This window comes from Natronolimnobius sp. AArcel1, assembly GCF_011043775.1.
In the GTDB taxonomy this organism is placed as follows: Archaea; Halobacteriota; Halobacteria; order Halobacteriales; family Natrialbaceae; genus Natronolimnobius.
In genome coordinates, this window is record NZ_JAAKXY010000005.1 from 1 (window position 1) to 57,671 (window position 57,671).

Genomic DNA, 57,671 nt, shown 5'->3' on the forward strand with positions numbered 1-57,671 from the left:
GGGTGGGCAGTCGGCGGAGCGCTCGCAAATGGATTGAACAATTTGTGCATTACTACAACCGACAGAGACCGCATCAATCGCTCGATGGACGAACGCCGACTGAGGAGGTGCTAAACTAGACAGTGCCGGTCAAAATTAACCCTCAAGCCAATTATAACCACAACTATTTTATCACTCTGCCCGCATATTAAGATAGCGCGGGAATCGGACTGTCGTTGCCAGACTGTCCCTCCGCGCTATCAAATCATTACTGATACGACTTCCGACAACCATGCGTTCAGGTTCGGTTGCCGCCAATACCTGTGAACAAATCCAAGGCACCAATTCAAGAGTTTCTTAAGACTCGTCTTCTGATCCGTCTTCCTCCTCAGATTCAGACTCCTCTTCGAGACCGTCAATGATGACGGTAACTGTTTCAGAGGCTTCCGGCCATTCATCACTGTCTGGGTCTTCACCGGCAGTGATCTGGAGTTCCCACTCACCGTTTGTGAGGTCTGAACTCTGATACGGTCGAGTGAAGTCACCATTCGCAATTCCTGGTTCGGTGTGAATTGTTGTGCCCTCGTGGGTCATCGAGGTGTTATACTGGTAGAACTCCGTATCCGCACTGATAGAGATGGTTCCATCATCAGCAGGCGTCACCTGAAGTTCCTCCTGGGTTTCACCGTCGACAACGAGCGGGTTGTCTTCAGCACCCTCAATTGTGATGTTCTCGAGTGTTGGCGTTACAGGTTCGGACGTATCCTCCCCTTCTCCGACGACAGTCAGTGGCTCTGTGGCGGAATGAGAGATGCCCTGAAGCGCAGCAACGTTGATTCCAACGATAGCCAACACGATCAATCCCACGAGACCAAGCAGGCCAAGCGCACCGAATTTCAATATACGCCCTCGAGACGACGATTGGCCTGAACTCGATCCGGTGGCCAGTGGTCGATCACTCCCTGAGTGACTCTCTTGTGAGGCTGTTCGTTCGGCGATCAACTCCTCTGTTTCTCTGAGCGGTTCGAGTCCGCTATAATCGCCAATCTCGATTGTTAGGTCACAGTCCTCGAGAGCATCAATCGCTGTATTCTCGCCAATGGCAATCGTTTTTGCATCTCCTTGACTGTATTTTCGCAATACACCAAGGGCTGAGTCAGCATCCTGGACACCGACGTGGACCTGATGACCACTCTGCAATAGGGACTCGAAATGGTCATGATCAGTTGGCGTTCCAGGAGTAGACGTTCCACCCGGACCGAGTCCCTTGAATACCGCAACATCATCACTGGTCGTCTGGAGTGTCATACCGTACTCTTCGACACGCTGTCGAAGATCGCGCTTGAACCGTTCGAACAACTTCCGTAACTCCTGGGTGCGATAGACGGCGTAGTACTGCTCAGCACGCCCTCGTTTTGACTCACGGGCACGGAAAAACACGATCAGTTCTGATGTCGATCCAATATCGAGGTACGCACGAACGCCACCAAAGAAGAACTGCTCGAGGCGCTGATCTACTTTAGCGCTATTATCGTATCGTTCACCTTGAGAGTCGTATATTGTAAGTTCTGTCATGGGTGCAGGTATGCTATTGACCTAGTCGCTTGAGGAGTCGATCGAACCCGACTGTGACAAGCGAGTCAGACTCGTCACGAACTGGAACGCGTTCTCCCTCTTCGTTAACGGTTGTTTCGTAGTACACTGGGTGAACATCCACTTCTGGGGTCTGGCGAAGGAGCGCACTGAATCGCTCACTTTGACGGAGTTGCTCACCAACGTAATCACGGAACTTTCCGAACGATTCGTGCGCTTTGAGATCGTGTTCTTCCCAGAACTGCTCTGCGAACAGATCCGCCTTTGTGGCGACAACGACAACCTCTTTCTCCTCTGCAGCCTCGAGAATGCTGAAATACTCAGCAATACCAAGTCCTTCCTTATTCACGAAGCGCTCAATGTCGACTAACAGAATCAGTGTCGATGCCTCTTCGACACCAGCTGTAAGCTGTGCAAGTTCAGCATCAGGATTACTGATCTCTCCGTTGAGGGCATCAGGGATCCGGCTGAGATGCTCGCCAGCATAATCAACACTCGAGACGGTGACGTTCTTCGGGAATAGTTGCCCTTTGATGAACTGAAACTCGAGGTTCTTGAGTTCACTCCGACCAGTTGCTTCGACAATCCAATCAGTATCATCTCGGTCAAGGAACTCCACGAGTTCCATGAGGTCTTGACTTGGATTGAGTGCTTCCCGTTTGGCCATTTTCTTATCCCGGCCTCGTTCAATCGCCTCGAGATAGGCGCCGATCAAGAGCAGACTTTTCCCAGACCCTGGTGGTCCAAGGACGAAGAAGTCATCATCTGAATCGTACCGAATAAATCGCCGCATCGTCACCACTGCAACCCCAGCCGCGATAGTATGTTCTGGGAGACCATCGACGTTGATCGAAATTGCACTTGTATCGATCGAATAGATCGCAATACCATCGGCAGAAATATCCAAGAATTCTGGATATGCCAGATGAGCTTCGATAAGCGAAACGAGAACGAGAACGATGAGCAGTAGATAGATGAATTTCCCTGCGCGGCGGAATTCAAAGGTTCCAGTCGATTTGAGTGTGAGTGTCTTCAGTACACCCCCGAAAAGAAGTCCAACTGCAAGTCCCGGAGCAGCCCACATGACAGTCTCAGCACCCTGAATGTTTGGCAAGAATGTTCCCGTCGTGCTAAACCCGACCATGAGTGTGCCGAGCCCAACCCAAAGCAGTAGTGCCGATACTCGCTTTTTTGGGTCAAGCGTCAAGACCAACAATAATCCGATCACAAGACCCAAAAATGCGATGTTAAAAAGGTCTTGTCCAACTCCAACTAAGTGCCGGAAATCGAAAATTGCTGGAAGAACATGACCGCGCTCCCATCCTGATGCAAACAACTGAGCTAGCAGTGGTGTGACTGCAACGACTACAATAAGGTACACACCAAGAGCAAGTTTTTCGCCATGCTGCCGGAGAAAGCGAAGCAGTTCCTGCCTCATAAGAACCTCTCCGAAGTACGAAGTCGACGTTGTAATAAGCGATTCCCCATCCCCCTTCGTGTCAACTTATCTGAATTCGTTTGATGAGTTGACTGTTTCCTTTCTCTCCCCATATTTAACACTGGTTCACTCTGATATATTTGTCCGAACGACGTTTCATTTGGGTGTTAGTTGAGACTCTCTTAGTAGTTTTGGTCACTGCAACAGTCATTTGGAGAACCCACAAGTAATATTATTCCAATAAATATATTATTTTTAGTAGTTATGAGAGCAGACAGGTTGGAGACCATAGGCCTGGACCGATATGATTCACAGACGAAATACTACTTCGGACGGAAGAAAACGAAGTGTGACAGGAGCCGGTCGAACGAGCGGCTTCGATTGGATCGTAATTTTTCGCTTGTGGCCGGCAACCAACTCAATTTGTCAAGTGAGTATGCAGACAGCCGCCAAACCACCGCAAAAGCAAGAGTTACGGTGCCCATTTCCTAAGCCAAGAACAGAGCTAATGGCGCGCAACCAGTACGACATCGTCGTTGTCGGGGGCGGAATAGCGGGCTGTTTTGCGGCGGCAACAGCAGCAGCGGAGGGATTAGCCGTTGTGCAGTTAGAACGCAAACCTCGAGAACAGGGCGGGTACATCGCCTGTGGCGACGCGATCAAACGCCCACGAAAGCCCACACACTATCCAGGACCGATCGACATGGACGCGATTGCGGACGACGAGGCCGTCCTTATCGACAACAATATCGACCAGATCGAGTACTGGGACGAGCAACTCGGCGTTCGGAAGGTATTGCCCTACGACGAGCCAGGCAGCAACGTCATCGACCGCTACGAGTTTGGTCAGCGACTCCTCGAGCAAGCCGCAGCGAATGGGGCCGAGCAACACTACGATACGGTGGTCAACGATGTCATCCAGAACGGACGCGTCACGGGCGTCAAAGCGGTTCGAGACGGCGAGCCAGTAACCTACGACTGTGACGTCCTGATCGACACCGCAGGCGCCCAGTCAATCATACAGGATCTGGTCGAGTTCGACGCTCTCGAGACTGCAGGCGAGCCGACGTTCGAGATGCCCCATTACACCCACTTCGGGTCGGCCTACCGCGAGATTATCGAGACCGAATCGCCAGTCGAATACCACAACGCCATCGTCGGAAAACCACTCGAGGAACTTGGCTACATCTGGTATTTCCCACGGACGCCGACCCAGATCAACGTCGGACTCGGGTTCCAGATGAACAAGGACCCAATCCCGCTTGCTGACCGCGTCCGCCGCGATCTCGAGGGTCGTCCGGAGTTTCAGGGAGCAACGGTTGCGAAGCGATTCGGCAAGACGAACAAACTCGGATCTGCGATTGCCCTCCGGCGACCGCTAGATTCGATGGTTGCACCGGGCTATCTCACTGCTGGTGGCGCGGCTGGAACGACACACCCAATCACAGGCAAGGGGATTCGTGGAGCAGCGTATTCGGGGTACTCGGCTGGGCGGGCAGCCGTACAGGCAATCGAAGACGGCGATGTCTCCGAGGCCGGGCTCTGGGAACACAACCGCTGGCTCTATCGCGAACACGGCGAAGCCGCGAAACTCGCCTCGTGGGACGCCTACAACGTCGCCGCGAGTTCCCTGGACCTACACCTCCTTCGCGCTGTCGCAGCACTCCTGCCAGAGGCAGAGCTTCGCGAAATTGTCGGCACAACGGCAGAGATAGACAGTCTCAAGAGTAAACTACTCGTTGGCAGTGGCCTTCTCAAAAATTTCGTTTCGGAGTATCGCACTGGTACGTTCGACACACTCGGTGCGAGTAAGGGCGAACTGTACGACGCGATCCGCGGCGTCAAAACGACGCGTGACCACGTCGCGACGTACGAACGCCACTATGACCGGTATCCGGAAGATCGAGACGGGTTCGAACACTGGCTCGCACATCGAAAGCAACTCGATCAGGCGTTTTACGACGACCTTGGACTCTCCCCTGACGAGTACAAGTATTCGCTGTAGGGGAGGCAAAGCCCCGATTCTGGGTATGCGAACGAGAAGACTATCCCTAGTTGTCAGAATGGACTATATTCTTGTCCGAAGAATTGATTTTGTTGTCAACTGTTACGTCAACAGCGTTTCGAGTCGCTCCGCGATCCGATCGAAGACAAAACGACTCACGTGACGATGGTCGTCCGGCAACTCTGTGTCCTGTGTATCACTACGGCTCGCAACTGGTAGCGGATGGAAATGATCTCTCAAGTTGTGCGCGTTTGGATGCCGAACCCATCGACACTTCCATACACCATACTTCAGCGTACCAAAACTACAGGAGTTCCCGAGTCGAAACTCAAGATATGGCACAGACAAGCGGATCGCGAATCGTCGAGGAGACGACCCTCGAGAGCGGGCACCTCGAGCACCTCGCGGCTCGCATCGAGACGTCCGACGACAGGTCGTCGCTCGAGGTTCGAACGCCAGTCACCGATGAGGCGATTGGAGCGATCCCAGCCTGTACGCGTGACGACGTTGCGGGTGCGGTCGAACGTGCTCGCTCGGCCCAAAATAACTGGGAGCAGGTGACAGTCGACGAGCGGGCGGCGATCATCCAGCGATTCGGAGACCTCGTCCTGAAACGCCGAGAGGAGTTGCTCGATGTGGTGCAACTCGAGACGGGGAAGGCCCGACACCACGCTGTTGAGGAGATACTTGACGTCCCGCTGACGTGTTCGTACTACGCGGCGAACGGCCCCTCGATACTCGCGGACGCGGATCGATCGGGTGCGATACCGCTGGCTTCCGACGCGACGGTCACGTACGACCCCGTCGGCGTCGTCGGCGTGATCTCGCCGTGGAACTATCCGCTGACGCTCGCGATGACCGACGCGATCCCCGCCTTGCTCGCCGGCAACGCCGTCGTCTGCAAACCCGACGAGCGCACGCCGTTTATCGCGCTGGCGCTCGCGGACCTGCTGGCGGCGGCTGGGCTGCCGGACGGTCTCTTCCAGATCGTCACCGGCGAGGGAGCGACAGTCGGTCCCGCGCTGATCGACGAAGTCGACTACGTCGCCTTCACCGGCGGCACCGAGACGGGTCGAACGGTCGCCGAGCAGGCCGGCCGGAACCTGATCGACTGCTCGCTCGAACTCGGCGGGAAGAACCCGATGGTCGTCCTCGCCGATGCCGATCCCGAGACGGCCGCTCGCGGCGCGGTCAAGGGTGCGTTCACCAACGCGGGACAGCTCTGTCTCGCTCCCGAACGGATCTACGTCGACGACCGACGGTACGACGAGTTCGTGGACGCCTTCGTCGGCGCCACGCGGCGTCTCGAACTCGGTCTCGAGTTCGACTACGGGCCCGATATCGGCTCGCTAATCGATGGCGACCATCTGAGGGCTGTCCAGGAGTACGTCGACGACGCGGTCGCGGACGGTGCATCGCTGCTATCGGGTGGGCGTGCTAGACCCGATGTCGGTCCATTCTGTTATGAGCCGACAATCCTGACAAACGTCGATCCCGACTCGCGGGTCGCTTGCGAGGAGACGTTCGGTCCCGTCGTCTCCGTGTACCCGGTCTCAGGCGTCGACGAGGCGATCGAACGGGCAAACGACACCGAGTACGGCCTGAACGCCAGCGTCTGGACGCCCGACCGTGAGCGTGGCCGTGCAGTCGCACGCGAGATCGACTGTGGTACCGTCTGCGTTAACGATCCGTACACCGTCGGCTGGGCGGCGACGGACGCACCGATGGGCGGCTTCGGCGACTCGGGGCTTGGCCGTCGTCACGGCCCCGAAGGACTCCGGCGGTATGTCGACGCCCGGACGATCGCGACCTCACGGATCGGCCCGCTGGACGCGCCGTCTGGCGTCTCCCCGCGCTGGTTCGCGCACTTCATGCTCGGACTGACAAAGGTTCAGCGGCGACTCACCAGGTGGTTGCCGTGACTGATACCGAGGTTTTCTTCACTGGATTTCCAGGCTTTCTCGGCTCCGCACTGCTCGAGCGCGTCCTCGCCCGCGGTGACGGACCGGTTGCCTGCCTGGTCCAGTCGCAGTACCTCGAGACCGCACGCAGGCGAGCACAGGAGATCACCGCCGGAATCGAGAGGGTCGACGATGACGCAGTTCGGCTCTACGAGGGTGACATCACCGAACCCGACCTCGGACTGGGCGAGAAGTCGCTCGCGGGCGTTCGCGAACTCTACCACCTTGCGGCCGTCTACGACCTCGCTGTCGACCGCAATCTGGCGGAAGCCGTCAACGTTCGGGGCACTGAACACGTTCTCGAGTTCGCTGACAATCACGACGTGGATCGGTTCCACTACGTCAGCACCTGCTACGTCAGTGGCCGATACGATGGCGTGTTCACCGAGGACCACCTGCAGGAGGGTCAGACGTTCAACAACCACTACGAGGAGAGCAAGTACCACGCGGAGGTCGCAGTCCAGGATCAGATGGACGCCGGCCTGCCCGCGACGATCTACCGGCCCGCGATCGTTGTCGGCGATAGTCAGACAGGCGAGACCGACAAGTACGACGGCCCCTACTATCTGCTCCGGCTCTTGCTGGCCCAACCAAAGTGGCTCTCGGTGGCGTTTACGCTGCCAGGCTCGAGCGATGCCGAGCTAAACGTCGTCCCCAGAGACTACGTCGTCGACGCAATCGACTACCTCAGCTCATCCAAGCAGACCGTTGGCAAGGTCTACCAGCTCTGCGACTCTGCACCCCTACCCGTCCCGCAGTTCGTCGACGTCCTCGCCGAGGCAGCCGGCCATCGTACCGTCGCGCTGCCGACGACGAAACCGATCGCACGAACGGTGTCAAGTCGGCTTTCACCGTCACTCCCGCTCGAACCTGCAACCCTCGACTACCTCGACCATCCGACACGATACGCCTGCCCACAGACGCTACAGGCGCTTGAGGAGAGCGAACTCGAGGTGTCGCCGTTTGAATCGTACGTTGATCGACTCGTCGCGTACGTTCTCGAGAATCCTGCTATCGGCGACGAGCCAATGATTTAGCTGGAGTCTCGAGGATTGCCAGCAGAAGGACCACGAGAGCGACGATGGGAACATATAGTTCTTGAATCGACATCGGAGATGACCTCTCTTTCAGCTAATTACTTCTGCTCACCCGTCGCTTTCGATCCGTTTCACGACCTGCCTGCCTCTCAAACCCCGCTACCTAGACGGCGCTCTTATTCTGCGAGTCGTTCGTACACCGGCTGTTCGGCCGGTTCTGATTCGGTCGTGAGCCTCGAGACAGTCTTGCCGACGGCTTGGAGGCTGGCCGTCTGTTCTTCGCTCGCAGCCGCAACCGACTCTGTGGCCTCGGCGACGTCGTCGGCCGTCGTCGACAGTTCCTCGACCAAGTCAGCGATTGACTCGACACTGTGAGCCTGCTGATCGGCCGCTGCCGAGACATCGTCCATTCCTGTCGCAGTCGATCTGGCGGCCTCGTGGATTTCCTCGAAGGAATCGACCGTCCCGCGGATCTGATTACCTCCAGCGTCGACCCGCTCAACGGCCTCATCAGCTGCTTTGATCGTTTCCTCGGCGTCCGTCGCAACATCCTCGACTGCTCGTTCGATTGCCGACAGGTCTGCCCGCGTTTGTTCGGCGAACGAGCCTACCTCGGTCGCGATGACCTCAAGGGCCTCAATCGCAGTTTCGCCATCGGACCTCGAGGATTCGATCCGGGCGTTCTTGGCGAGGATCGTCGTTCGAGTCGTCAGTTCGTCGAGACGGTCAACGGTTTCATCAATCTCCTCGAGGCGCTCTTCGAGCGTTGCGGCCGCGCTCGAGACGCGGTCGACGGCATCCTCAATCGCCACAAGTTCCGAGAGTGCCTTGTCTGCCGCCTTTGAACCGTCAGCGGCGAGCCGTTCGGTTCGTTCGCTCTCCCGGCGAACCTCATCGGAGACGCTCGCGACCTCTTCGACCGCTGCGGAGACCTCACCGAGTTCACCCGCGACGTGGTCAACCGCCGTCGCCTGTTCGGCGGTGCGCTCCCCGATCCGCTGTGCGCGATTCGAAATCATTTCGCTCGCCTCGTGGAGTTCCGCAACCGGGTTCTCGACGTCGGTTTCGACTTCCCTGGCGAGTTGTTCTCGTCGGTCAATTTCGTTCTCGAGGCGTCCGGCATATGCATCAACGTACGTATCGGTCGCAACCTGCATGTCGAGGTTGATGATTCGGAGGAGCGAGAGAACGTCCATCATCCCGTCGTCGATTGCTCCGCGAACGGTTCGCTCGAAGGACTCGTCGAGTCCGTCGGCGGTGTCGTCTTCGGTTTCGAATCCCAACGCGCCAGCGAGCCGTTCCATCCCGCTAGTTGGTCCCTCGGCGTCGTACTCTTGGGCCCATTCCTCGATCGCTTCGACCACCTGATTCTGGATTCGCTCGTTCAGCTGTGGCAAGAGTAAATCGTAGTAGACGCCGTACTGGCCGACGTAGTGTTTTAGGGGCATGTCAAGCATCTCGTGCAGCTTGCCGATGCGGGCACGGTTTCTGAAGTACTCGCGATCATACTCACCCGCCGCAAGTGACACCAGATACGCTCGCTGGGTTTGTTTCAACCCGTCGAAATTCTTTGTCGAGCGTCCGATGACGTCTCGAGTTTGCTCGTATTGCAAGAGATTGTCGTAGAAGTCGTCGGCAATCCGTTCCTGATTCCGCCGAAGTAACGGCTCGAGATCAGAAAGTCGCCGTTCGTCTGTCTCATCAAAGCCGATGAATTGCTTTCGCCAGTCGATCTCATTCTCCGTGAGCCCGATACGCTCGACGAGTTCGTCGGCATCGAGATACGGATTCAATCCACCCTGGCCAAAGGACTGGTCGGACATACGAGGTGAACTTGTTCGACGCTGACTTTAAGACCGATTCTAGTTTCCAGACGATAGAAATACCCCTAATCATGAGGGACCGTCACTACTCTCGCTGTTAGAAGATAGTAGCCACTGACAGTCAGTGCACACCTACTCGCACGATGGCTGTGCCAGTAGTGTGTACACAGTTTCAGTTGTTACTATAGAACGGGCCGGCTTCGGCGGGTGTTACTTCAACGCTCTCGAGGGTCGGAACTGCATCGGCCTCCGCCTGCAAGTGGTAGCACTATTACCGATATCGTCGTTCATGACACCCGCATGACTGAAAATGGCGTGAGTCGACGGCGAATGATACAGATCGGTAGCGGCTTCGTGGTGGTCAGTGGCCTCGGAGGTACCACGGCCGCCTCGAGTGACCACGAACCGACCGACCAGCCGACCGATACCGGCTTCCAGACTCGAGTGGCACACCTCTCACCCGACGCACCCGACATCGACATCTACGTCGACGGAGAGCAGGTCCGCGAGGGCATCCCGTACGGGACGGTCACCGACTACCGCGACCTCCCGCCTGGCACGTACACGATTCAGGTCGTTCCCGCCGGTGAAGACCCAGCCGACGCAGTGCTGGAAGAGACCGTCGAGGTCGACGACGAGGACCCTACCGTCGACGGTCTCCTCGCAGTGATCGGCGAAGTGGCCGCCGAAAACCAGCCCCTCGAGGCACTGTTTCTCGACGATGACAACAGCCCGGTCGATCCGAGTACCGCTCGGGTTCGCGTCCTTCACGCTTCACCCGATGCGCCTGCGGTGGACGTCGTCGCCGGTGAAAATGGGGACGCACTGTTCGAGAACGTCGGGTTCGGCGAATCCGGTTACGTCGAAGTCCCGGAAGGCGAGTATACACTGGACATCTATCCCGCGGGTGACCGAGAGACCAGCGTCTTCGAAGTCGACGTGTCCCTCGCCGGTGGAACCGTCTACTCCGCGTTCGCGATTGGCTACCTCGAGCCGGAGGGGGCACCTGCCGATGAACCGTTCGAGATCCTCCTCACGGAGGATTCCCTCCCAGACGAAGAGGACGTTGAACCGGACGAAGAGACGCCTGAAGAAGACGAGCCGGAGAAAGAGCCTGAAGAGGAACTGAAAGAAGACGAACCAGAGAAAAACGAGACAGAGAAGAAGGCTACGTGACACTTCCGACTGCCGGCCGTGGAAAATTCTCGCTGCCATGGGGTAGTGAGTGTATTCACACAGGTACAGCCGAACATATGAGCAACTGCGACACGTTTGCGATGTTCGAAGCACTCACAGCGATACGAGTGAGGTGAGAGGAGAGCAGACGCGCAGGAACGCCACCGAGTTTCCCGTCGACGTCGTCGTATCGGCCGTTCAGCGGTGGTGCCCGATCGAGATACATCGGATGGGAGCGCCTCAGCGATCTGCTTTCTCGAAGGGGAAGACGTACTCCCAGTCGTCTTTCATACTGGTGACGACCCAGCCCCGCTCCGCTGCGACGTCGATAAATGGCTGGGCAGACTCGTCGACCACCTCACCTGTTAGGTCTTCGTCCATACTATAGGCATACTCACGCTCGGCGTCGTCATGGTTAACCAGCAGGCACAGCCGGGGACCATCCCCTGCATCGGCCCACTCGAGCATCTCGCGGTCTCCGACGTAGTTGCCGAACGCCGCGATGGGTTGCCTGCCGATGAACGTGTGGATACCCATTGGTTTGCCCTCCTCGTCGTCGACGAAATCGACCTCCGGCAGCTTGACCAGCACCGGCTCGCCGTCCCGGATCTCGTAGCGAGTCTTCCCGGTCGAGCCGACCACCTGCTCTGGCGGGATCCCGTAGGTCGCTTCGCTCATCTGTCGCATGAACTCGACGCCACCGCCGGAGACGATGAACGTCTCGAACTCGTTCGCCCGCAGAAACGAGAGCAGTTCCAGCATCGGCTGATAGGCCAGTTCCGTGTAGCGCCGGTCGAAACGCGGATGGCGCGCAGTATCCAGCCAGTCGGTCACGATCTCCGCGAACTCTGCTGTGGTCATTCCGGCGTGCGTGGCAGCGAGCAGTTCGACGATCTCTTGCTGATCCATCGCCACCAGCGTCTCGAGGTCGTTCTCTAGTGCCGCCTGGTAGGGTTGTTCGTCCTCCCACTCCGGGTGCTGAGGGGCCAGCTCTTGTATTCTGTCCGCTGTAAAGGCGAGCTGGGCGTACACTGGCCGCTCGACCCACAGCGTGCCGTCGTTGTCGAACGTGGCGATGCGCTCAGCGGGTGGTACGAAGCCGGGGGAGTCTGGCGTGGTCACTTCCTCGACGAACGTGAGGATGGCCTGCTTGGTCTGGCCGTCGTTCCAGGACGGAAGCACCTCAGCGGTCTCGTTTCGACTCAGGTGGGCGTTCGCACTCGGATCGGCTCGCTGGGCCGTGGCGCTACCGGCGCCCAGCGCGAGCAGTCCGGCGAGGCCCGCCCCGCGAACTGTGGCGCGGCGGGTTGCTCGCAGCGGTTCGAAGTCCGATTCCGCCGTCGTGTCTGGTTGTTCGTTGCTCATGGCTCGTGTCTTTCTGAGTGTCCCACTGCAGCAGTGGACCGACTCAGACAACCCACGTCAGCATCTTATATAAATCAGCACCGACATTTGAGAATAATATCAACACGTGAGGATAGTATTAGATTGATAACTATCTCCGACTTCCCGAGCGCTCACAACTATCAGTGTGTGCTACATTCGAGCCGTCTATTCAGCAGACGCTGACCGAACTCCAGATCCGCTGACAAAAACGGCGTGCTGGATACAGAAAATGCAAGATAACGGTCTAGTCGGGGATGACGGTAAAAGCGATCACTCCTCCGCAGGGACGACTTCGGGCATGTCGTAGGACCCGTCGACCAGCGACCAGTGGGGGCCGAAGAACCGCGCTGTAAAGCGCATGCCTCCGTCGGGAGCTGGCAGCCAGTTCGTCGCCTGCTCGGGATCGTCCGGTTCCTCGTATTGTACGTAAATGACGAGTTCGTTGGCCTCGGTGTGCAACAGTCCTTCTTCGAGCATATAGCTGTTGATGCTGTACCGGTCGAGGTCGTTCTCGACGAAGTAGCCCTGCGCATCGTAGATTGGAACCTCCCAGAACTCGGTGACTGGCGGCAGGTCATCGAGGTCGAACGTGATGGTGTACCGGTTCGATCCGTCCAGTGGGTCGCCGTTCGCGTCGGTGAATATGATCCCACCGATGTGAGACGCGGGCGAGTCGGGGCCCGCGAAACCGAAGTCGGCCATGGCAGCCCGGGTCAACCAGTCGGTTCTGAAGTCCCCCGTGTTCTGAATAACGTTCCAGCCATTCATGTCAACCATGATGTCGCTGTTACCCTCCACGACGGCGGCTCTGACGCGCTCGAACCCGCTCTCGAACCCACCGGTCAGCGCCTCCTGGACGTCGGTCTCGAGGGCTGACCAGTCGAACTCCAGACCCGGGCCGATTCCGACCTGCTCCAGCCGCTCGAGCATCGCAGCCTCCTTTCGGGAGTCGTCAATGAGCGACATGCTCGGGTCGTTCAGGACGAGGTTGAGGAGGGTGAAGAAGTCCGCTGCGGTCTGATTTTCGACCTGCTGTGCTGTGAGTTCCGTCATTCGCGGGATCGTCTCGTAGTCGCCGGGGACGACTGACTGTTCCGCTCGCGGCACGCTCGAGCGGTCGTTTTCGAGCCACTCGCTAAGCGGGGTGATGGTCGTCTGTGCCTGCAGGTCGTTGACGTACGCGATCTCGGATTCGTCCGTGGGATCGCCCAGCGCGTACCGAACGTTCGTAAACAGCGTATTCGTTCTTGCCTGGACGACGTCGGTCGCGGCGAAGTCGTCTGGAATCTCGCCCTCGTAGTCGTCCGGCAGGATCAGGTACGATCGCGCGTCAGTGCCGTTGAACTGATTCCCGGCGTAGAGGGGAAACATTCCATACTGGTTCATCAACTGGAGCGAAAAGTAGCGGTCGGTAACCTCGGGCATCTCGATGACGATGGGGCCGTCCTGCAGGTCGAGGGCGCCCATTGCGTATAGGGTGGTGGCGTTCGGAGTGACGACAGCCGTGAAGTCGGCCGTTATCGGTCGGCCCTCGTTGGGGTAGTACAACCGATTGACGCCCACGAAGAAGTTGCTGTCCTCTTTCTGCGTGTAGTTGAAGCGCGTCACGTAGTAGATGACCTGCTGGAGTCCGTAGCGGTAGGCATCTTCTGCGATCGATACTACACTGCTATCCGTATCGCTTTCCTGACTACCTTCTGTCGTCGTGTGGTTTGTTTCGTTGCTCATGGCTCGTGCCTCTCTAAGTGGCCCACAGCAGCAATTGGGACCGACTCACACGTTCACACACCAGCATTCCATATAATTCGGTGCCGATACTCGAGAAGGATTTCATGGCACGATGATAGTGATCGATGGATGACTATCACTGAATTCTCGATCGACTACCTGATTCTGTAGTGACCGACCACGGACCGTTGTTCGTGCTTCACTCGCGCCTTCTATTCGCGTCGTGATTACCACCGCGTGAACGGTGTACTCGTTCATTTCGGCCTTCAGCGACAGCGCTGGCTAGCAATAGCAACAATCGCCTTTGCAAGAGCGGGGTATAATGTCGGTGGAACGTGTATTCGGACGAAGTCTCCATGAGTACAGTTAACAATCACCAACTCTCGGCCCGTGGTGTTCCAATCGACGTCAGCCATAGCCGTGAGCCGGAACTCTCGAGTGTCGACGAACAGGCCGCGATCCCGCGTGTACTCCTCGAACGATGAACTTCCTGGTGATTCTCCCACTGGTATTCGTTATGATCGCTGGGCCACAAATCCTCAGCGCCATCTTTCTGGCCACGAGCGAGGACTGGCGGCGGAATTCGGCCGCGTTCGTCTTCGGCGCCTCCCTCTCAATCAGTCTCGTCGTCACGCTCGCGTATTATCTCGGCAGTGGCGTTCGTCAGGGCGGGTCGAACCGCATGCTGCAACTGCTCGTGCTCGTCATTCTCCTCGCCGCGATGGTGAACGTCTACCTGAAGCGTGAGCAATCGGAGCCGCCAACGTGGATGGGGAAACTCGAGACCGCGACCCCGAAGTTCTCGTTCCAACTGGGATTCCTGCTGATGGGGTTCTTTCCGACCGACATTCTCACGTCGATCACCGTCGGGACCTACCTCGCGAGTCACGGCGATCCGCTTTGGCACGCAACCGGGTTTGTCTTACTGACGCTACTGTTTCTGGCCGTTCCATCGCTATCCCTGGTTATGATCGGCGACCGTGCGGAGACGATCCTTCCGAAGGTTCGCACGTGGATAAACACACATTCGTGGATCGTGAGCGAAATCGTGATCCTCATCTTTGTCGTGATCACGATCAACAACATCGTCGGGTGACTCTCTATCACAGGCAATAACGACCGTCGCGGTCGGCACTGAGACGGTATTGTCGACGATCCCGAGTACAGGTTAAGGTCGAAGAAACTCACGTTAACCGCCGGAAAGCTACTTTGCGAACTTTGTGGGGAGTTCGAGTGGAAATGTCGCGAAGATCTAACGCTAGTGGACAGGAGCGCCGGAGCACGAACCGTCGACGGTTTTTGAAAGCGACCGGAGGAGCGGGCGTCGCCGGCCTTGCAGGCTGTCTGGGTGGCGAGTCGACGGCAACCGCCACCACTTCCGAGGCTGACGATAGCAGCGACGAAGACGACGGGGGTGACGAGACGCCGACGGACACGATCACGCTCGGCGGATCGATGAGTCTCTCCGGCGACCTCTCCGACCTCGGACGGCTGTATGCGGACGCGTACGAACTGACCATAGAGCGGATCAACAACGCCGGCGGCGTCGAGGCAGGCGACGGGACCACCTACGACCTCGAGTTGGTCCTGCGAGACGACGAGAGCGACCCCTCGAGGAGCGAAGCTATCTACCAGGACCTTGTTGACCAGGCGGAGATCGACTACCTGGTGGGGCCGTACTCGAGCGGAATTACATTGCCGGCCAGTGACGTCGCGGCGAACGCCGAGCGGCCGATGGTTGCGGGTGGTGGCGCTAGCACACAGATATTCGAGCGTGGAAACGAGTGGATTTTCAGCCTGTTACCGACCGCCGACACCTACGCCACTACGAGCATCGAGATGGCGATGGCGCAGCCAGATCCACCATCATCGGCGGCGATCCTGGCCAAAGCGGATCCGTTCAACCAGGACGTTGCGGAGGGCGCACGCGGAAATCTGCAGTCGGCGGGAGTTGACATCGTCGTCGACGAGACGATCCCGGATGAGACGACCGACATCTCGACGTATCTCGCGCTCGTCGAGGATACCGACGCGGACGTGCTCCTCCTGTGCGGCTATCAGGACGACGTGGTGATCGCGGCCGAGCAACTGGCGAGTGAGAACGTCGACGTCAACATGGCGTGGGCACCGGGCGGCAACCTCACTGACTCGTTTAGAGAACAGACCGGAGAGAACGCCGACTACTGGTATGGCCCGTCGCCGTGGGTACCTACCGTCGACTCCGCGGACGACGTCTTCGGGTCGACGAGCGAGTTTATCTCGGCCATCGAGGGCGAGTACGGGTACGAACTCACCTATCACAGTGCGGCAGCCAGCGCCGTCGTCCAGACGTTCCAGCGTGCGTTCATGGCCGTCGACGAGCTGACCCCGAGGACCGTACGTGACGCCATCCGCGAGACTCAGTTCGAGAGTCTCTACGGGGCCGTTCAGTTCGACGAGGACGGCACCATCCCGAGAGAGATGGTCGTCAATCAGTGGCAGCCAGACACAGGCAGGCAACTCGTGTGGCCGGAGGAGATCAGCGAAGCTGATCCTATCTACCCGGCACCGACCTGGGATGAGCGATAGGACGTACCAGTGACAGATATCCAGATATTTTTTGCAGTCGGAATCGCACTCACCGCAGCCCTTTTCCTCGGAGAACTGGTCGGGCGTGCCGGAGAGCCCGTAATCCTCGGCGAGATCCTCGCGGGTGTCGCCCTCGGAGCGTACGCCCTCGAAATCGTCGACCCCGAGGGATCGTTCGCCCTGCTGGCGGCTATCGGTTCGATGCTGTTGTTGTTCGACGCCGGCTACGAGGAAATCGACGTCCAGCAACTCGAGCGAGGCGGACTCCCCGTTCTCATCATCGCGCTGTTCGGAGTCGGACTTCCGGCGGTTGGAGGTCTCGCGACGGGGCTGATATTCGGCTATCCGATGATTACGAGTCTCATACTGGCGATCACACTCGGTGTGACGTCAATCGGCGTCACTGCGCGAACCCTCCTCGACCTCGACCAGCTCGACACGGAGTACGGACTCCACGTCGTCGGGGCGGCAGTTACCGCCGAAATTCTCGGCCTCGTCGTGTTCTCGCTGTTAATGGCGACCCAACAGACGGGCGCTTCGACAGGTCAAATCGTCCGCATTCTCGGCCTCGTCGTCGCGTTTTTCGTCGGTGCATTCCTCGTCCAGTGGCTGCTGATCGACCGAATCTCCCGACTCCTCGCCGGCTCCCGTCAAACCGGTGCAGATATGATCGGGATCATGGGCCTCCTGTTTCTGTTCGGGTACGCCGCCGCCGCCGTCGGTCTGGACGTGATCGTCGGCGGGCTGGTCGCCGGACTAATCGTCAGCAGTGAACGTCGATTTCGCGAGACGGAGATCCGAGAGGGCATCGTCGGCATCGCCTACGGCGTCTTCATCCCGCTGTTCTTCGTCAACGTCGGGGCGCAGATGGACCCGACTGTCCTCCTTCAGTTCGATCAGCTCGTGATCGCAGTCGTCGCGGTCGGCGTCGTCGTCAAAGTCGGCGGGAGTTATCTCGGTGCGCGGCTGGCGGGGCATCCGCACGAGGAAGCGTTGATTGTCGGCGTTGGGATGCTCCCTCGAGCCGGCGTAGAGCTGGTCGTGGCCACCACTGCGCTCGCTGCTGGCCTCATCGACGAACGACTCTTTTCTGCGGTGCTCGCACTCGTGCTCGTGTCAGTGCTCGCAACGCCACTGCTCCTCAAACGTGCGATTCGCCGGACAGCTGCGTAACCGTATTCGCCTCCCTCTTGTTTCTCTGTCCCCATGCCGGCCCGTCGTTTTCACCGTGATGAGTTGATTACCAAGATGTTACTCTGCCCGAAAGATTGTATATGAATACTGTAATTCTCGCTGAATTAGGCGTTGAACGCACTCATGGCGCAGTTTGGAATGGGGTACATCGGCTGGCTGACAGCGTTCTTGACCCGCCGAGGGCGAAGCCCTCGCGGGTCGCGGTTGACGAGACCGCTGGCAAAATAAACGGAGAATGGTCTTGGTTATACGCTGCAATAGACCTCGATACGAAATTGATTCTCAACACCCAGTTATTCGGACGCCACGGCATCGATCCGGCGGCTGCGTTCCTGCATGGACTCCGCGAGAAACACGATCTCTCCGAGGCAGTGTTTCTCGTTGATTAGTTTGGCTATCGGAGTGCCCTTTGCGTGGTTAGGACTGAACGGTCGGGTTGACTATGCCGATCGAAATCTCATCGAAAAGTGATTTTACACATTCAAAATGCGCGTCGACCGTTTCCATAACTCATGGGTGGGCAGTCGGCGGAGCGCTCGCAAATGGATTGAACAATTTATGCATTACTACAACCGCCAAAGACCGCATCAATCGCTCGATGGACGAACGCCGGCTGAGGAGGTGCTAAACTAGACACTGCCGGATTACAAATAATGTCGAACAGCGGATGTACAACCACTACAAGAACCCAATGGTAGACTCCAACAGAGTTGTAAATAATGACTGTAAAATTATGAGTTCTGCAATATGATTGATTTTTTCCAGTATGGCTTTATACTGTGCTATCTGTCTTGAAATGCCTCGCTGTTGTTGCGAGGTAGCCACTGACAGCCGACTACTAAAACTGGCTGTCATACTTGTCTCCCCCATGGGACGGAATCAGACCATGTTCCCGTCTGTTTCGGTCTTTTGTGCACTAATGTTGTTCAGGGAGTACTATTTGATAGTGGGATTTAGACATTTGAGATGACTGTGGACGAATCACCACTAGCAAAGTATACAATCCTATTAACACATGTGGATTATATACTATCGTATGTGTCAGATTAGGGTCTGTCGTCTGTCTCAAAAAATATTTTTGCGTTTTACACGAAATCGAGGAGAAAGCCCACGACTGAAGTCGTGGGAGTAGTCACAAGCGGTATAGGAGAAGGCCCCGGGACTTGGCCCCGAGGCGATCCACGCCTGGCAAAAACACGGTGAAAATGTCTGAACTCAATCCTGGTTGGTCAAATCCAAAAATACGTTCTCAATAGCACCGTCAGATACGTTGAACAGGGCTTAGTCTTCTACCGAGGAGGAATCAGTCGTCTAAACAAGGCTCATGAGTTATAACTTGTGTTAAATCATTAAGGAACTTATGTCGAGAGAGTCAATTTCTGACAAACAGTCAGTTTCACATCATATAAATGATATCCGGTATCAGCGGAATCGGCCTGAATTCCAAGGTGCGTTCGCTCAGATGACCGGTGAATCTGACTTAGTGTTCGTAGAAGGGAAACTTCCGGTTGGTGAGGGCGAAGTCCAAAACGAACTACCTATAGAGCAACAAACTGGGTTGTGTTTAGAGCGCTTAGATGAGGAATTATCGCATCATGATCTTGGTTTGAATGACGTACTCGAGACGACTATGTACCTGTCTGAACTGGATTCGTATGAAGAGGCCAACGAAGCCTACATTCAATATTTCGAAAGCCTATATCCAGCCCGTACGACTATTGGCGTTGCTGAACTATTAGGTGGAGCCGGTATTATGGTTCGGGCCATCGCTGAAATGCCATAATATGGAGTAATGATTTTTCGGCCTTTTGTGCTAGATCTGCAACGGACTATCCCCAAAAATCATCCTTGAGGATTTGTCTCACTAACACCTATTATTATATTTTGACCAGGCAATATGCTACATGTAAAACTCCCATTATCGGTCGAGATACCGAAGTAACGCCAAGAGTGCCAATCCGGGAATAAGGACTAGTACGATTAACGAAGCTGCCATATCTGTTTGGCTGACGCCGAACTCCTCGCCGACGGTCCCGAATTCGATTGCAGCAAAAGTCAGAGCCAGCAGAATCACAAATACTGTCAAAGTAATGTTCGAGAGGCGCATACAAAACTGTGGGATGGGAACACACATGTATGTTGGGATCAGATTCGAGCCGAGCAGCGAGCGGATCAGGCGGGTCTATGTGGATAACATTTAGATCGTGCTATCCGGAAGGTATCCCAGTGTTAGTGTTTGATGAGCTATTTTCCATTTTTGTGGATAGCCTAATCAGATTCATGTACCTACACCATGTCCAAATTACCATGGTGTTTGTGAGCAGACCATTCACAATCATTGAACGGTAAATATTACAGACGTACTTTTGTAAAGGCATTCTATAATGGTTGATGATTTAGGAAGCGTGAGCGCTTAGCGTACAGAATATGGGCAATCTGGGACCTGTGTTTCGACTGAGGGAATGAGAGTTCCGCTTGGACGATTGTTCATCATTCTTGGATACCTTTACATGGGTGCACGTCACATATGTGTATGCATGGCAAAGACAAGCTCACAGGGGAAGATTGGGGCCGTGGAGACAGCGTTCGAAATCGTGGACACGCTCGAGTCGGAGAACACAATGGGTGTTTCGGAGGTTGCGACCGAACTCGACCTTCCGAAGAGTACAGCACATGTGTACCTGAAAACACTCGAGTCAGAGGGATACGCGATCAACGAGGATGGAAGATACCGTCTCAGTTTACGATTCTTAAAACATGGTGGAGAGGCACGGAATCGACTAAAGCTTTACCGGGCCGCCAAGAGCCATGTTGACGAGCTTGCAAACGAAACGGGTGAAGCAGGGAACCTTGGAGTCGAAGAACGGGGCCAACGAATTATTGTCTACAAGTCGGAAGTGAAAAACGCAATTTACGACAATACGCCGACGGGTGAGCACACAAATCTCCACTGGACAGCGTTGGGCAAAGCAATTCTGGCGCATCTTCCCGCCGATCGCGTTGACGAAGTCATTGACGAACACGGCTTGCCAAAACGTACTCAGAATACGATCACGGACCGAAACGAACTTGAGGTAGAACTTAACCAAATTCGAGAGCGGGGATACTCATTCGAGAAAGAGGAACGGCGGGAAGGCGTGACAGCCATCGCGGTTCCGATCCAGGATAAAGACGACCCGGAAACGGTCCATTCGGTTTCGATTTCGGGGCCAACGAAGCGGATCAAACGAGGGGGAACCGTCCGCTCGGACCTCATCGATGCCGTCAAACAGACTGCAAACGTGATCGAGTTACAGTATAATCACTACTGACGTAATCTTTTATATTGTGTAGACAAAGACTAGCATAGGATCACATGTATTGGTCTGTATTCAGCCGACTGTTTAGTAAGGGTGTGGTATCCCTATGAGTCGTAATGATCACGTCGAGACACCAGATCATTGCCGTGTGTTTCGGGACCGGCTTACCGAAGTCGGGGTCGATTCAACCATCATTCAGGCGACAGCGGTTGCCCACGAACTTGAGCAGCGACTCGAGTATCCTGCCGTCGGGGCGCCGCTTCGAATCACTGATGCGTCGTTGCCCGCTGAGATCGAAGACGAACCGACGCTCAAAGATCTCAAACGGGCTGCAGCCGGTGCCACATCAGCTTGTCTCGGCGTCGCGTCGCAGGGGAGTATCGTCGTTACGCCGAACGTGCAACTGGATGGGCCGGTGAGTCTCTATCCACCGAAACACATTGCTGTGTTACAGGTGTCCGATATCGTACCGGACACCGCGAGCGCGCTTGAAGAACTCTCATCTCAGTTTGCCACGGGGGCAAACGATGCAGTATTCATTACGGGGCCGTCCTCAACGGGGGATATGGGTAAATCCGTTGTCGGGGTTCATGGACCAGCGGAACTGGAGGTGTTACTTGTCGAATGACGACAGATCACGATAACAAGGCGGCGGAGCTTCGACACTTGATTGAGACCGAAGGCGAAACAATTGAGCAAAACACGAAACTGAATAATCGCCGGCGCTATGAGGCGATCAATGAGATCGGAGACGAGCGCCATGAAGCGTTGCGGACGCACGCACGCTCGATCAAAGAAGACGCGATCGAGCGACTACCCGAATTGATCGAGCAGTTACGCAGCAGCGTCGAGGCAAATGGTGGAACGGTCTACGTTGCTCAGGACGAAGCTGACGCGAACCGGTATATCGAGCAGGTTGCTGACGACGTTGACGCATCGTCGCTCGTCAAGAGTAAGTCGATGACGACGGAGGAACTCGATCTTAACGCCCATCTCGAGGATTCGGGTGTCGACGTGTTCGAAACCGATCTTGGTGAACTCGTGATTCAGGTCGCGGACGAGGAGCCGTCACATATCGTGGGTCCAAGTCTCCACAAATCCCGTGAGGAAATTGCTGAGTTATTCGAGGTCGAATTCGCGGATGAGTTCGAAGAGCCTCCACAGACTGCTGAGGAGTTGACGCAGTTCGCTCGTGACTATCTAGCAGAGCGAATCACGGAGGCGGATATCGGCATGACCGGGGCGAATTTCATGATCGCGGAGTCAGGGTCGATCGCGTTAATCACGAACGAGGGGAATGCCCGAAAGGTGGTCGAAGAGACGAATACGCACATCGCCGTCGGCGGGGTCGAGAAGATTATTCCGACCCTTAGAGACCTTGAGCCATTTGTGGAACTTGTTGGCCGCTCGGGGACGGGCCAGCCGATTACGGCCTACACGTCGATCCTTTCACCGCCGATTAATACGCCACCGATCGATCGCGCGAATACTGAGGACGATATCGATGCGGATCCAGAGCGGGAGTTCCACCTGGTGTTAATCGACAACGGTAGGATGGATATGCGCGAGGACGATGTGCTCCGAGAGACACTGTACTGTGTACGTTGTTCGGCGTGTCTCAACTCATGTGCGAATTTCCAGCACGTCGGCGGTCATGCCTTCGGTGGGGAGACCTACACGGGTGGCATTGCGACAGGGTGGGAAGCCGGAGTCCATGAACAGGAGTCGGCCGCGGAGTTCAACGATCTCTGTACTGGTTGTTCGCGTTGTGTCAACCAGTGCCCGGTCAAAATCGACATTCCCTGGATCAACACCGCTGTTCGAGACCGGATCAATCGATCAGGCGACGAATCACTTACCGATCCGATTTACGAAGGGCTCACGCCGGATGAAGAAGACGGCGGCGTCAATCTCCAGAAGCGACTGTTCGGTAACTTCGGGACGCTCGCGAAGGTCGGAAGCGCGACTGCGCCACTTTCAAACTGGCTCGCAAGCGCCGGCCCGACCCGGACTGCGATGGACAAATTGATTGGTGTTGACCGTCGTCGAGAGTTGCCGACGTTCCAGCGGACGACGCTAGTCGACTGGTTTGACGCGCGAGGAGGTGCGATTGAGCGAACGACGGCGGCGACCGACCGTGAGGTTGTTCTCTATCCCGACATCTACACGAACTATATTGCCATCGAACGTGGGAAAGCTGCAATTCGGGCACTCGAAGCACTTGGGATCTCAGTAATACTTAGCGAGCCGATCGAGAGTGGCCGCGCGCCGCTTTCCCAGGGAATGATTGAGACGGCTCGCGGGAAGGCGAGCAACGTGCATACCAGTCTCGTCGAGCATATCGACGCCGGTCGGGATGTGGTCGTCATCGAACCGAGCGACCTCGCAATCTTCCGCGACGAGTACGAACGGCTGCTTCCCGAGGCGTCATACGAGAGACTGTCGGAGCACAGCTACGAGATTCTCGAGTACATCTATGGGTTGCTCGAGCAGGAGGGACTCGATCCTGATACGCTGGCCGGACCGACTGAAACAGGCGGAGATCTAGTTGCCTACCACAGCCACTGTCAGCAACGGACGCTCGGACTTGAGGCTCATAGCATTGCTGTCCTTGAGCGCCTCGGCTACGCAGTCGAGACGAGCGACGTCGAGTGTTGCGGGATGGCCGGTTCGTTCGGGTACAAATCGCAGTACTACGAACTCTCAATGGATGTTGGTTCAGATCTTCAGGCACAGTTCGATGAGATCGATGCAGACCACGTTGTCGCGAGCGGTACGTCCTGTACGGAACAGATCGAGTCACTGATCGAGCGGCGACCACCCCACGTCATCGAACTTGTCGCCCCTCAATAAGTCGGTCGAGCACGCATCACCGCACGGATCAACCAGCGTCTATAGCTGGTTTGGGTCAGGAACTTCCCTACAGAAGGATTTAATGAGTGTGCCCCTGTAGTTCAGAGTGGAGTATCACAATGAGTCTCGAGAACAAAACGATCGCGATCATCGCATCGAACGAGTTCGAGGACATCGAACTCGAGTATCCGCTGTTGTACCTGAGCCACCAGGGTGCTGATATTAAGCTGGTGCCAGTTCAATCTGGGCATCATCCACGCCCGGCGCTCACTGCAACTGAATCAAAGCCTGTCACCGGCCGATTCGGCACGCCGTTGCCACCGGAGGTGATGGCCGAGGGCAACCGCTACGAAACGGTTGACTTCGAGGACTTGACTCTTGAGGATCTGGATTGTGTGCTGTACCCAGGTGGGTTCTCTCCGGACCATCTGCGAGTTGTTCCGGAGGTTGTCGAGTTTACTCGCGAAGCCTATGAGGAGGGGCTGATCGTTGCCTCAATCTGTCATGGGCCGTGGATGCTGGTAGAAGCGGATCTCGCGGAAGGCCGCGATATCTGTGCCTACGAAGCAATTCACACTGACCTCGAGAACGCCGGCGCGACGGTAGTTGACGAACCGGCGGTACAGGACGGCAACATCGTCACCGGTCGCGTCCCGGACGATCTGCCGGAGTTTAGCGAGGCCGTCGAAGCGGCTCTCGAGGACCACGAGGCGGAACCACCGACGGCCTGACTGTCGAATACCTTTATATTTCTCGCGGTCAAGTCGTCGGTATGGCGTCGACAATTGTACCCAGCGTGCGGTGTCGCATCGGTGAGGGAGTACTGGTCCATCCTGAGCGAGACGACGTTTACTGGCTCGACATTCCGACGGGCGAACTATACCGTTATGACCCGGCAACGGGTAATCACGATCGATTCCAGATGGAGCCGCCGGTCGGCGGATTCACGTTTCAGGAAGATGGTTCGATACTACTGTTCGGTAGCGGCGGTCGTATCATCCGCTGGAATGATGGCGAAACATCGGTCGTGGTGGATGGTATCGAGGCCGAAGCGGGAATGCGTTTCAACGACGTGATTGCCGACCCACGAGGGCGGGTGTTTGTCGGGTCAATGACCGATGATGATCACTCCCTTGGACGGCTCTATCGGCTAGACACCGACGAAACGATGACCCAACTTGAGGAGGGAATCGAACTTCCGAATGGGATGGGATTCTCACCGGACGCTGAGACGTTCTACCTCGCGGAGACGAATACGAACCGGATTTACGCATACGACTACGAGGTCGAAACCGGTGACCTCTCGAATCGACGGGTGTTCAGCGAGCGAAACGAGCGCGGCAACTACGACGGTCTGACGGTCGATTCCGAAGGCGGCGTCTGGGTTGGTCTCTGGGACGGCGGCTCTGTTGTTCGACTGACGTCGGATGGCCAACCCGAAGAACGACTCGAGGTCCCCGCCCAGAACATCACAACGCTCAGTTTCGGAGGAGAGGATCGTCGGACGGCCTATGTGAACTCTGCGAGCTTCGAAGCGCCGTTGTCTGACGTGGCTGCCGGACACCTATTCGCCCTCGAAATGCCCGTCTCGGGCAGCGCGGAGTATTACTCGGACGTGACCGAATAGCTGTCTGTGTCGATTCACGGTTTTGTTCGTAGTGGTATTCGGAATTGAGATCGTGATGCGTTTTCGGTTGTATCCCCGAAGATGTCCGCTCCAGTCACCACACTGAAAGTCCGTGCTGAGCGATCAATTGTCCTCAAGCGCACCTCTGATGTGTCGTGAGGAAGCGGGGGACAGTTGTCCGCAAAAAGTAGGGCTGCGGTTGGCAGACCGTTGTTCGATTCGTTTGTTCTCGATTACTCCCTCAGTCTGTCGTGATCAATCAACGGGATCGTAGTCTGCTGGATAGTGAAGCCGGCCAGTATCGGCGTGCCACTCGAAGCCGGCATCAAGCAGGACCTGCTGGCCAGCCTCGATGTCAAATTCGAACGTCGGAACGTCCTCGGTGTACCAGAACTCGAGGTCCGGTGCGACCGGCGCGTGAGTGACCTCTGCGAAACCATCGGCACCGACGTCAACGATATCATCGCGTGGGATTGTATGGGCGCACGCTTGGCGGAGATCGATGTTTGCGAACGGTTCGCGACGTTGATTCCACGTAATGTAGTGGAGTGAGGTCATGTTCGCGTTCTGAAGTGCGATTCCATCTTCGTCCTCAAGGTCCACGAGTTGATCCGCAGGTAGATCGAAGTTAACCAAGTCGACTTCGCCAGTCGTGACAAGGCTGGCCGACGAGGATGCGTCGGCGGACTCGAGTCGGATCAATTCCTCGACGTTTGGTTCGTGGTGGTGCCCATCGTGACGGCTCAGACGAACCTCTTCACCGGGTTCGAACGCTTCGAACTGGAAGGGACCGCTGCCGATAAGGTCCTCATCGATGTCAATCTCGCTAGGATCTTCACCCTCCCAAACGTGCTGTGGAATGAGGTGGGCTTCGGCTCCAGCGAGCACTTCTGACTCCCATGTTGCGTCGGGTTGAGAGAGTTCAAACGTAACATCGAGGTCCGTTTCGGCCTCAGCACTTTCGAAGTTCGTCGCAACCGCTTGGAAGTCAGGACTGTTCTCGTCAGAGTACTCGAACGTAAACGCGACGTCTTCAGCCGTCACCGGTTCTCCATCATGCCATTCCATTCCCTCACGAAGCGTAATCTCATAGGTGGTATCGTCGGCCCATCCGAACTCTTCGGCCGCCCAACTCGAGGGCATGTAGTCGTTGTCCGGATCCGGGTGCATCAACCGATCGTAAATGAGTCGGATCATGTCACGAGACGAGCGAGCCTCGAGGCCAGTGACGGGGTTGAGTGTTGGCAGCTCTTCGTGGCTGGCGATGGTGAGCATATCATCGCCTTCGGCTCCGCCATCGAGTTCGAGATTGACCATGTTCCAGATACTGGCCAGGCCGTCCTCGAGGACTTCTTGAACGTTACTGACTCGATCTTCGTTGTACGGCATTGCCCGGTCTTGGACGGCAATCGGTGAGATAACCTGCTCTTCCATCAGATACTCGTACATCTCGTGGACGATTTCTTGCCGATCGTCTTCGTCGACAGCTTCGCGCTGTTCCGCCATCCACTCTTCGTACTCTTCGCTATCGTGTCCGGACGTGTTATCTCCACCTTCACCGAGTGCGGCTTGAGAAAACGCACGAAGGAGGGCGTCGGGATCGTATCCGTCGAGGTAACGCATCGGGGCACAGTCGAAATCCCGCGTGTCGAACACCCGCTCGAGGTGTGCGTCGAGAGCGCGAGAGTTGTAATCGACTTCGAGTCCGAGCTCTTCCATGTAACCAGCATGTTCTTCGCCGTACCAGTACCGAAGCGGTGAATCGGGATCAAGGTTTTCGTACGCGACCGTGGGAACCTCTTCACCATCCGGATCTTCAGCGACACCCTCTTCGGGCGCTGTGTCTTCGTCGTCTCCACCGACACACCCGGTAACCGTCACGACGCCTGCAACCCCTGCTGCTTGTATAAATCGTCGTCGGGTCTGGCCATTCTGTACGCTTAACTGCACCTGTCTGGCATTGTCTACCATATCTGTGTGATAGATTCGTCCACCATAATAAAATTTTATACGGTATTCTGCCCCCTACTATGATAATCTATGGTCAACATTTGGTATTAAAACCTTTCCAACGTCTATATCGCCTTTCAGTCACTCTCAGGTGGTAATTCAATCGGTGGGGAACCGGGTTCGTGAAATCACCCTTACCAATTTTCGACCTCGAGCCAAAACCGAGACGGTTCATCGTCATTGTGTCGGGGCAATTGTCTCTGTGACCATCATAACTTATTTATCATAGTATTACGCACGTCAACATGTGACAGTGATACGAGAAACAAGCGTGCAGCAAACAGTCTCGCGAACAACAACCCGTCAGTTGGAACTGTCGTGGAATCGGAGTGATCGTCTTCAGAATCGAATACAGGTGTAATCGATAATGAATATGCAACGTTATGTGGCCAGACGAATCGGGCAACTGATGGTCACTTACTTCGCGTTCCTGACGCTGCTCTTCGTCATCTTTCGACTTGCACCGGGGGATCCGACGACAATGTTCCTCCTTGAAGGAATGACTCCCGAAGAGCGCGAGGCAATTCTTCAACGGTGGGGGCTTGATCAGCCCTTGTACGTACAGTACTACGAGTACCTCGGACAATTGTTGACGCTTGATCTAGGTCAATCGATCCGATATGAACAGCCGGTGACCGACATTCTTTGGACCCGGTTCTGGAACACGGTGTTGCTCATGGGGCCCGCTTTCTTCCTATCCTACATCATCGGCGTAGGTATCGGCGCGTTCATGGGCTGGGTTCGCGGGACCGTCAAAGAGAAAGGTGGCATCGTGCTCACGCTCATCGCCCGCTCCTCGCCGGAGTTCTGGACGGGTATTGTCCTGCTGACCGTGTTCTCGTTCTGGCTCGGATGGTTCCCCTCGGGCGGCATGCGAGCTCCTGGATACGAGGCCGCGACGTTCTGGGACCGATACCTTTCGCTGGATTTCGTTCACCACATGATACTGCCGCTCATGACCGGCGTCGTCTTCTACATGGCGACGCCTGCGCTGTTGATGCGCAGTAGCATGATCCAGGTGTTGAATTCCGATTTCATCGAGATCAAGAAAGCAGAGGGACATCCAGAATGGATTATCCTCTACAAGTACGCGGCGCGAAACTCCATCCTTCCCATCACGACTGTCGTGGCAATCGTTGTTGGTGTGGCACTTGGCGGCTCGCTCGTCATCGAGACGATCTTCAGTTGGCCGGGAATGGGCCGGGAGATGGTTGACTCGGTACAGTACAACGATTATCCAGTTGCACAGGCGGTGTTCTTCCTGATGGGTAGTGTAGTTATCTTCATGAACTTTGTCGCCGACATCGTGTACGTTTACCTGGATCCACGGGTGAAATACGAATGAGCAGCGAGACACAACCGAAGTCAGAAACAGGAACGGCGAATCGGTTCGTCAGTAAGCGACGGATGAAGAAGCTATCACAGGATCTCTCGACGCTTTGGAGAGTGATTCGAAGAGATCGCCTCGCGGTTATCGGTGTCGGAATACTCGTCGTGTATCTGGCTGTTGCCGCCTTCGGTGAACTCCTTGCGCCACACGAACCAGGTGAGACACAGCGGGCAGGCGGCGAAGTGCTTCGAACCGAGGGACCGACGGCCGGTTACTGGTTCGGAACGACGAACTACGGCGAAGATATCCTTTCGCAGGTCATTATATCGACGCGCGTTTCGGTCATGGTCGGACTGGCCGCCGCGGCGATGGCGGTCTTCATCGGTGCGAACGTGGCCCTGATCAGTGCCTATTACGGGGGCTGGGTTGACGACATCCTCATGCGAGTCGTCGACATCGCATACGGGCTGCCGTTCCTCCCGTTCGTGATCGTACTGGTATTCATCCTCGGCGCGAACATCTGGAACATCATCATCGTTATTGCAGCCATCCTATGGCGCGATTCCGCACGGGTCGTTCGGTCTGAAGTACTCTCGCAGAAACAGCGACCCTACGTGAAATCTGCCCGTGCCATTGGGGCGAGCGATATTCGAATCATGTATCGGCACATTCTCCCCAACGTGTTGCCGCTTATCGGCCTCTATGCCGCGTTTGCGGTCGCCTACGCAATCATCTACGAAGCCAGCATTGCGTTCCTTGGATTCGGCGACCCAACGCTTTACTCGTGGGGACAAATGCTGTTCCAGGCCTACCAGTCCGGCGCGATCCGCTACGCCTGGTGGTGGGTCCTGCCACCGGGTGTTGCCCTCATGCTGATCGTAATGGCCGTCTTCTTCATTGGACGGGCGCTCGAACAAATCACTAATCCGGAGTTGAGACACTAATGCTCGAAATCAACGATCTCAAGACGTACTACGAAACCGACGACGGCAAGTTCGTACATGCCGTCGACGGCGTCTCGATCAACGTTGAGGAACAGGAAACACTCGGACTCGTCGGCGAGTCCGGCTGTGGCAAGACAACGCTTGCGAAGTCGATCATCCGGTTGTTACCTCGAAACGGTGAGGTTGTCGACGGCGAAGTTTCGCTTCACGGCAAAGAAATCACCGAGATGAGCGACAAAGAACTCCGCCAGGAGATTCGGTGGACGGAAATTTCGATGATCCCGCAGACGGCAATGAACGGGTTTGACCCCGTAAAGACCGTCGGAAAGCAGATCGTCGACGTCATCCGTCGTCACGAGGATACGCCCAAAGCCGAAGCACGGGAGCGGGCCAAAGAGCTGTTTGAGAACCTTGGCCTCGAGGGGAGTCGAATTGACGATTATCCCCACCAGTTCTCCGGTGGGATGGCTCAACGGGCGATGATTGCGATGGCACTTGCCCTGTCGCCGTCGATTATCCTGGCCGACGAGCCAACCACAGCACTCGACGTGATGATCCAAGATCGGATTCTCCGCCAGATCGACGAGCTACAAGAGGAGTTCGAGACAGCGATGATTATGATTACACACGACATGTCCGTCGTTTCGGAGAACTGTGACAAGATTGCCGTGATGTACGGTGGTCGCGTCGCCGAGTATGCCGACGCGCGGACAGTCATCAAGCAGCCACGCCATCCCTATACGATGGGGATGCGAAACGCGTTCCCCGACATCTCACAGGACTCGCAGGATCTCATTTCGATTCCTGGTACGCCGCCGGAGGTGACCGATCCAGACGAGGGATGTCGTTTCGCACCACGGTGTCCGTTCGCAGAGGACGATTGCTGGGATGTGACGCCTGAACCGGAAGAGTACGATGGGCAGGTTGTCCGCTGTCACCGCTCAGACGAAGCCGAAGAGTTGCGGGAGCTTGCAAAGAAGAAAGAGACGTGGATGGACGAACCGGCCGAAGCCGAGTCGTCGGAGTCTGACGACCGGCGCGGTGACACGCTGACGGAGGTGAACGATGACTAACTCGGCACCGAATGGCGACCCGAAAGTACGGACACAGGGACTGAAAAAGCAGTTCAGCGCGGACACCAATCTGCTCTCGAGGCTGCTCGGAACCGGCGAAGAAGAGACGGTCAAAGCAGTCGACGGCGTTGACCTTGAGATCTACGAGGGTGAGTCGCTTGGTATCGCCGGTGAGTCCGGCTGTGGGAAGAGTACGCTGGGTGAAACGCTTCTCCAGTTGTACGAACCCACGGATGGCCAGATATTCTTCGATGGACAGGATATTACAGGTATGGAGTCGATCGACGACGCCGAGTTCCGGACCGAGGCGCAGATTATTCAGCAGGATCCCTACCAGTCGATCAATCCGCGCTTTACGGTCTACAACTGGGTCAAAGAGCCACTCGACGTTCACGGAATTGGTTCCGAGAAAGAGCGTGAACGACGCGTCCTCGAGGCAATCGAGATGGCCGGTTTGCAGCCAGCGGAGGCGTTTGCCAACGAGTACCCGACGGAACTTTCGGGCGGTGAGCGCCAGCGCGTCGGGATCGCGCGAGCGATTGTCTTGCGGCCGTCGTTTATGGTGGCTGACGAGCCGACGAGTATGCTCGACGTAAGCGTTCGTGCGAGTATTCTGGACACGCTCAACCGGCTCCAAGCGGAGTTGGATCTGGCGATCATGTACATTAGCCACGATCTCTCACTGCTGAAACACACTTGCGATCGAATTGCGATCATGTATCTCGGGAGAGTCGTTGAGCAGGGGCCGGCGACGGAGGTCATTAACGATCCGAAACACCCCTACACGAAGGCACTCGTCTCCTCGACGCCGATCGTTGATCCAGACGAAGATCGCGAGCCGATCGAGATCGAAGGCGAGGTACCCGATCCGGTCGATCTCGCGCCTGGCTGTCGGTTCGCGCCGCGCTGTCCCGAGGCCCGTGAAGAGTGTCGGGCGGACGAACCCCACATGTACGATGTCGGTGAGGGCGAGCACATCGCCCGCTGTGTCCTCTACGACGACGATATCGACGCGGAAGTAACGATGGGAATGGGAACAAACGACGCGAACGCGGATACGGAAGCTGAAATCGGCTCGGACTGAATTCGCGACGTTTTTCTTTTGTTCGACCTCGGAGCAAGGTTTGACCGGAACGGAGCGTCCAACTGCTTGAGTTGGACTAATTACTCCCTGATTGTCGCCTATCGAACCGTGTAGCCACCATCGATAGTGATTGATTCGCCAGTGACGTACGACGCGGCGTCGGAGGCGAGATAGACCGCGAGCGACCCAATGTCTTCTGGTTGGGCCATCTCTTCCTGTAGCATACCGTCGTACCAGACGGCGGCCATCTCAGGATCGGTCTCGAGGACACCCTCAATCAAATCCGTGCGGACATAACCGGGATTGATCGTATTAACGCGAATGCCGTACTCAGCCCACTCCGACGCGAGTTGGCGGGTGAGCCCATCGACACCGGATTTTGAGGCCTGATAACTGGCCTGAGGTTGTGGATGGTTCGCGATGAATGAAGAGATTGAGGAGACGGTGATGACCGAGCCACCGTCGTTGTCGATCATCTCCCGGCCCACGCGCTTCGAACACAGGTACGCTCCAGTAAGGTTTGACTCGAGAACGTTACTCCACGTCTCGAGGGTCATCTCTTCGGCAGGGGCGTTTCGGACGATACCGGCGTTGTTGACCAACACGTCGACCGAACCGAACGCGTTGACTGTGGCTTTAACCAGTTGGTCAACGTCGTCCTCATCGGTGATGTCTGCCGGAATCGCTTCAACGGTCGCATCGGTTTCCGTGGCGATGTCGGTGGCGGCCTTTTGACCTCTCTCACCATCTCGGTTCGCAATTACGACGTCTGCGCCGGCTGTGGCGAGTGCCGTCGCGATTCCTTTTCCGATGCCCCGGTTCCCGCCAGTCACGATCGCGGTGTTACCTGCGAGGCTAAATTGCTCGAGAACGCTCATACCTCCATTATTGATTGCGGATAGCATAAATGATAGGACGATCAGAACACGGAACTATAGTAGCTACTGACAGTCAGTGCACACCCAATCGCACGACGGCTATGCGATTGGGCGTAAACAGTTTCAGTTGTTACTATAGGCCCCGAGAACCATCACGCGGGTGGCCCGAGGATTTATGTGAGAGATCACTGATATACGGTCACATGGAACTCGCGCTTACGGAGAAGACAGCAATCGTCACCGGCGGCAGTCAGGGTATCGGTCGAGCAATCGCGGCATCGCTCGCCACCGAGGGTGCGTCGGTTGTAATTGCAGCGCGCACCAACCCGGAAGCCGCCGCCGCAGAGATTGAGGAGACGGCTGCGTCGGCCAGCGGAAACGTGCTCGGTGTCGCGGCGGACGTTACCGATCCCGACGATGTCGACCGCCTCGTGGAAACGACGCTTGAGGCGTACGGGGAGATCGACGTGCTCGTCAACAACGTTGGCATCGTTGGCAGCGAGAGGCCGTTTCACGAGATACCCGACGAAGAGTGGAATCGCGTTCTTGAGACGAATATTATGTCCACGGTTCGCGTCACGCGAACAGTGTTGTCGCATATGCGCGATCGCGGTTCGGGATCCATTATTAACATCACCTCCGAGGCGGGAACCCAGCCAGATCCCTTCAAGACGCACTATGACGCGAGCAAGGCGGCAATGATTAACATGACGAAGAACCTTTCAAAGACCTACGGCGAGGAGGGAATCCGTGTCAACGCGGTCTCCCCGGCGACGACAAAGACGCCGCTTGTCGAGGACATTTTCGAAGAACGTGCCGAAGAAACAGGCAAACCGATCGAACGGGTCGAACAGGCGTTTCTCGAGGAGGAGAAACCAGGTGTAGTCACGGGGCGACTCGGCAAGCCAGAGGATGTTGGGAACGTAGTTGCGTTCCTAGCATCCGACAAGGCAGAGTTCGTCCACGGTGCAAACTGGCGTGTTGACGGTGGATCTATCTGGACGATGGACGCCTAGGCGAACTCGTTATTCTTTTGCCGCGCTCGTCTCGAGCGACAATGACGTCTCAACTGTTTCCCCGGCCTCGAGATGATTCGCCGTTCCGCGCTTGATTTGGCCGTCCAGTCCCGCTTCGGTCGGCACGGATGTCGCGGGCTCTAAGCCAACGTTGTAGTTGTGGCCAAAGTACGGCCCAGCCTCGAAACCAGCAAAGGAACCTCAGTACCAGACGTACTCGTAGAGGCCGGCGTCAAACTCGACAGTCGCTGCGAGGTCACTATCTGAGTTCGAGACGGTGTATCGACCCTCGTTCAGGTTGGCGAACGCCGCCAGATCGTGGACGTGATCCTCGCTGGGCGGGAACTTACGCATGTCGACGCCGCCGTCGTCAGTCTCGCAAATCGGATACTCGAACTCGGCACCGTTTGGCAAGCGGCGTGTCTCCGGATCGTGGTCGAGGTCGGTGAGCACGTGCTCACGGTCAATATCGAGGGCCGCTGCAGGATTGACGAGCGGTTCGCCAAGCGCAATGTGCTGGAGCCAGGAGTAGTCGACACCGACTTCGCCATTGTTGGTGGCAGTTTCGTCCCACTGCAGCGCCGACACACCGCGTCCGAGGGTGAGTTTTCGTTCGATGTACAGCGGGTAGCAAGTAAGGTCCGTTGAGAGACGAACGCCGACGCGGTCGGCCTCTTCGATGGCCACAACATCGAAAGGGACGAGTGTCGACTCGCCGTGGAGCGCGAGCGTCGCACCGTGTTGGGTCGAAGGGCCGCCCGCAACGGGGAGAACGCTGTTCCATCCACCAGGGCAGTAGTCCATGAATGTGAAGTCATCGTCAGGCGCACCGATCTGGCCAGCCGACGGTGCCCGCCACTCGTGGGGTGCCTCGAGGAGGACGTTCACGTCAGTCTGCTTGTCCCGTATCTCGGTTACGTCGCCTCCTTTTCCGGCCAACATCTCGACGCGAAGGTGCTTGTTCTCGAGAAAGACGGTGTCGATACCACGGCGTTTGTACTCGTCTGAACGGTTAGCTCGGACATTGGTCCAGATGTATTGTCACTCTACAACACCGTTTTTGATGGCTGTGTCTCCATTTTGATGGTCAGTGTAAATTTGCTGACGGCAATAGTCGTTTGAAGGACCATGCTACTAAGTACCGTGGCCATCGGTAGCTATAATTGGTTCCACTCGGAGTTTTTTCGTATGGCAATCGAGAACGTGGCCGTTACCGGCGGCAACGGAAAAATCGGTGAGGCGATCATCAAGCACCTGAACGAGCACGGCTACTACACGATCAACATCGCCCGCGGGAAACAGCGCGAGGATGTCTCAGACGAGTACCGAACGACTGATTTGCTCGACGCCGGCGAAGTGTACGGCTCGATCGCCCGCAGCGATGCCGACGCCATCATCCATATGGGGACGATTCCGTGGCCGACAGAACACCCCGGCTACGTCACCTACGAGAGCAACGTCATGTCATCATATCACATCCTCGAGGCAGCCCACGAACTTGGCCTCGAATCGATTGTTTTGGCCTCGAGCATCAACGTACTCGGCTGTGCCTACCAGGACGCCCCCGTTGAGGTGTTCTCCCTGCCGATGGACGAGGAACATCCGGTGACGCCACGAGATCCGTACGCGATGGCGAAACACGCGATCGAAATCACGGCTGACGGCTTCGGTCGGCTGCCCGATACGCCACAGATCGCGTCGCTTCGGTACCCGTGGGTCGCGACCGAAGATGAGATGAGAGAGACCTTCGTCGAGAAGCCGCGAGATCTCGAGGGGTTGCGTGAAGCCTGGCACCACACTACCCGCGACGTGTTGTTCTCATACCTCCACATCGACGATGGGGCTGAAGTTGCCCGCCTCGCGATGGAAGCCGATTTCGACGGCCACGAACGCTTCTGGACTGTCGCCGCCGACACGACCGCAGAGGAGCCGAGTGGGGTCATCCTTGAGGAGTATTACCCCGGCGCGGAGGTGCGCGAGGAAATTTCGGGGACAGAGTCACTCATCTCGATTGACAAAGCGCGTGAGATGCTCGATTGGGAGCCGACACGGAGCTGGCGTGACCTCTGAATCTCGGGAAGCGCCGCAATTTGGGGTAGCCCCTCCGCATGACTGTGCCGATTGATTGAGAAAATATTTCATGGCTTACATAATCTTTATTCTGGTACCATGAGAAGTATTGACCCGATGTCGGTACTAGAGCAGTTCAACCTAGACGGAGACACAGCGATCGTAACCGGCGGAAACCGTGGAATCGGCAAGGCGATGGCTACCGGACTGTCCGAAATGGGTGCAAATGTCGTCATCGCGAATCGGGACGGCGAGGCGGGCCAGCAGGCAGCGGACGAAATCGCCTCAACAACTGATCAGGAGACGCGAGCGGTGCCAACCGACGTGACCGACGAGGATTCCGTCGTCGCGCTGGTCGATGAAACCGTCGACGCGTTTGATTCTGTCGATGTGTTGATCAACAACGCAGGCGTTGCGTTCCACAAAGCCGCCGAGGAGAAGTCCCTCGAGGAGTGGCAGACGACGATTGACATTAATCTCACTGGTGCATTCTGCTGTGCGAAGTACGCCGGCCTCGAGATGATCGACTCGGGCGGGGGCTCAATCATCAATGTTTCCTCGATGTCGGCATTCATCGCGAACTATCCGCAGAAACACGCGGATTATCAGGCCTCGAAAGCTGGACTTGAGGGATTGAAAACCCAACTCGCGTCGGAGTGGGCCGAGTACGGCATTCGTGTCAATAACATCAATCCCGGTTACGTCAATACAGGGATTCTCTCGGATGATCCGGAGGAGCGCCAGACATGGAAGGACGAGATGTTGCAGACTGAGTTCGCAAAACCGGAAGATATCGCGCCGCTCGCGGTTTATCTTGCCTCCGATGCCTCATCGTATGTCACCGGCGAATCGGTCACCATTGACGGCGGGTACACGGTTCGGTAGAGTTTCAGGTGGCACGGAGCACATTTCTTGTGGCAATTGTGGTTCTTCGACGGTTCGGCCGACTCCGACCGTATCGGCCCTACTCACAGAACGTTGTCGAAACCACAGCTGAGCGCGGCTAAGGTAAACATTTACATGGATGTCTTTCGTGATATTGTACCATAGCCCATGAAAACGAGAGCCGTTGTGATGCAAGAACCCGGCGAGTTCGACGTACAGGAGTTTGAGTTGCCTGAACTTGGACCGAACGACGTATTGATGCGCGTCGAACTCAACGGGGTCTGTGGGACCGATATTCACATCAATGAAGGCGGAATGGATCTGGACTTCCCTGTCCTCCCCGGCCACGAGTTCGCCGGACGGGTCGAGGAACTCGGTGGGAGCGTCGAGAACGACGCCCGTGGGAGGCCCCTCAAGGAGGGTGACCCTATCACGGCGATTCCGTTCTGGCCAGTCGAAGACGACTGGTATTCGGAGAACGTCCCGACCCGCGAGGTGTTGTTTGAAGGGATTACGGGTCTCGGTATGGCACCTACGGAAACGGGTAATGTCGGCGGTATGAGCGAGTACATGGTGCTGCCCGAGGAGGCAGACGTGTATCGTCTCCCCGAGGACATGAATCCTGACCTTGGTGCGCTTGCGGAGCCGCTTTCGATTGGTGTTCGCGCGTACGAACGCGCTACGATGCCGGGATTCCCGGACGTCAACGAGGGCGTCGGCCTTGGCAGTAGTGTGGCCGTGCAGGGTGCGGGTACGATCGGCCTCCTAACGATCGCAGCCGCCCACGCCGGCGGTTCCGGCCAGATTATCGCGATCGATGCCATTGAAGAACGCCTCGAGTTGGCCCGGAAATTCGGCGCGACGGATACTGTCAACATCGCTGAGTACGACGGCGAAGACGAGATTGTCGCCGCGGTCAAAGCCAAAACCGACAGTGGCCATGGACCCACCGCGGTGATTGAGGCGACCGGCATTCCACAAACCGTTCGCCAGGCGATCGAAATCCCCCACGATGGTGGTATCTTCGTTGAGGCAGGTCACTACGCCTACAACGGGGAAGTCGAGATCAATCCGACCCGGATTGTCCAAAAGGAACTGACAATCATTGGTAGCAAGGCCGCACCTGCGAGCCAGTTCAAGACCGCTGTCGAACTTCTCCCGCGATTGGCCGAGGAGATGCCACTCGAGGACCTGTTCAACCACCGAGTGTCGATCGATGACGTTGCAGACGCCTACGAAACCCAGGCTGCCGGAAACGCGCTTCGGGCGTCGATTCATCCACACGGCGTATAAGCCTCCTCTAATCACGGGAGAGAGAAACGACACAGGGATACCGCTGTGGGTGTGCTACAGGGAAATGAAAAGTGGCGGTCACGCTCGTGAGGTGAGCCGAACGACACTAGCCACAAACCGTATGCAGATCGGGGGTGACGACGATGTTTTTAGATTCACGCTCTTTGCAGCGTGTTTCGACTCGGCGACCGTTGGTTCCGGCTTAGGTGTGGGACTGCTTAGTCTCATACTTGCTCAAGATGCGCTTAGCTTCGTCACTATCACAGAATAACCATGTCGACTGTCAGAGAGACGAGTTCGTCACTCAAGAGCCAGAAATCAACCCATACGTTGCCAAGACTACATTTCACTTCCTGACGTATCGGTCTTGCCGTTAACCAGCTGTGGTTGGATACTGTAGCAGAAGTGTCCTGTCCGAAAGAGGGCGAAGACTAACCCGAACACGAGCAGCATGAATCGGTCGTCAGTTCGTCTTGAAATCTATGCAGATTAACGAATACGCGACAGATAGCTAATATAGGGTGCTGTGGTCGATCATACACTAACCATTGGCTGATATATTCAATAGCACACGACGGATGGTTTTCTCAAAAGATGGATTCGGACTGGTGTCCAATACAGTTGAACAACCAGATATTGTTGACAACACGCACACCATTTATGACGATTAAATAACTATCTCTATAGATATACGTCGTTTGTTGCTATCCTCCACTGCAAGAGCAGTTTTCGATAAACAACGAATTTGATAAGGTGTGATGGCCCGAACGTTCACGAGCGGTTCGATTCAGTTTGCTTTGAGTCAATCCAATTACTAAGGCACCCCGTGATGCCTGTTTTCGGCCGGATACCACCACGATCGAGTGTAGTGTCTGCACTTTCAATATTAATGGATGTCTTTTCGATATATTGACCATAATACGGACGTACCTATGTAAACCATAGCCAATTTGATCGGATATTCGGTCCGTTGCTCTTTGTTTTACCCGTAACTCGTATGAGATTGCTTTACCTGTCTCACCTAAATGGTATTTTCTGACATAATCTTCTTTATTACTTATATAGAAATCGATGGGACTAAGATGCACCCGCTCCAATCGACATGATGTGTCCAACTAAGTTGACCAAGTGTTTATGTTGATTGGACGGGTTGGGAATAAATCAAACGCGTGATGGGTATATTATGGCGGATATAATCAATTAATTCGAAGTAATAATATGATCGTTGGCTTGATCTGCGGCGAGTCAATTCCAGGGGACTCTGTAACAAGCGATCACTTGCGGGCGCTCCGCTGACTGCTCACCTACGAGTTATGGAAGCAGTCAACGCACATTTTGAAGGTGTGAAATGACTTTTCGATGAGGTTTCGGTCCGTATAGTCAACCGGACTGTTCAGTTCTAATTGAGCAAAGGCAATCCGATAGCCAAATAGAACTCTTGTCACACCGTGATGATCGTACTTTCCGAATTACCTCCCCGTTCGTAGTTGGTGATTGCAACAACGAGGCGAAGGCACAGCGCAAGAAACACCTGCACTCGTGCGTTCACGCGGCCCCGGGCGTGTGTTCGACCGAGGCTACAGTCCTTGACTGATTCGTTAGTTCGTTCGATGCCCGTCCCTTGGTTGACCGTCTCGTCTAGCGTCGATTGATTCAGTTGAACGTCTTCGTTACGTTCCTCAATGCGGTTTTCGACCCTGTAATCGATTTTTTGGGACCTCAGTGTTTCGCGGGTTATATCAGGTGACTGGCACCGAGCATCAACACCGCCGTCTCTTCTGGGGCTTGTTTGCTCTCGATGAATTCAGCTGCAATCGGTATCTTCGAACGGGTCAAAACGATCGTGCAGCCATAGCCGTAGTAGTACTCTTCAGCCGTTGGATCGTAGCATTTCGATGCGTCTGGATCGGTAGGCATCGCTCTCACGTCTGTCGAATCAATCGAGTAGGTCAAGTCGAGCAGGCCTCGCGAGATGGCCTGCTCGACGAAGTGGTCGAAAACCTCGTCAACGACGTGTTTGAGGTCAGTAAGAAAGCGATCGACCGCGTCTCTCGGCGGCGGTTGATCGAAACCACAGTTGAGCCAGACAACTATGTTGTTCAGTTCTCGCGCAACCGGACGAATGCCGTAGATGGTCTTGTAGTACCAGCAGAAACTCACGTATCATCTCGGGTGGTTTGTGATCTCGTGTTTGCCCCGTCTCCGCCGGGGCGAACACGTCGAACTCTTCGAGAAACTCGAAGGAGAGATGCTCAACCAACGTAGCGTCTCCGTCTCAACGACATTGAAATACGTCTCTACCGTAGGATTCTTTTGTAGGGTCGCTGGGCTCATACCACTTCAGCGTTCACCCTGCTCTCTGGTATGAGAACTGTTCTATGACACCCTCAAACAAAAGTGATTCTCGATTTAACAGTTTGACAAGTGATCCATCTTTGCTCCACCTACTGATTAAATACGCTAATTCAGTCGGATTATCGATAGTCCAGACTACATCACAATCAAATCATACCGCTCGTCTATACGAAGTCGGGACCTGCGCTAGCTATACACCAATTGGCAAAGTGACCGGGTACGATTTACGAGAGTACCCTTGTAATCCAAATTTGAACTCCTACAATATCATTGGAAATCCAATACTATCTGTTATTATTATTTACTCTTTTTTATACTTGGACTCTACTAGCACTCAAACCAAAAAACGTTGGACATAGTGGGGGGCAAATTGATATATGGATTATATGTGTTGGGGCATTAGACATCCTGATTAAAATACCAATTCAGATACTTACTTAGCAAGAGGTTGCAATAGAGAGCCTATATATTGTTTCTAAAACACATACACAATATCCAGATAGATCTCATAAATATTCTAATGTTATTGTCCTATGGGAGAGACCAAATTCTTGCTTATACCCTGTTTGCACCCGGGTATTACTGACCCCTATTATATTCCCCGATGACACTGATTTCGTCTGTTGAAACCTCGAGTATCATGACCTCATGTTAGTGGGGCCCTCAGTATGGTATTGCAGAAACCTACATCGAGAATCACTTACTTCGCATAAACGCACCCAGTGAGGATCCGTTTTGACAAAAGTGGAAGCTGTGAGTCTCGACTGGCCCAAACACATATATACTACTAACATAAACTATAATCTGCAATGGTAGATGAAAGCATAGCAACCAGTAGCATGATCAAGTCAATGAAACGTAGAAGGATTCTACAAACAGCTGGAGTAGTGGGTCTTACAGGCCTCGCAGGCTGTTTCAGTGACGAGGGGGGTGATGACGACTCTACGGGGGGTGACGAACTCCCTGATACGGAAGAGGTTGAGTTCGTTGATACAGAATTCGTGACACCGACCGTGGTGCAGCCAGATAACATCCAGTTCAATCCGTACAACGATAATAATTACTCGTGGCGGGTGGGTCTGGTACTTTTCGACGATCTAGTGTACCAAGAGAAATACAACAACACATTCGAACCTGGTGTTGTGACTGATTGGGCCGTTACGGAAGAGGATGTCTCTCTCGACATTCGTGAGGGACTCTCCTGGCACAATGGAACTGATATTACGGCTGAGGACGTGGTTCGCAAACTCAGACTAGAGTTGCATGACGGAAGTAATCTCGGAAACTACATTGATATTGACACGATCGTAGCCTCTGACGATCACACGGTGGAGATGGAGTTCGATCAACCGTTGGGCGAGACGATGCTGCTCAACTTTTTAATGGAAATTACGCTGGATACGCCTGAAACGTACTATCAGGAGTTTTTGGAAGACTTCGAAGATGGTGGTGACGGAGAAAACGCTGATGGTGAAACGCTTGCAGAGTACACCATCGAAGACCCAATTGGAAGCGGACCGTTTGCTTTTGATCAAACCGTCGAGCAAGAACTCCACCTCGAGTTGTATGAAGCGCACCCTGATGCCGATAACATCAATTTTTCAGGGTACCACTTTCGGTTTCTCGATACCAACGAAGGACGTTGGCAGGAAATCGGAGAGGGTCAAATTGACGGACTCCACAGCGTGTTTACGCCACCAAACATCGTGGATGGGTTCCCAGACCACGTCCAAGAGTTTAGGCTCGACGCCAACTACGGAATGGGAATCTTGTGGAACCACGATCACAAACATTTCGGGCAGCGTGAGGTCCGTCAAGCGATTGCGCACGTAATCGATCGTGAGACGACAGCGGCGAATGCTGGTCCTGACACCGAAGAACCGGTGAACACGCCAACCGGGATTTTGGGTAATCATGACGACACTGCAGACGAGTGGCTCGGTGATTATGCTGAGGACTTCGAACAGTACGATCAAGACACTGATCGTGCGGCCGAACTCCTCGAAAGCGCCGGATTCCAGCGTGATGATGGAACCTGGTATGATGAAGACGACGATCCCCTTGAGTTCCCTGTGAAAGCCCCCGCAGGGTACAGCGATTGGGTTGACGCGATTCAAACGTTTAATGACCATCTGAACGATTTCGGGATTCAAGCAGAGTTCGTCTCTCGGGACGAGGCTGCTTTCTGGGGCCAAGATATCTACGGTGATGAAGGCTTTGACGTCGCCCTTCACGAGTGGGCAAACGTGCAACGCCATCCGTATTTCAGCCTCGAGTGGCTCCTTGACAGCGGGGATAACGAAACCGTTCGAAATTACGATGACAGCGAGATTGAGCTGCCTCCGGTTGGTGAGGACAGCGGATCGGAGACGTTTGTTCCGGCTGAGGATCTCCAGAACCTTGCCATGGCAGATGAGACTGAAGAAGAGCGCGAGTACGCGCAACGACTTGCTTGGGTAGTCAATCAAGACCTCGTGATGCACCCCATCATGGAAAAACAGGATCAATCATTTATTTCGACGGATCGGTTCATGACGACCTCTCTTGATGACCCGGATGCCCACGTCGACTTCCCGACTACGTATTTGCTCCGGCAGGGTAAACTGGTTGCCAGAGAAGAATGAACGTCAAGAGCACTGAGAGAAACATATGAAACGATACCTCGTAGAACGCACCGTACAACTGGTATGTACCATCTTCGCGGTGATGACCCTGACGTTCTTCTTGATCCGGTTACTTCCTGGTGGACCAGCAGATGCCCTACGAGCAAATCTCCTCCAGAATAATCCGGAGATGAGTGCCGATCAGATCAATCGACGCGTCGAAGCACAACTGAATATCATGCCCGATGAGCCGCTCTACATCCAGTACGTCTCGTACGTCTCTGACCTGTTGCGTGGGGATATGGGGGAATCCATGTCACAGGGGAGTCCTGTTACGGAAGTGATTGCTAATGCGGCCCCGTGGACGATTTTTTTCATCGGAACGGGTGTCACAGTCGCATTCGTGCTCGGGATTTCATCTGGGGCAATTATGGCTTACCGCGAAGGCAGTAGGTTCGATAGCGGATCAACTGTCACGGCAATCTTGATGAATTCTATCCCAGACTACATCTACGGGCTCATCTTCCTTTGGTTGCTGTCGTATCAACTCGAGGTCTTCCCAACTGGAGGACGTTATTCCAGTACGACAGAGGCCACGGTTACCCCCCTTGCACCGATCGAAACGCTCACATTCTTTGGGGACGCACTCTGGCATGCTGCGTTGCCAATCACCTCTATCGTTTTGGTCGCTTGGGGCGGCTGGGCCCTCGGGATGCGTGGAAACAGCATCCAGATTCTCGGTGAAGACTACCTTCGTGTTGCCCGTCTCCGTGGGCTACCACAGCGTCGGATCGCGTTACGGTACGTCGGTCGCAATGCGGTGCTTCCGATGTACACGTCAATGTTGATTACGATTGGCTTCCTGCTCGGTGGATCGATTATCATCGAACAGGTGTTTAGTTATCCCGGGATGGGGTACTATATGATCGAGGCGCTGCAGCAACGCGATTATCCGCTGATGATGGGCGTATTCCTTGTCATCACGATCACTGTTGCAATCGCTGTATACATCGCTGACCTTACCTACGGGCTGATTGACCCACGTGCAAGTGTTGGTGATATACAATGAGTAATCAGATGGACTCTGCTGATCTGCTAGAGAGTGACGAGGCCATCGAGACGGTCGCAGACAAAACGCTCAGCAAGCGCGAGCGGTGGACACTCACGATCGAGCGAAGTGTTCTTGCTCCTGCTCGAATTGCTTGGGCAGACCTACGAGCACGCATTGGATTCGTAATAATATCTCTGTTCGTCATGATGGGTGTGCTCGGTACCCGTCTTGTCGGAGAACCGCAAACGAACCAGGGCGAGCGTCTCGAACCCCCGTTCCAAAGCCTTGCACACCCACTGGGAACTGACAGCGTTGGGCGCGACATTTTTGGACAGATCGTTCACGCGACCCCGAACATGCTGTTGATGATCTTAGCTGGCGGTGTGTTTACCACTGTGATGGCGACCGCTGTTGGGACGACCTCGGGCTACCTCGGTGGGAGAACAGATCGAGCGATTATGTCGGTCACCGATATCGTGCTGACGATTCCGGGGCTACCGCTTGTCGTCATCTTGGCTGCAGCACTGACACCCACAAACCCGATCGTGATTGGTGTGATACTGACGATCAATGCGTGGGCCGGTCTGGCTCGAGCCATACGGTCTCAGGTGCTGACGATCCGTGAGAGTTCATATGTCGAAGCATCAAAGGCAATGGGGATGTCGACGTCTTCGGTCGTCCGACGCGATATCCTGCCGAATATTATGCCGTATGTGCTGATCAACTTCGTCACCGCCGCACGAAACGTCATATTCGCGTCCGTTGGACTGTACTTTATTGGTGTTCTCCCGTATGACGATGTCGTTAATTGGGGAGTTATGATTGACCTGGCCTACCAGGGTGGCGGACTTCAATCGATGACAGCAGCACATTGGCTGTTCGCTCCGCTGTTTACGATTACTCTGCTTTCGTTCGGGCTGATCATGTTCGCACAGGGCACCGATCGAATGTTTAATCCACGCGTCCGCGCTCGGCAGTCGACGACCACTGAGAAGAACGGTTCGCGGTCCGATCCTACAGGTGATCACTGATGAGTAAACAAGAAAAAATCAACTCTACGACTAGCCGCACAGAGCCGATTTTGGAGATCCAGAATCTGACCGTTCAATTCGAAATGGACCGCGGGACGTCACGGGTGATCGACGATGTCCACCTTGATATCAATCGAGGCGAAATTATTGGTATCGTTGGTGAATCGGGGTCTGGAAAGTCGATGCTCGCGTCATCGTTACTCGATGCTGTCGTTACTCCCGGTGTCACTCTCGGCGAGATTATCTATCGGTCGACAGACGGCAAGTCAGTCGACGTTCTTGATCTTGGCGAGGAAGAACTTCGGAAGTTCCGTTGGGAAGAGACCTCGATGGTGTTTCAGGGGGCACTTTCTTCGTTCAACCCGACGATGAAGATCCGCGAGCACTTCGAGGAGACACTCGAGGCGCACGGCTATTTGGTTGGCGAGGGAATGGAGCGTGCAGCTAACCTCCTCAACGATCTGTATCTTGATCCAAACAGAGTGTTAGACTCGTACCCACACGAACTCTCCGGCGGGATGAAACAACGAACGCTGATCGCGCTCGCACTCGTACTGGAGCCAGACGTACTCGTCATGGACGAGCCGACCGCAGCACTGGATCTCCTCATGCAGCGCTCAATCGTCAGTCTGCTTGCTGAGATCCGGGATAAGTATGAGCTGACGATGGTGTTTATCACGCACGATCTTCCACTTGTGACGAAACTTGCAGATCGGATTGGTGTTCTGTACGCCTTCGAGCTTGTGGAGCTAGCGGACACGGAAGCGATCCTCCGAGAACCGACACATCCATACACTCGAGCACTGTTGAACGCGACACCGAACCTCGATGCGCCACTGGAAGAGATGCGCCCAATTGAGGGGGCCGCCCCTGATCCAGTAAATGTGCCCGCAGGCTGCTCCTATCATGACCGATGTCCACTAGCGACCGATGAGTGTGAACATGAGCAGCCATCGTTCGAACACGTAAGCGAAACTCACGATGTCGCCTGTCACCACTGGCAGGACGCCGATGAAGTTCCGCTGACAACGGAGGTAGAGCAATGAGCACGGACGAGACGGTTATCTCGCTGTCCGGCGTAGACGTTCACTTCGAGTCGGAAAGTGGAATGAATCCGTTCAAAGAGTCTCAGACGGTCCGTGCCGTCGACGACATCAATATCGAAATTGCTGAAAACGATGTCATCGCTATCGTCGGTGAATCTGGTAGTGGGAAGACAACGCTTGGAAAGACCGCGGTAGGTCTCCAGAAGCCCACCAACGGGACGGTCAGCTATCGGGGACAGGACATCTGGAAAGCCCGCAAACGCTTTTCGAATCCGGACATCCCATTTCCCGAGATCCGCCGGTCGCTCCAGATAATCCATCAGGATCCGGAATCATCGCTCAACCCACACAAATCGGTACGGTCGTCACTCGAACAGCCACTCAAAAAGTGGCAACAAGACCTCGGGCCGGAAGACAGAGAGGCTCGGATTCTGGCCATGCTGGAAAAAGTCGGGATGTCGCCACCACACGACTACGCACAGCGATACCCACATCAGCTGTCCGGTGGGGAGACACAACGTGTCGCTCTCATCCGTGCCCTATTGATGAATCCTGATCTCATTCTCGCAGACGAGGCAGTGTCGGCACTAGATGTGTCCTTGCGGGTGGAGATGATGGATCTCATGTTAGATCTCCAAGACTCGTTCGATACATCGTATCTATTCATCAGTCATGACCTTTCCAACGCTCGGTACGTCGCCGAGCATGCGGATGGGTATCTCGGCGTGATGTATCTTGGCGAACTCGTTGAGTTCGGTCCTGCGAAAGAGGTACTGCAGAATCCGCAACACCCCTACACCAAGGTCTTGCGGTGGGCAACGCCGTCGCTTGAGATCGCCGACGAAACAGAACCACCGGTCCGAAAGATCGACATTCCAGACCCCGTGAATCCACCTTCTGGCTGTCGGTTCCACACGCGGTGTCCGTATGCGACTACGTACTGTCAGGAAACCGCTCCAGACACTCAGTCACTCGGTGATTTGGATCATCGTGCGGTCTGCTATCGAATCGACGAAGATAGCAAGTATTGGAACGCGGAACCGTTGGAGGGTGCACATATTGACCGATGATCACGTCGCTTCAGGTGTCGGACGCAGTGGGGTGGTTCCCTGTTCGCTCGACGCAACGTACAGTCTGGTAAACAACAAATAAACAAACGATACAATGAGTACAAACACACAACGCAAGCAGGAGACGGATAGTATTGATGTCGAACGGAAGCTCGAGCAGCTCACCCTCCGCGAAAAAGCCGGACAACTCGCAGGAACGTATGTTGGAACGATGGATGAAACGAGAACGACAGATGATGTCGTAGAGTTGGTCCGCGATTACGGGCTTGGGTTTGCGACGCCCTTTGGGTACGGTGCCTCGCCGATCAGAGATCCCATCGAGGCCGCCGAAACGGTAAATCGGATCCAGCGGGTTGCCGTCGAAGAGACTGACCACGGTATCCCCTTGATCGTGCCGGTTGATGCGATTCACGGCAACGCCTACCTCCAGCAAGCGACGATCTTCCCGCACAACGCGGGGCTTTCGGCAACGCGGAGCCGAGACCTCGTCTCCAAGATGGGGGAACTCACGGCAACTGAAGTCGCAGTGACCGGCGGGAAGGTGACCTACGGGCCAACCTGTGACGTTGCTCTGGATCCGCGTTGGGGTCGAACGTTTGAAAGTTTCGGCGAATCGGCATACCTCTGTGGCGAACTGGCTGCAGCGAAAGTCAGCGGTGTCTCGGAAGCAAGCGAAGACGTCGCAGCGATGGCGAAACACTTCCCGGCCTATGGCGATCCGAGTCGGGGAGAGGATGCTGCTCCGGTCGATAAGTCGCTGTCATCGATTCGACGCGACTTCCTTCGTGCATTCGAGCCTGTGATTGATGCCGGTGTCGATGGGGTGATGCCGAGTTACAACTCGATCAACGGCATTCCTTCGCACGCATCTCAACACTTCCTTCGAGACGTCCTCCGCGATGAACTGGAATTTGACGGCTACGTTGCTTCGGACTGGAATGGGGTGAACATGCTCCACCAGCACCACGGTGTGGCGAGTGGTCCACGCGAATCGATCAAACGAGCGACCGAAGCTGGCGTTGATGTTCACTCATTGGGCGAGGGCGAACACGTAGAACATGTTGTCTCCCTCGTCGAATCCGGCGAGATTGACGAAGCACTCGTCGACGAATCTGTTCGTCGGATCCTTACGCTCAAAGACGAACTTGGCCTCTTTGGCGATCCGTATGTCGACGTAGACCGTGTGGAGACGTCGCTTGGCTGTGAAGAACACCAACAGGTCAGTCTCGAAGCTGCTCGTCAGTCGATGACGCTCCTGCGAAACGAGGACGAAACCCTTCCCTTCTCACCGGAGGTGGATGAGGTGCTCGTGACCGGTCCAAACGCAGACGAACTCTCACATCAAGTCGGCGGTTGGAGTCTCAAACCCGACGAAGGATTAGAAGGAGAGACGGTCCTCGACGGGGTAGCGTCTGTCGTATCCGATGACACAACAGTAACGTACGAACCTGGTTCGGGGATCCGAGAACCGGTCGATATCGAGGCGGCAGCCACCGCCGCTTCGGACGCCGATGCTGCGGTTGTTGTACTCGGCGAGAACTGGTATATTCACGAGTTTGGCCCACAGGACGTGACTGGATCGACCGGAGAATTCCCTAAGCGGAGTACGCTCTCGTTGCCGTCCGCCCAGCGTGAGTTACTCGAGGCGATTATGGATACTGGTACCCCTGTTGCTCTCGTGATGATCTCTGGTCGGCCACTCGCAGTTCCCTGGGCCGCCGAAAACGTCCCTGCGATTGTCCAGGCGTACTATCCTGGGAGTGCTGGTGGCCTCGCAGTGGCGGAGACTGTGTTTGGTCAGGTCAATCCAAGCGGGTCGTTGCCGGTTTCGGTCCCCCGGTCAACGGGTCATCTTCCGGTGCGGCACAATTATCTTCCTGGACCAGCGCCGATTGGTGACGACGAACAAGAGCCGTCGTACGATCCGTTGTGGGAATTCGGCCATGGACTGTCGTATACGGAGTTCGAATACCGGTCGTTCGAAGTTGACACAACGACTGTTAGTAACGGTGACACAGTCACAGTTGACGTCACACTTGCTAACACTGGTGATCGATCCGGGGCGACTGCAGTGCACATCTTCGTGAGTCATCCAGTGAGTTCTGTCGTGACGCCAGTCAAGCAACTGGTCGGGTTTGATCGCATAGAGCTAGCCCCCGGTGAAGAACGGACAACCTCGCTCGAGGTGGACGCAAAGCAGTTTGGCGTTGTCAAGCCGGATGGGACGTCCGTCCTCGAACCCGGATCCGTCGAACTCTCGTGCGGTGAGATGACTCGTACGCTCGAAATCGAATAGCGACGCCAACTGACGGCGATACCTCCTTGTTCAGTTTTATCGGTTACCGAAAGGATGAGATCGATTTTCCGTCGTGTTCAATGGCGATGACATCGATCCGATGCGCTTCAATATCCTCAAACACAGCACCCCAACCACCGACGTTGACTAGTTGATCACCGGTGTCGACTAGCATAGTCGTATAGGTTCCCAACTCTGAAAGTGATAATCGAGTCATGTTTGGTTGTCTATGTGGGTATGTCATTGATTCTACAGTCCCTGTCACAGTAATTTCGGAGCTGGTTTGAATTTCCGATCCTTTGATCCAAATTGTCACCTCGTACCCGTCGTCCTGTATTAGCGAATAGAAATCGCGGAAGAACTCCTTGAGAGTCACGTATGAAATTATCGTCGGCTCGTCACGATAGACTGTTGGATAGAGATTCCAAAGGCAGGTCAGGAAGTACCAGTGGAAAATAAACGGGAGGATTCGATCGTGAATCAACACTCCGTATGTCTCGTCGGATCGACTATTTGGCGCGAAACAGATCCGGTGTCTATCGATGATTACCAGAAACGGCCCAGGTATTGAACACACTCGTAGCTCCGAGACGGCCCCTTTGAGCATCTGATCATCGATGGGCACGTCATTGTGATCCTGGAGGTAGAGTGCGGTTCTGACGACAACCCCTCTATCTCGAGCAATCCGAAGCTCCGGGAGCAACTCTTTCAGTTGAGCGGGTGTCGCAGCAATTTCGACAACGCTATCCGCATCTTCAATCTTACTGATGGCCTGCTCAACGGCGGTTTCTGGATGTTTTGTGACGCTGATTCGGTAATCAACAGTGTCCGGTTCTTGATATCGGTCCGTGATATCTTCAGCTGCATCTGCTAACAGTTGCCCTCTTGACGTCAAGTTCTCAACTACTTCCTCCGGCGGCTTCGGTTGTGCATACAGTTTTTCTTGATCCATCGTCTCGATATAGCCGTGTTTTTCCAGACTCCGAAGGACATCGTATATCTGAGAAGATGAAACAGAGCACTTGCGGGCGATTTCGACGGCCGGTGCCGTACCGAGACCGAGTAGTGTCAGGTAAGCGTCCGCCTGATACTCGGTCAGTCCGGCGTACTTCAGCGCTTGCTCAGTGAGTTCACGGTCCATAGCTGGCCATTGTCCTCGGATATCAAAACCCTATGGTATGAGACGAGCCACGTCAAGCGTATCTGGAACGCTCACTATCGCTTGCGACAACGGTAGACGACGTACGAACAGACGCCCGTCGTTGAACCAATGATAAGCAGATTGAATGTCATAATTCCACGGGTATAGCCATCAAAAGAGCCAAACATGAACGAGAATGCGATTAATCCAAGTAGCATCGTGTTTACTCCGAGTATCGCGAACCAGGCCGTTTTGTAGGCGCAGACGTGTCTCCAGAATCGTTCGCTGAATGACTCAGCTGAATCCATATATCGACACAGATGAGCCCTCGGCATTTTGTTTTACCGTTTCGATTGGACAGTGAGCAGTCTGTAATCAGTGACGCACACCCCAGCGACCCAAAGTTATTTACAATAGATCGTGATATTTGACTCGCATGGTAGTTCATAGTTCAATGAACGCGCCAGTGAGAGTTCTCTCGAGCAAGTTACTCACCGCTGATCGGCAGTGGACGATGGAGAGGCACCAATGACTGACGAAGAAGCCAGGTACGCGACATCGCGACGGGCGTACTGTGCGGCACTTGGTACGGTTTCATTCACCAGCACGACCGGTTTGGCCGGTGCGTCCGGTTCCCGCCGCAGCGAGACGTCGGCTGACAATGGCGGCTATCACGACGACCCACCGTCGGATGCAGAGACGCACGACTACGGGCGATATACAACCGATGACTTCGGTGATCAGCCCGTGCCGACGAACGACTGGTACTCGACGATTCCGTTAGAGGGGCTCGGTGCCGAGGACGCAATCACCGGCAGCGACGCGCTAATCGCCGCCCACCCTCTCGTTTTTCGAACGCAGGAGGCCGGACTCGAGGTGGGTCATCCGACAGACTGGGAGACAAACTGGGATGCTGACGCTCAGGTTGGCGACGCATGGATGAACACGAGCACGGACCTAACGGTACGGCACGCAGACGCAGAAAGTCATGACGAGGTCGCGCTCGATGCCCATGGGGACTGGTCGGTGAGCGCGCTGTGGGACGAGGGGACGGCAACTGCGCTCCGAACGACGATTGCTCAGGGTTCACCGTTCGTTTTCTGTGAGGCGGACGGGGGTGTCACTCTCGAGTTCGCGGCTGAGGCCGAGGTCTTCGCGGACGAGGGGAGCGTCGTTGGCATCACACTCGCCGGGAATGACTATGGACTCTACGCGCCCGCTGCGAACGACTGGTCGGTCGCGGACGAAACCGCATCCACTGCTGGTGAGTACTGTACGATTGCACTCTTGCCCGATCCCGACTTCCTCGGTACGTTCGAGAAGTACGCGTATAACCACGTCACCGACACGGTCTTCGACTGGGCGTACGACCGCGAGGGGGCCAACGCAACCACTGCGTTTGCCTTCGAGACCGAACCATTCCCAGAGAGTACCGCGTCGGGCACGGTTACCGCACTGTACCCCCACCAGTGGAAATATGCGGACGACGCAGACCTTGCGGAGTTGGACGCCACGTACCCCTCCCCGCGGGGCGAGATGCGCCTCGTGGCCGGCGAGTCGTTCTCGGTGTCCTACGACTACGGCGGAACTCTCCCGTTCCTCCCCGACGTAGGCGACTACGACGATGATCGGCTCGAGGGGTTGCTTGCGGACGTTGACGAGGACATCGCCGGCGGCATCGATCAGGACACGTACAACTTCGGGAAGGACGCCGCGAGCCGGCTGGCGAAGACCGCGGCGGTCGCCGATCAGGTTGGGTTCGAAGAGAAACGTGACGCGATGCTCGAGTCGGTCCGGATGGGACTCGAGGAGTGGTTCACGCCGTCGGACTCGGCGACGTTCTACTACGACGACTCGCTGGGCGTTCTCCAGGGAATACCGAGCAGCCACGGGTCAGTGGCGGAACTCAACGACCACCACTTCCACTATGGTCAGTACGTCTGGGCGGCCGCCCGGATTGCCCGGCACGACCCTGAGTGGGCCGGTACCGACGAGTGGGGAGGTATGGTCGAAGAGTTGATCCGTGACTACGCGAACCCGGATCGGGACGACGACCAGTACCCGTTCAACCGTAACTTCAGTGTCTACGCTGGCCACTCATGGGCCCACGGCTCCGGCGGGTTCGACCGCGGGAACAACCAGGAATCATCTTCAGAGGCGCTGCAATCGTATGCGGCGATGATCGAGTGGGGCGAGTACACCGGTAATACTGAGATCCGAGACTTCGGAATCGTCCTTTACTCTACCCACATCCGAGCGGTCCGTGAGTACTGGTTCGATGCCGACGAGGAAACCTTCCCAGACGACTGGGAGACAGATTTTGCAGGTATCGTCTGGGGAGACGGCGTTGCCCACTCGACGTGGTGGACTGCCGACAGTGAGGCCGTGTTTGGGATAAACATGCTCCCATTATCGGGCTACTCGATGCACCTCGGCTGGGACGAGGCGGCAGCCGAACGCACGTTCGATGAAATCGCTTCTCTCAAAGACGATGAGTTCACGTATTGGCCTGACATCATGTGGATGTACCGAGCGTTTTCTGACAGCGAAGACGCTATTGAACGGTTTGAATCACGGTCTGATGACTATAGTCCGGAGTCCGCACAGGAACCGGCACACACGCTCTACTGGCTGTACGCACTTGACACAATGGGAAGTCCGGATCTGTCAGTGACGGCTGACACTCCCCTCTACACCGTCTTTAGCAACGGTGAAAAGCGAACTTACGTTGCCTACAACGCTGCCAACACAGAGACGACGGTGACTTTCTCGGATGGAACTAAGCTCAATGTTCCAGCGAATGCGATGGCTACGTCGACCGCTAAATCCAATGATGACGAACGTGGTCCACCTGAACACGCCGGACCACCGAGTGAAAACGATACGCGTGGCCCACCGGAACACGCCGGTCCGCCAGAACACGCTGAACCGTCGAAGTAAGCGGTTTGGGACTGTTGACGCGGTCGTGTTTGGTTTAGCGAGTTCCACCAGACGGCGAAGGCTTACAACCATGTTTCGGCAGTCGCTGGATCGACGTTGTTGAAACTATTCCTGAGCGATGAGGTTTACGGCACTGTCTAGTTTAGCACCTCCTCAACCGGCGTTCGTCCATCGAGCGATTGATGGGGTCTCTGGCGATTGTAGTAATGCACAAATTGTTCAATTCATTCACGGGCGCTCCGCCGACTGCCCACCCACGAATTATGGAAACGGTCGACGCGTATTTTGAATGTGTGAAACCACTTTTCGATAAGGTTTCGGTCGATATAGTTAACCCGACCGTTCAATCATAACCGAGCAAGGGCACTCCGATATCCAAATTGATCGACGAGAAACACCGCATCGGAGAGATCATGTTTCTCGCGGAGTCTATGCAGAAATGCAGCCGCTGGATCGGTGCCGTGTCGACCGAACAATTGAGCGTCGAGAATCAACTTTGTGTCGAGGTCTATTGCAGTGTACAACCAAGACCATTCACCGTTTATTTTGACAGCAGTCTCATCTTGAGAGTGACAAGAGCAGTACGTCAGCGGACTACTCTTATCAACGGCGTAACTGAGATGCATTGGGTTCAGATGGAGGAACCCTCTCCTCTCATCTTTAACCAACAAATCTCGAATGTGCTTTGTTGGTTAAGTCCTATTCTCTTGGAACCGCCCGAAAGCAGCGAGGAAGACGACAATCGCCAGTAGCGTGATACCAACGCTGAATCCCGATGTTCCATCGTCGACGTCTTCGGTCACACTATTCTCACCACTGTCCCCGGCGCTCGAGACACCATCATCATCCACGTCAGATGTCTCATTACCCCCCATTTCGTCAGAAGTCGAGCTGGGGGTCTCCGCATTAGGCACGCCAACACCAACTGCAAACTGCGAGAACCCATCGACGGCGGCACTGAAGCGTATTTCGTCGCTCGTTTCATCGATAACTGTCGTCTCGAGTGATCGCCACTCGTTCGCGTCGGGGTCGAAGTGGTACAATGAGACCGCATCGAGGTCACCGTCGGCAGTCTCGAGCGCTTCGATCGGAGCGGTGAACTCGATCGTCGCCGAATCGAACTGGCCAGGTTCGAAGTCGGTGCCAATTTGGAGGTGGCCAACTGCCTCGAGACCCTGGTCTAGGTCGCGAACGTCGTCGGTGGTCGGCGTGTTGCTCTCACGGATCGTTAGCGCCGTGTCGATCGACTCGGAGAATGTGATCTCGAGTTGTTCGGTCGTCGCTATTGGGCTGTCCTCGGCTGCAGTGTCGTCGGTGAAAAACCGGAGTTCGATCGTTTGGGTATTGCTGAATTCAAGGTGTGATTCAGAGACGCCGTCGCTAACGGAGGGAGTGACGTCGGCCCGAAGTTCATCACCCACAGTCCGAACCGATGTCGTCCCGTCGCCGTCTACTGCCGTGCTGGAACTGCTCGTCCCGCCTCCAGTCGCGGCGTCGGGTACGGCTTCGACGGTCACCACCTCGCTGTCAGTGTCGTCGCCGCTCGTCACGGTCACGCTTCCCGTACCGGCGTCGCTGACCGCGGTGTCCCATTGCAGGGTACGCTCCTCGGAGTCACCGCTCTCGAGTGTGACCGCTTGGGTGTCCCGCTCGTCGCCGTCGAAATCACGCAGTTCGACAGTCCGGTCGCCGTCTGCGGCCCAGTTAGTGACGTTTGCGGTCACCTCGAGGGGTTCGCCCTCGTCAACTGGTGCGTTGGTATCGGTGACGTTCACCCCGTAGAACGGTTCGGTGTCTTGCCAGGCGAGCGCTGGGTAGGCGCCGGTGGCGTGCCAGGAGCCCTGGGTGCTCTCAGCGGGGAACTCGAAGCCGGACATGAGCGCGGTAGCGTTTGCGCCGGTCATCTGGTCGGTGGTGAGGCCTTCCCCACCCCCGGCTGAGTCGTCTTGGCCAGTCGTTTCAGTGTCCCAGTAGGAGCCTTCGACATCGCTTTCGGTGTCGTGGAAGCCAACCAGCCCGCCAGCCGTCGTTCCGTTGACAGTGCCAGTGGCGTACGACTCGCTGACTGTGCCCTCGGTGTTGTAGCCGACCAGCCCGCCGACATAGGTGTCTCCTTTGACAGTTCCTGTGGCGTACGACTCGCTGACTGTGCCATCGTTGTAGCTGATCAGCCCACCGACAGTATTCCCACTTCCTTTGACATCACCGGTTACGTACGACTCGCTGATCGTGCCATTGTTGTAGCCGACCAGCCCGCCGACATTGTTTTGTCCATGAATTTTGATATCATCGAGTCCAACCTTCTCGATGGTTGCATCGTCTGTGTACCCAAACAGGCCTATAACGTCCTCTTCGCGATCGATTGTAAGATTCGAAATCGTGTACTCGCTGCCGTTGAACCAGCCCGTGAACTCCTCGCCGTCCTCACCAATTGATTCGAATCCGTGACCATTGTTAACCGCTGCATCGGCCACGTCTTCGTAGCCAGCCGTCTCTGTGTCAAGGTCGTTTGCCAGCGTGAAGTTCGCGTCCAGGTTCTCGCGAACGTTGTCGAGATGGTACCAGTCTTCGATCACGTAGGGGTCGTCCTCGCCGTTGCCGTCCGCGTATAGCGTGGCGTTCGGTGCTGGGTCCTGTGGATTGTTTTGGAGGGTAGGATAGTACTCGAGGGCCCCGTTGGCAGAATCACCCTCGGATACGTCCCACGACTCCTCAAAGTCAAATTTCATGCTGTCTTCGGCACTGTCGCCAGTCATCTCTCCAGTGGTGAGTCCCTCACCGTTGCCGCCAGATGCTGATTGACCCGTAGTCTGTGTGTCCCAGTAGGAGTCGGAGACGTCACCGTCGTCGTATCCGACGAGTCCACCGAGCGTCGTAACGCCGTCGACAGTGTCGACGGCCCCAATCGCGTACGAGCCCGCACCCGTTGCGTAGGAGTGAGACACCGTCCCCTCGTTCACACCGACCAGCCCGCCCAGGTTGTAACCCCCATCGACGTCGACGCTGGCGACGGACTCCGTTACCGTCCCGCCGTTACTGCCGACAACGCCACCCTGTGTATGGTGGGAACCCTGTAGATCTCCAGAAACCGTGGTTCTCGTTACGTCTCCGGAGACGAGGTTTCCGACTGCTCCCCCGAAAATTGAGGTCCCATCGAGGCTGAGGTCCACAGTGGCGTTAGTTATTGAGGTCTCTTGGCCATACCCTACAACTCCTCCCGTCCCCGCTCTGCCAGCGACCGATCCCTGAACGAAAACGTCGGTCACGTCCGTATCGATCGCCGACCCGATGATTCCGCCGGTGTAACACAGGCCGTTGGAGTCACACTGGCCGCCGGAGACATCGATCGCTTCGAAGTGGACGTCCGCTATCGTCGCCCCGTCGGTACCCCCGAACAGTCCAGTCTCGTCCTCGTCGCTGTCGATGACCAGATTCGAAATCGTGTGGCCGTCACCACTGAACTCACCCTCGAACGGACTATCTTGACAGACACCGCTGTTGACATCTCCGCACTCACCGATCGGCTCGAAGCCATCCTCGCCATCCCACTTCTCAGTCCCAGAGGCATCGATAGTAAGCGCGAGTCGGTAGTCATCAGCCAGCGAGCCACTATCGAGGCCAATTGCCTGCAACACCTTGTCGCTGGTGACGAGTTTGACATCCCCGTCCGTCTCCATCTCCTCGAGAAGCCGCTCTTTTTCAGCATCGTCTGGTTCCGTGAAGTGCGGTGTCGACGTCGTGCGGGCGTTGTTCTGCAGGTCTGGGTAGTCACCGACGACGGTAGTCCAGGTGTCGTCGAAGTCGAGGCCGTCGCCTGGCTCAGTCATGTTGCCATTGCTGCCGTCATAGGCCCACCTACCCTGCATCTCTTGGGTGCTAAGGCCGTTG

The 57,671-nt window shown here is 55.7% G+C and carries 40 protein-coding genes and 4 pseudogenes (1 of these 44 running past the window's edge); 31 read left to right on the forward strand and 13 right to left on the reverse strand.

Annotated features, from left to right (window positions below):
• The coding region (locus G6M89_RS15245) for an integrase core domain-containing protein (RefSeq protein WP_165162743.1) at positions 1 to 119 on the forward strand (119 nt) is incomplete at its 5' end.
• A 217-nt stretch (positions 120 to 336) separates the two neighbouring features.
• On the opposite strand, the gene G6M89_RS15250 is transcribed toward G6M89_RS15245, so the two are convergent.
• The gene (locus G6M89_RS15250) at positions 337 to 1,554 is read right to left on the reverse strand and encodes a hypothetical protein (protein ID WP_165162744.1); all 1,218 of its coding nucleotides are present in this window, start codon (positions 1,552 to 1,554) and stop codon (positions 337 to 339) included.
• A gap of 13 nt (positions 1,555 to 1,567) precedes the next feature.
• Positions 1,568 to 2,656: a hypothetical protein gene (locus G6M89_RS15255; protein WP_241175367.1), complete on the reverse strand. Its 1,089-nt coding sequence runs from the start codon at positions 2,654 to 2,656 to the stop codon at positions 1,568 to 1,570.
• Between the two features lie 862 nt (positions 2,657 to 3,518).
• Between G6M89_RS15255 and G6M89_RS15260 the strand changes: the two genes are divergently transcribed.
• From G6M89_RS15260 to G6M89_RS15275, 3 genes are all read left to right on the forward strand, one after another.
• Complete coding sequence (locus G6M89_RS15260; RefSeq protein WP_165162748.1) at positions 3,519 to 5,015, forward strand: geranylgeranyl reductase family protein; 1,497 nt, start codon at positions 3,519 to 3,521, stop codon at positions 5,013 to 5,015.
• 335 nt (positions 5,016 to 5,350) lie between these two features.
• A complete protein-coding gene (locus G6M89_RS15270; RefSeq protein ID WP_165162750.1) occupies positions 5,351 to 6,937 on the forward strand; it encodes a succinic semialdehyde dehydrogenase in 1,587 nt (528 codons plus the stop codon).
• The gene (locus G6M89_RS15275; RefSeq protein ID WP_165162751.1) at positions 6,925 to 8,013 is read left to right on the forward strand and encodes an SDR family oxidoreductase; all 1,089 of its coding nucleotides are present in this window, start codon (positions 6,925 to 6,927) and stop codon (positions 8,011 to 8,013) included. Before G6M89_RS15270 ends, G6M89_RS15275 begins: the two co-directional genes overlap by 13 nt.
• Before the next feature lie 176 nt (positions 8,014 to 8,189).
• Here the strand turns inward: G6M89_RS15275 and G6M89_RS15280 are convergent, their stop codons facing one another.
• Complete coding sequence (locus G6M89_RS15280; protein ID WP_165162753.1) at positions 8,190 to 9,836, reverse strand: globin-coupled sensor protein; 1,647 nt, start codon at positions 9,834 to 9,836, stop codon at positions 8,190 to 8,192.
• Positions 9,837 to 10,136: 300 nt separating this feature from the next.
• Here G6M89_RS15280 and G6M89_RS15285 point away from each other — a divergent pair, with 300 nt between their 5' ends.
• A complete protein-coding gene (locus tag G6M89_RS15285; RefSeq protein ID WP_165162755.1) occupies positions 10,137 to 11,012 on the forward strand; it encodes a DUF4397 domain-containing protein in 876 nt (291 codons plus the stop codon).
• Between the two features lie 240 nt (positions 11,013 to 11,252).
• Here G6M89_RS15285 and G6M89_RS15290 read toward each other — a convergent pair whose 3' ends face one another.
• Entirely contained in the window at positions 11,253 to 12,377 is a 1,125-nt protein-coding gene (locus G6M89_RS15290) for an HAD family phosphatase (protein ID WP_165162756.1), read from the reverse strand.
• 291 nt (positions 12,378 to 12,668) lie between these two features.
• Positions 12,669 to 14,126, reverse strand: coding sequence for a DUF1254 domain-containing protein (locus G6M89_RS15295; RefSeq protein WP_165162758.1), 1,458 nt, complete (start codon positions 14,124 to 14,126; stop codon positions 12,669 to 12,671).
• 356 nt (positions 14,127 to 14,482) lie between these two features.
• Here G6M89_RS15295 and G6M89_RS22585 point away from each other — a divergent pair, with 356 nt between their 5' ends.
• From G6M89_RS22585 to G6M89_RS15345, 11 genes and pseudogenes are all read left to right on the forward strand, one after another.
• Entirely contained in the window at positions 14,483 to 14,611 is a 129-nt protein-coding gene (locus G6M89_RS22585; protein ID WP_255488202.1) for a hypothetical protein, read from the forward strand.
• The gene (locus tag G6M89_RS15300; protein WP_165162760.1) at positions 14,608 to 15,222 is read left to right on the forward strand and encodes a GAP family protein; all 615 of its coding nucleotides are present in this window, start codon (positions 14,608 to 14,610) and stop codon (positions 15,220 to 15,222) included. The genes G6M89_RS22585 and G6M89_RS15300 overlap by 4 nt, the downstream gene beginning before the upstream one ends.
• Before the next feature lie 143 nt (positions 15,223 to 15,365).
• Entirely contained in the window at positions 15,366 to 16,694 is a 1,329-nt protein-coding gene (locus G6M89_RS15305) for an amino acid ABC transporter substrate-binding protein (RefSeq protein WP_165162762.1), read from the forward strand.
• Positions 16,695 to 16,703: 9 nt separating this feature from the next.
• A complete protein-coding gene (locus G6M89_RS15310; protein ID WP_165162763.1) occupies positions 16,704 to 17,867 on the forward strand; it encodes a cation:proton antiporter in 1,164 nt (387 codons plus the stop codon).
• Between the two features lie 113 nt (positions 17,868 to 17,980).
• Positions 17,981 to 18,521 (forward strand): annotated as a pseudogene (locus tag G6M89_RS15315) (IS6 family transposase); the annotation flags it as partial.
• A gap of 727 nt (positions 18,522 to 19,248) precedes the next feature.
• The gene (locus tag G6M89_RS15320; protein ID WP_165162765.1) at positions 19,249 to 19,671 is read left to right on the forward strand and encodes a RidA family protein; all 423 of its coding nucleotides are present in this window, start codon (positions 19,249 to 19,251) and stop codon (positions 19,669 to 19,671) included.
• A gap of 754 nt (positions 19,672 to 20,425) precedes the next feature.
• The gene (locus G6M89_RS15325) at positions 20,426 to 21,199 is read left to right on the forward strand and encodes an IclR family transcriptional regulator (RefSeq protein WP_165162767.1); all 774 of its coding nucleotides are present in this window, start codon (positions 20,426 to 20,428) and stop codon (positions 21,197 to 21,199) included.
• Positions 21,200 to 21,293: 94 nt separating this feature from the next.
• Positions 21,294 to 21,815, forward strand: a complete 522-nt coding sequence (locus G6M89_RS15330; RefSeq protein ID WP_165162769.1) for an LUD domain-containing protein — start codon at positions 21,294 to 21,296, stop codon at positions 21,813 to 21,815.
• Positions 21,812 to 24,040, forward strand: a complete 2,229-nt coding sequence (locus tag G6M89_RS15335) for an LUD domain-containing protein (protein ID WP_165162771.1) — start codon at positions 21,812 to 21,814, stop codon at positions 24,038 to 24,040. Before G6M89_RS15330 ends, G6M89_RS15335 begins: the two co-directional genes overlap by 4 nt.
• Positions 24,041 to 24,159: 119 nt before the next feature.
• Positions 24,160 to 24,771 (forward strand): DJ-1/PfpI family protein, encoded by a 612-nt coding sequence (locus G6M89_RS15340; protein ID WP_165162772.1) that lies wholly within the window; start codon positions 24,160 to 24,162, stop codon positions 24,769 to 24,771.
• Between the two features lie 41 nt (positions 24,772 to 24,812).
• Positions 24,813 to 25,667, forward strand: a complete 855-nt coding sequence (locus G6M89_RS15345) for an SMP-30/gluconolactonase/LRE family protein (RefSeq protein WP_165162773.1) — start codon at positions 24,813 to 24,815, stop codon at positions 25,665 to 25,667.
• Positions 25,668 to 25,922: 255 nt separating this feature from the next.
• Here the strand turns inward: G6M89_RS15345 and G6M89_RS15350 are convergent, their stop codons facing one another.
• On the reverse strand, positions 25,923 to 27,638 hold the full coding sequence (locus G6M89_RS15350; protein ID WP_165162774.1) for an ABC transporter substrate-binding protein: 1,716 nt from the start codon (positions 27,636 to 27,638) through the stop codon (positions 25,923 to 25,925).
• Positions 27,639 to 28,050: 412 nt separating this feature from the next.
• Here G6M89_RS15350 and G6M89_RS15355 point away from each other — a divergent pair, with 412 nt between their 5' ends.
• Genes G6M89_RS15355 through G6M89_RS15370 form a run of 4 tightly spaced genes read left to right on the forward strand, consistent with a single transcriptional unit; the run spans position 28,051 to position 32,108 of the window.
• A complete protein-coding gene (locus G6M89_RS15355) occupies positions 28,051 to 29,022 on the forward strand; it encodes an ABC transporter permease (protein WP_255488209.1) in 972 nt (323 codons plus the stop codon).
• The gene (locus tag G6M89_RS15360) at positions 29,019 to 29,951 is read left to right on the forward strand and encodes an ABC transporter permease (RefSeq protein WP_165162776.1); all 933 of its coding nucleotides are present in this window, start codon (positions 29,019 to 29,021) and stop codon (positions 29,949 to 29,951) included. Before G6M89_RS15355 ends, G6M89_RS15360 begins: the two co-directional genes overlap by 4 nt.
• Complete coding sequence (locus G6M89_RS15365) at positions 29,951 to 31,024, forward strand: ABC transporter ATP-binding protein (RefSeq protein ID WP_165162777.1); 1,074 nt, start codon at positions 29,951 to 29,953, stop codon at positions 31,022 to 31,024. The genes G6M89_RS15360 and G6M89_RS15365 overlap by 1 nt, the downstream gene beginning before the upstream one ends.
• Positions 31,017 to 32,108: an ABC transporter ATP-binding protein gene (locus tag G6M89_RS15370; RefSeq protein WP_165162778.1), complete on the forward strand. Its 1,092-nt coding sequence runs from the start codon at positions 31,017 to 31,019 to the stop codon at positions 32,106 to 32,108. The genes G6M89_RS15365 and G6M89_RS15370 overlap by 8 nt, the downstream gene beginning before the upstream one ends.
• A 98-nt stretch (positions 32,109 to 32,206) precedes the next feature.
• Here the strand turns inward: G6M89_RS15370 and G6M89_RS15375 are convergent, their stop codons facing one another.
• Positions 32,207 to 32,986 carry an SDR family NAD(P)-dependent oxidoreductase gene (locus G6M89_RS15375; RefSeq protein WP_165162779.1) on the reverse strand — a complete coding sequence of 260 codons (780 nt, stop codon included), beginning with the start codon at positions 32,984 to 32,986 and terminating at the stop codon, positions 32,207 to 32,209.
• A gap of 203 nt (positions 32,987 to 33,189) precedes the next feature.
• Here G6M89_RS15375 and G6M89_RS15380 point away from each other — a divergent pair, with 203 nt between their 5' ends.
• Positions 33,190 to 34,002, forward strand: a complete 813-nt coding sequence (locus G6M89_RS15380; RefSeq protein ID WP_165162780.1) for an SDR family NAD(P)-dependent oxidoreductase — start codon at positions 33,190 to 33,192, stop codon at positions 34,000 to 34,002.
• A gap of 201 nt (positions 34,003 to 34,203) precedes the next feature.
• Here the strand turns inward: G6M89_RS15380 and G6M89_RS15385 are convergent, their stop codons facing one another.
• Positions 34,204 to 35,037, reverse strand: a complete 834-nt coding sequence (locus G6M89_RS15385) for a DUF4432 family protein (RefSeq protein ID WP_165163181.1) — start codon at positions 35,035 to 35,037, stop codon at positions 34,204 to 34,206.
• Between the two features lie 153 nt (positions 35,038 to 35,190).
• On the opposite strand from G6M89_RS15385, the gene G6M89_RS15390 reads away from it, so the two are divergent.
• From G6M89_RS15390 to G6M89_RS15400, 3 genes are all read left to right on the forward strand, one after another.
• The gene (locus G6M89_RS15390; RefSeq protein WP_165162781.1) at positions 35,191 to 36,072 is read left to right on the forward strand and encodes an NAD(P)-dependent oxidoreductase; all 882 of its coding nucleotides are present in this window, start codon (positions 35,191 to 35,193) and stop codon (positions 36,070 to 36,072) included.
• Positions 36,073 to 36,189: 117 nt separating this feature from the next.
• Complete coding sequence (locus G6M89_RS15395; RefSeq protein ID WP_165162782.1) at positions 36,190 to 36,957, forward strand: SDR family NAD(P)-dependent oxidoreductase; 768 nt, start codon at positions 36,190 to 36,192, stop codon at positions 36,955 to 36,957.
• A gap of 189 nt (positions 36,958 to 37,146) precedes the next feature.
• Positions 37,147 to 38,250 (forward strand): zinc-binding dehydrogenase, encoded by a 1,104-nt coding sequence (locus G6M89_RS15400; protein WP_165162783.1) that lies wholly within the window; start codon positions 37,147 to 37,149, stop codon positions 38,248 to 38,250.
• A gap of 1,307 nt (positions 38,251 to 39,557) precedes the next feature.
• On the opposite strand, the pseudogene G6M89_RS15405 reads toward G6M89_RS15400, so the two are convergent.
• Both G6M89_RS15405 and G6M89_RS15410 read right to left on the reverse strand, forming a co-directional pair.
• Positions 39,558 to 39,680: pseudogene (locus G6M89_RS15405) on the reverse strand (IS6 family transposase); the annotation flags it as partial.
• Positions 39,681 to 39,691: 11 nt separating this feature from the next.
• A pseudogene (locus G6M89_RS15410) lies at positions 39,692 to 40,584 on the reverse strand (IS5/IS1182 family transposase).
• 908 nt (positions 40,585 to 41,492) lie between these two features.
• Here G6M89_RS15410 and G6M89_RS15415 point away from each other — a divergent pair.
• The 6 genes from G6M89_RS15415 to G6M89_RS15440 all read left to right on the forward strand — a co-directional run bounded on the left by G6M89_RS15415 (position 41,493) and on the right by G6M89_RS15440 (position 49,702).
• Positions 41,493 to 43,229 carry an ABC transporter substrate-binding protein gene (locus G6M89_RS15415; protein WP_165162784.1) on the forward strand — a complete coding sequence of 579 codons (1,737 nt, stop codon included), beginning with the start codon at positions 41,493 to 41,495 and terminating at the stop codon, positions 43,227 to 43,229.
• A gap of 25 nt (positions 43,230 to 43,254) precedes the next feature.
• A complete protein-coding gene (locus G6M89_RS15420; protein WP_165162785.1) occupies positions 43,255 to 44,277 on the forward strand; it encodes an ABC transporter permease in 1,023 nt (340 codons plus the stop codon).
• Positions 44,274 to 45,290 (forward strand): ABC transporter permease, encoded by a 1,017-nt coding sequence (locus G6M89_RS15425; protein ID WP_165162786.1) that lies wholly within the window; start codon positions 44,274 to 44,276, stop codon positions 45,288 to 45,290. The genes G6M89_RS15420 and G6M89_RS15425 overlap by 4 nt, the downstream gene beginning before the upstream one ends.
• Entirely contained in the window at positions 45,290 to 46,336 is a 1,047-nt protein-coding gene (locus tag G6M89_RS22780) for an ABC transporter ATP-binding protein (protein ID WP_165162787.1), read from the forward strand. Before G6M89_RS15425 ends, G6M89_RS22780 begins: the two co-directional genes overlap by 1 nt.
• A complete protein-coding gene (locus tag G6M89_RS22785) occupies positions 46,333 to 47,406 on the forward strand; it encodes an oligopeptide/dipeptide ABC transporter ATP-binding protein (protein WP_165162788.1) in 1,074 nt (357 codons plus the stop codon). The genes G6M89_RS22780 and G6M89_RS22785 overlap by 4 nt, the downstream gene beginning before the upstream one ends.
• A gap of 94 nt (positions 47,407 to 47,500) precedes the next feature.
• The gene (locus G6M89_RS15440; protein WP_165162789.1) at positions 47,501 to 49,702 is read left to right on the forward strand and encodes a glycoside hydrolase family 3 N-terminal domain-containing protein; all 2,202 of its coding nucleotides are present in this window, start codon (positions 47,501 to 47,503) and stop codon (positions 49,700 to 49,702) included.
• A 43-nt stretch (positions 49,703 to 49,745) separates the two neighbouring features.
• On the opposite strand, the gene G6M89_RS15445 is transcribed toward G6M89_RS15440, so the two are convergent.
• Complete coding sequence (locus G6M89_RS15445) at positions 49,746 to 50,843, reverse strand: TrmB family transcriptional regulator (RefSeq protein ID WP_165162790.1); 1,098 nt, start codon at positions 50,841 to 50,843, stop codon at positions 49,746 to 49,748.
• A gap of 528 nt (positions 50,844 to 51,371) precedes the next feature.
• Here G6M89_RS15445 and G6M89_RS15450 point away from each other — a divergent pair.
• Positions 51,372 to 53,783 (forward strand): glycosyl hydrolase, encoded by a 2,412-nt coding sequence (locus G6M89_RS15450; protein WP_165162791.1) that lies wholly within the window; start codon positions 51,372 to 51,374, stop codon positions 53,781 to 53,783.
• A gap of 137 nt (positions 53,784 to 53,920) precedes the next feature.
• Here the strand turns inward: G6M89_RS15450 and G6M89_RS15455 are convergent.
• Both G6M89_RS15455 and G6M89_RS15460 read right to left on the reverse strand, forming a co-directional pair.
• Positions 53,921 to 54,346: pseudogene (locus tag G6M89_RS15455) on the reverse strand (IS6 family transposase); the annotation flags it as partial.
• A 129-nt stretch (positions 54,347 to 54,475) separates the two neighbouring features.
• Positions 54,476 to 57,671: the 3' portion of a GLUG motif-containing protein gene (locus G6M89_RS15460; RefSeq protein WP_165162792.1), read on the reverse strand. 902 nt of this gene lie beyond the right edge of the window; only the last 3,196 of its 4,098 coding nucleotides appear in the window; the start codon falls outside the window, past its right edge — the gene reads right to left on this strand; the stop codon is at positions 54,476 to 54,478.

Excerpts from the sequence above, each read along its gene's own strand:
- G6M89_RS15425 (WP_165162786.1), top strand. The coding sequence starts at position 44,274 with ATGAGTAATCAGATGGACTCTGCTGATCTGCTAGAGAGTGACGAGGCC.
- G6M89_RS15440 (WP_165162789.1), top strand. The coding sequence starts at position 47,501 with ATGAGTACAAACACACAACGCAAGCAGGAGACGGATAGTATTGATGTC.
- G6M89_RS22785 (WP_165162788.1), top strand. The coding sequence starts at position 46,333 with ATGAGCACGGACGAGACGGTTATCTCGCTGTCCGGCGTAGACGTTCAC.
- G6M89_RS15400 (WP_165162783.1), top strand. The coding sequence starts at position 37,147 with ATGCAAGAACCCGGCGAGTTCGACGTACAGGAGTTTGAGTTGCCTGAA.
- G6M89_RS15370 (WP_165162778.1), top strand. The coding sequence starts at position 31,017 with ATGACTAACTCGGCACCGAATGGCGACCCGAAAGTACGGACACAGGGA.
- G6M89_RS15395 (WP_165162782.1), top strand. The coding sequence starts at position 36,190 with ATGTCGGTACTAGAGCAGTTCAACCTAGACGGAGACACAGCGATCGTA.
- G6M89_RS15330 (WP_165162769.1), top strand. The coding sequence starts at position 21,294 with ATGAGTCGTAATGATCACGTCGAGACACCAGATCATTGCCGTGTGTTT.
- G6M89_RS15255 (WP_241175367.1), bottom strand. The coding sequence starts at position 2,656 with ATGTGGGCTGCTCCGGGACTTGCAGTTGGACTTCTTTTCGGGGGTGTA.
- G6M89_RS15390 (WP_165162781.1), top strand. The coding sequence starts at position 35,191 with ATGGCAATCGAGAACGTGGCCGTTACCGGCGGCAACGGAAAAATCGGT.
- G6M89_RS15420 (WP_165162785.1), top strand. The coding sequence starts at position 43,255 with ATGAAACGATACCTCGTAGAACGCACCGTACAACTGGTATGTACCATC.
- G6M89_RS15445 (WP_165162790.1), bottom strand. The coding sequence starts at position 50,843 with ATGGACCGTGAACTCACTGAGCAAGCGCTGAAGTACGCCGGACTGACC.
- G6M89_RS15285 (WP_165162755.1), top strand. The coding sequence starts at position 10,137 with ATGACTGAAAATGGCGTGAGTCGACGGCGAATGATACAGATCGGTAGC.
- G6M89_RS15270 (WP_165162750.1), top strand. The coding sequence starts at position 5,351 with ATGGCACAGACAAGCGGATCGCGAATCGTCGAGGAGACGACCCTCGAG.
- G6M89_RS15260 (WP_165162748.1), top strand. The coding sequence starts at position 3,519 with ATGGCGCGCAACCAGTACGACATCGTCGTTGTCGGGGGCGGAATAGCG.
- G6M89_RS15290 (WP_165162756.1), bottom strand. The coding sequence starts at position 12,377 with ATGAGCAACGAACAACCAGACACGACGGCGGAATCGGACTTCGAACCG.
- G6M89_RS15355 (WP_255488209.1), top strand. The coding sequence starts at position 28,051 with ATGCAACGTTATGTGGCCAGACGAATCGGGCAACTGATGGTCACTTAC.
- G6M89_RS22585 (WP_255488202.1), top strand. The coding sequence starts at position 14,483 with ATGAGTACAGTTAACAATCACCAACTCTCGGCCCGTGGTGTTCCAATC.
- G6M89_RS15280 (WP_165162753.1), bottom strand. The coding sequence starts at position 9,836 with ATGTCCGACCAGTCCTTTGGCCAGGGTGGATTGAATCCGTATCTCGAT.
- G6M89_RS22780 (WP_165162787.1), top strand. The coding sequence starts at position 45,290 with ATGAGTAAACAAGAAAAAATCAACTCTACGACTAGCCGCACAGAGCCG.
- G6M89_RS15335 (WP_165162771.1), top strand. The coding sequence starts at position 21,812 with ATGACGACAGATCACGATAACAAGGCGGCGGAGCTTCGACACTTGATT.
- G6M89_RS15380 (WP_165162780.1), top strand. The coding sequence starts at position 33,190 with ATGGAACTCGCGCTTACGGAGAAGACAGCAATCGTCACCGGCGGCAGT.
- G6M89_RS15345 (WP_165162773.1), top strand. The coding sequence starts at position 24,813 with ATGGCGTCGACAATTGTACCCAGCGTGCGGTGTCGCATCGGTGAGGGA.
- G6M89_RS15295 (WP_165162758.1), bottom strand. The coding sequence starts at position 14,126 with ATGAGCAACGAAACAAACCACACGACGACAGAAGGTAGTCAGGAAAGC.
- G6M89_RS15305 (WP_165162762.1), top strand. The coding sequence starts at position 15,366 with ATGTCGCGAAGATCTAACGCTAGTGGACAGGAGCGCCGGAGCACGAAC.
- G6M89_RS15450 (WP_165162791.1), top strand. The coding sequence starts at position 51,372 with ATGACTGACGAAGAAGCCAGGTACGCGACATCGCGACGGGCGTACTGT.
- G6M89_RS15325 (WP_165162767.1), top strand. The coding sequence starts at position 20,426 with ATGGCAAAGACAAGCTCACAGGGGAAGATTGGGGCCGTGGAGACAGCG.
- G6M89_RS15250 (WP_165162744.1), bottom strand. The coding sequence starts at position 1,554 with ATGACAGAACTTACAATATACGACTCTCAAGGTGAACGATACGATAAT.
- G6M89_RS15350 (WP_165162774.1), bottom strand. The coding sequence starts at position 27,638 with ATGGTAGACAATGCCAGACAGGTGCAGTTAAGCGTACAGAATGGCCAG.
- G6M89_RS15365 (WP_165162777.1), top strand. The coding sequence starts at position 29,951 with ATGCTCGAAATCAACGATCTCAAGACGTACTACGAAACCGACGACGGC.
- G6M89_RS15340 (WP_165162772.1), top strand. The coding sequence starts at position 24,160 with ATGAGTCTCGAGAACAAAACGATCGCGATCATCGCATCGAACGAGTTC.
- G6M89_RS15320 (WP_165162765.1), top strand. The coding sequence starts at position 19,249 with ATGTCGAGAGAGTCAATTTCTGACAAACAGTCAGTTTCACATCATATA.
- G6M89_RS15300 (WP_165162760.1), top strand. The coding sequence starts at position 14,608 with ATGAACTTCCTGGTGATTCTCCCACTGGTATTCGTTATGATCGCTGGG.
- G6M89_RS15360 (WP_165162776.1), top strand. The coding sequence starts at position 29,019 with ATGAGCAGCGAGACACAACCGAAGTCAGAAACAGGAACGGCGAATCGG.
- G6M89_RS15375 (WP_165162779.1), bottom strand. The coding sequence starts at position 32,986 with ATGAGCGTTCTCGAGCAATTTAGCCTCGCAGGTAACACCGCGATCGTG.